Origin of the sequence: Streptomyces sp. NPDC048290 (genome assembly GCF_040652095.1) — a bacterium.
Lineage (GTDB): Bacteria > Actinomycetota > Actinomycetes > Streptomycetales > Streptomycetaceae > Streptomyces.
In genome coordinates, this window is sequence record NZ_JBEZLM010000011.1 from 245,052 (window position 1) to 301,968 (window position 56,917).

The following is a 56,917-nucleotide window of genomic DNA, read 5'->3' on the forward strand; positions in this document are numbered from 1 at the left end:
CGGCCACGATGAACGGCAGCACGGCGAGCGTGTCGGAGAGCGAGGCACGGGCGATCGACCCGAGCCCCCAGTTCCGGAACGCCCGGAAGGTGTCCTCGTCCATGAGCATCAGGAACGACGAGAACGCGGTCAGTACGGCGGCCAGCGCCACTCCGGCGAGCACGAGCGTGACCGGTGAGGCGGCACCGCGCCCGGAGGAACCGATCGTGTAGACAGCCACCGTGGCGACGACCGCGCCGAGGAAGGAGAACCACACGTACCCGGTGACACCGGACACACCGAACAGGCCCACGCCGATCGTGATCGCGAACCCGGCGCCCGCGTTCACGCCCAGGATCCCGGCGTCGGCGAGCGGATTCCGGGTGATCGCCTGGATCAGCGCTCCGGCGACCCCGAAGGCGACGCCCGCGACGATGCCGACCACCGTGCGCGGCACGCGCAGGGTCCAGACGATCGACGCCGCCTCGGACCCGTCGGGCTGGAACACGTTCCGCCACACGTCCCGCAGGGGGAGCGGATTCGCCCCGAAGCTCACGCTCAGGGCCAGCACACAGGCCAGCAGGAACGTCAGCAGCAGCAGTCCGAGCAGCCGCCGGGCGGGCGGGAGCCGCTCGGGGCGCGTGCTCTCCAGCGCTCCGGGCCGGGTCGCTGCCGTGGTCATGGTTCTCCTCGATCGGACGGGTGCGGGGGCGCGCCCGCGGACGCGTCCCGTGCGGTCTCAGAGGGCGTCGGCGATGAGCGGGACGAGTTGCTCGGCCGCCCACTTGTTCCCGATAGGCCCGCCGCTGCTGATCGCCCACAGCAGGTCCCCGCCGTCATCGGTCTTCGGCGGAAGCTGGACGAAGTTCCCGGCGGACACGGCGCCGAGGTTCTGGAACAGCTCGCGACCGGTCAGCTCCCGCATGTCCGCGTCGTTCGCCGCGGCACTCTGTCCGAGCAGCAGCACATCGGCGTCGATCTTCGACAGCAGTTCATCGCTCACCGTGGCCTCACGGGCGAACGCCCGCGCTCCCGGGTTCTCGGTGAAGCCCAGCTCGCTCAGGAACGCCTCCGGCGCGGAGTCCGGCCGGGACAGGTACTGGAGCCCGTTGGCGGCGCCGTAGTTGATCGCCCAGGTCGCCGTGAGCCCCGCGAACTGCGGGTGCCGCTCCCGTACCGCAGCGAAGTGTGTCTCATGGTCGTCGATGACACCTTGCGCGGCGTCGGCGAGGTCGAGCACCTCGCCGATCACCTGGAGCGAGTCCTGCCAGGGGACGAGCAGTTGGGACGTGGTGTCCGGGCTCGTGGCGACCGGGGCGATGGCCGCGAGCTGGTCGTAGTGGTCGGCGAGCTTGACCCCGCCGAGACCGTCGGTCCAGCCGACGGCGACGATGAGGTCCGGGTCGCTGGCGGCGATGGCCTCCACCGGCACTCGTTCCCCCATCGCGAACTCATAGGTCGTGAGGTCGTCCGCGCCGTGCTCACCGAGGTATCCGCCCTCCGTGACGAAACTGGAGCTGAGCACGGGGGTGACACCGAGCGAGAGCAGCAGTTCGGTGTCGATCGCGTTCGGTACGACCGCCGCGATCCGTTCGGGACGCTCCTTCAGCACGGTCTCGCCGAAGGGTGACTCCAGCGTCAGCGGGTAGGAGGTGCGCCCTTCGGCGGCGGGCAGCCGACTGGACGCCGTACTGCCCGATGTGTCGGACGAGGCCGTGGAGGAGCATCCGGTGAGTGCGAGAGCCGCGGCCAGCGCGGCGCCGAGGAGAGCGGTGACGCGACTGCGTCGGGTGATGTTCATGAGTGCCGTTCTTGTGCTGGTCGAGGGTGTGTGGTTCTCGGGAGGTGCGCAGGGCGGAGCCGCCCCGGCGACTGCTGGAGCGGGAGGGGCGGAACGGGCCCCGTACGAGGGGTGCGTCAGGACCGGCGAGCGCGGGAGCCGTGCGCGGCCCCGCGTTTCCAGTAGCCGGTGACATCGACAGCGGACGCGGGCATACCGCGCTCACGGACGAGATACCGGCGGATCTCCTGGACCGCGGCCTGTTCACCGGCCAGCCACACGAACCAGGTGCGGTCCGCCCAGTCGATGGCACGGACGGCCGCGAGCAACGGAGCGGACGGGTCCCTCGGGAGCCAGGTGACATCGACCCCCGAGGGACCGCGCAGCCCCTGCACATGCGTCTCGTGCCCGACGTCGACGAGCACCTGCCCGCGCGTGTCCTCGGGAAGCTCCTCCAGCAGCCGTGCGATGGCGGGGACCGCCGTGTCGTCACCCGCGATCAGCAGCCGCTCGGCGCCCATCAGGAGCCCTCGGGTCTTCCCCGGACCGGCGATGTGCATCCGCGCTCCCGGCGCCGCCGTCCGCGCCCAGTTCGAGGCGATCCCGTCGCCGTGGAGCACGATGTCGACGTCCAGCTCACCGGCGCGCGGGTCATGGCGGCGCACGGTGTAGGCGCGGGCGATCGGCCGTCGGCCTGCCGCGAACGTCACCCGTCCGTCCTCGATCAACGGCAGGACGGGCTCGCTCTCGCCCGGGTACGGGAACAGCAGCCGGATGTCGTCGTCGAAACCCGGCGACGCGAACGCCGGCCACGGTGTCCCGTCCGCCGAGGTGAACGCCCCCAACTGTTCGCCGGTCAGGGTCACCCGCCGCATTCCCGCCGTGACCTCCACGACCCGGGCGACGGCCAGTTCCCGCAGGGCCACGGGGAACACAGTTGTCGGCGGGCGCGCGGGAACGGACACGGCGGAACTCCTCAAGAGGACGGGGATGAGCCCCCTGGGAAACGGGGCGTCAGATCACCCCAGGGGCACTTAAGTGAGGCTAACCTTGCTTTTCGGTCAGTGGTTATCCTGAGGCGCAGAATCCAAGGACTGAGGGGAGGCGGCGCACCATGCCTGAGGCGGGTGAGCGGGACGGCGTGGCCGCGAGCCGACGACTCCCCCTCGCACCGACCCCCCAGATCCCCGCGTCCCGGGCGACCTCACGAGGAAACGCACGAGAACCGGTCCTCCTGTGGACCCACTCAGGAACCGCCCACGTACGCACGGCGACGCAAACACATCGCCTCACGACCGGCCAGGGCCTCTGGCTGCCCGCCGGTCTCCCCTACGAGATCGACGTCGAGGCGGGCTCCCTCGTGGTCCCGGTCTTCCCCGCCGCGGGCTTCCGCACGACGACCGTGATCGACCGCCCCCTCCCCGCCGACTTCCCGGACGACTGGTCGGACTGGCTCATCTACCAGTTCGCCCGCAGCCTCGGCTATCTGCGCGGCGGCGCGGACGACACCGGACTCCTCGACCTCGTCGCCCACGCCCGCCCGGCGGACCCCGCGCACGACCACCGCGGCCCGCCGCCCACCCCGCCGCTGCCCACCTCCCACGAAGCCCTCACCGTCGCGCGGACACTGCTCCAGAACCCGGGCCACACGGCGGGAGTCGACGAGCTGGCCCAGTCGGTCAGCATCGGCGTGCGCACCTTCCAGCAGCAGTTCCTGACGGAGACGGGACTGCCCTTCGCCCGCTGGCGCACCGCCGTACGTATCGCCGCCGCGGCGCGCTATCTCGACCTCGGCCTCGACGTCGGCCGCACCGGCGGACAGGTCGGCTTCGCCACCCCGGCGGGATTCACCAAGGCGTTCCGCGCGCACACCGGAGTCACCCCCAGCGCGTACAAGGAGCGCCGCCGCGCGGCACGGCACGGCGACGGCCCGACCGGAACCCACCCGCTCCAGCCCGAGCCTCCGGCACACCTCGACGCCTGTACGAACGGGAGGCCGCCGTCGATCCCCGCGTCACGCACCTGGAACCGCATCAGCGACTTCCATGTGCTCGTCTGGGCCTACCGCGGCACCGCGCAGCTCGTCGTCGGCGGCCGGGCGCACCGGTTGGGGCCGGGCGACGCAGCCTGGCTTCCGGCGGGCGTGCGCAACAGCGTCACCCTCCCGCGCGGAGCGCTGCTGCTCCCGCTCGGCTCCCGACCGAGGCGGGCCGCCGCCCCGTCGGACGACCTCCTCATCGGCGGCTTCCCGGCGGACGCGGAGCGCCATCTCCTGCACACGGTCGTCGCCAACTACAGCTTCCTCCGCCCCGAGGGACACGATCCCCACGCCGTCACCCGACGCTTCCTCGAAGCCTTCTCCGCGCCCGCCCCCGCAGCGACCGGTTCGGTCACCTCCGCCGTCGGCCGGATCATCGAGGAGACCCGACGCGACTCCGCGAGCCGTCGCACCCTCGCCCAGTGGGCCACCGAGCTGGGAACCGACGCCAGGACCCTCGGGCGCGACTTCACCGACGCCACCGGCCAGACCCACACCCAGTGGCGCGCCCAGCTCCGTATGACCCTGGCCCGCCAGTACCTCGAAGAAGGCATGACCGTCAGCCGGGCCGCCCGGACCCTCGGCTATGCCGACGCCGCCGCCCTCACCCGGGTCTTCACCCGCGCCCACGGGATGTCACCCCGCGCGTACCAGCGGAACGGCTGGCAGCACACCGACGAGGAACTGATCGTCCGTTAGCCGTGTTCCCTTGCGGCGGACCGTCGTCCTATCCGGCCACTAGAGGACGACATCCCGTACCGCAGAAGGCACCGGAGACCCCTCTGACGAACGATCGCACGCTACTTCGCCAACTGCCTTCCGCAGCCTCATGCCCGGACGGGTGGCAAGGCTGACCGAGTGATTCTCGGAGGCGTCGTAGATGGACCCTTTTCGGTGTGGTCGGCGCGGGAGGAACGTCATACTCGGTACATGCATCACATCGGGGGGTACACCGTCGAGCGCACACTCGGCGAGGGCGGGATGGGAACGGTCTTCCTGGCACGGACTCGCGGCGGGCGCGCCGTCGCCCTGAAGGTCGCCAAAGCCGAACTTGCGGCGGACCCCGTCTTTCGGGAGCGCTTCCGCGCCGAGGTGGCGGCGGCCCGCTCCGTGGGCGGATTCCACACGGCACCGGTCGTGGACGCTGATGTCGACAGCGACCCGCCCTGGCTGGCGACGGCGTACGTCCCGGGCCCGACACTCGTCCAACACCTTGATTCCAGCGGGCCCATGAACGAGTCTCACTTGCGTGGCCTCGCCGCCGCTCTTGCCGAGGCCCTCGCGTCGATCCATGCCTGTCGGCTCGTCCACCGGGATCTCAAGCCCGGCAACATCGTGATGGCCCCCGATGGCCCTCGGGTACTGGACTTCGGTATCGCCCGTGCACTGGAGTCGTCACGGCTCACCGCGACCGGCACGGCTTTCGGCACCCCGGGCTATCTCTCGCCCGAACAGGCATTGGGGCACGAGGTGAGCGGGGCCAGCGATGTCTTCGCGTTGGGCGCGGTGCTGGTCGCCGCCGCTGGGGGCAGCGCGTGGGGAGAAGGTACGTCGATGGCCTTGATGTACCGGTCCGTGCATGAACCCCCGGATCTTTCCGCTGTGCCGCTGGCGCTGCGTGACGTCGTGGCAGCCTGTCTGCACAAGGACCCGGCTGCGCGCCCCACACCCGACGCGCTCTTGGACTTGGTGACCGGTCCGGTGAACGATCCGGCGGGCTACACACCGACATTGGCCGTGTCCCCACCCGGCACGTTCGTTCCACCGGCCTCGGCACCGACACAGCCAGCGTCCTCGCCACCGCTTCCGCCACCTACGCCCAGCCCGCTCTCCGACCGCGACCACCTGGTCATCGGCGGTCCCTCCGCGAGCCTCACCGCGAATAGCACCGGTGTGACTCTCCACGTCGAAGGGGACGAAGTGGACTTCCACTGGAGCGAGATCGCCGGTGTCACCTGGACGGTCAAGCGTCGAGGACGCCTGACCGTCACTGTCCGCACACATGACAGTACGGGCTACACCTGCGATCTCGACGCTGGGCGCACGGACCTGCGGGACGAGTGGATCAGTCGACTGCACGACCATGTCAGCCAGTGCCTCAGACGTTGATCGCCCGATGACCGCCGGCTCTCGGACTCTGACCCCGGCAAGCGTCCCATGGAGACGAGACACTGGTGCAAGACCTCGCCTCGGCGCGCGCGGTGAGACTCCAGGCGACACACCCCGTTCGTTCCAGGCAACCTTCTTGGCGCGACTGATCACACGCTTTCGAGCTGGCTGCGGATGGTGGTCGTCACGGCGGAGATGAGCTGTTCGAACTGCTCGTCCGTGCTGGGCAGGGGAAGCGCGGCGGCCTGTCGCAGGGTGGGGATGTCGAGGTCGGCGTGCGCCTCCAGCCAGCTGTCGGGGACGAGCGTGCCGTCCCCGGAGCCTGCGCGGTCGGCGGGGTGGTCGACGAGCAGGGTGAAGGACAGGACGAGCAGGGTGAGATGGCGGTGCGCCCCGAGTGCCGCGGGGAGCCCCAGACCGACACTCTGCATGAGCTGGAGGAAGCGGTCGAGGTTGACCAGGCGGTTCGGGTGGACGGAGGCCGGGGGCGCGTCCTCGTCCAGGGAGACGAGCAGGGCCCGGGGCCAGCGCCGGTACAGCTCACGCAGTGACCGGGCGTAGTCCGCGACCGAGGTCTCCCAGGTCTCGGGGTGCAGGGCGGGCGCGTCCCAGGCGTCGAGCATGAGGTCGACGGCGAGGGCGACGACGTCCTGGCGGTCGTCGATGTAGTTGTACAGCGCGCGCACGGTCACGCCCAGTTCGGCGGCCAGGGCGCGCATGGTGACGGACCGGAACCCCTGGGAACCGGCCATCTCCAGGGCCTTGGCGGCGATGCTCTCGCGGGTGAGTACCGGGCGGCCCTTGCGGGTGACGGGGCGGCGGCGGGAGGCGGCAGGCATGCCGCCAAGCGTACGGCCTGCCCTTCTTAAACTTCACACACGTTGACTTTTGGCGGCTGGTGCCTGCACGCTGAGCGCTCACCCCGTCCACGCCCGGAGGTCGGTCACCGCATGTCAACTCGCCTGAAATCCCGTGGTCTTCCACCGCTCAGCGGGGTCCTCGTGCTGGTGATGGCCGCCACGGGACTGGTGGTCATCGACATCACGATCGTGGCGCTCGGGCTCGCCCCGCTCGGCGCGGATCTCGCGGGCGGGGCGTCGGCGGAGTCGGTGGTGGTCACGTACATGGTCGCGATGGGAGCGCTCACCCAGGTCACCGGAAGCCTCTCGGACCGGTGGGGCCGACGGCCGGTGTTCCTGGCCGGGATCGCCGTGTTCACCCTGGCCTCCCTGGCGGCGGCGGTGGCACCGAGCCTGTTGTGGCTGAACGCCGCCCGTGTGGTCCAGGGCGCGGGAGCCGCGGCCATCATGGTGAACGGCATCCCGCTGCTCTCCGACCGCTACAGCGGCGAGGAGCGCAATCTCGCCATCGGCGCCTGGGGGTCGTTCGCGACCGCGGCCGGTCTCCTCGCCCCCACCCTCGGCGGGCTGCTGATCGACGCCTTCGGATGGCGGGCGGTCTTCGCCGTCAACCTTCCGCTCGGCGCGGCGGCCTGGGTCCTGGCCACCCGCGTCCTGCCGCGATCCCGGCCGGTCCCCGGGAAGGGAAGGGCGGACTGGCCCGGCGGCATGCTGCTCATGCTCGGCCTCGGCACCGCGACCTACCTCATGCTCCGCCCTGGCGACACACCGTGGACCTGGCAGAACATCGCCGTACTGAGCGCCGCCTGTCTGGCGCTGGCGGCCTTCCTGGCCGTCCAGCTCCGGGTGCCCGTACCGACCCTGGATCTGCGGATGTTCGGCCGGCCCGAGTTCTCCGGCGCCATGCTGGCCGTCCTCCTCTCCCGCGCCCTGACCATCGGCAGCTCGGTCTATCTGGTCCTGTACTTCTCGGACGGCCTGGAACTGAGCCCGATCGGGGCGGGACTCCTCATGACCCCGATCTTCCTCGCCCAGATGGCCCTGGGCATGGTCGGCTCCAAGCTGCTCAGCCACTGGGCACCCGGCCTCGTCATCGGCCTCGGCTACGCCCTCAAGGGCGTCGGCCTCGTCACCCTGGCGCTGCTCATCACGCCCGACACGCGGTGGTGGCTGCTGCTGGTGCCCCTCCTCGCATGGGGAGCGGGCGGCGGGATCTCGGGCGCCCCCGTCATGGCGGTCGCGGTGCGGTTCGCCCCCGCGGACCGGGTCGGCATGGTCTCTGGGACCGCCTCCACCCTCGCCTCCCTCGGCGCGGGCATCGGCACCGCCGCGCTGGCCATGGTGTTCGCCCGCCACGGCGGCGAGGACAGCCAGGCGGTCACGGACGGCGCCCAAGCCGTCCTGGCCTGCTCCGCGGCGCTCGCCGTCCTCGCCGTGGCCACCACCCTGACCCTCATCTCCCCGCGCCGCGTCCCCCGCCCCGAACGTGAGCGGGAGCCTGCCGCATGACCGATGTGCGGGCCCTGCGCGGGCTTGGGTCCGTCTCCGCGTGGTGCGAGTCCGGACGCCGTCCGGTCAGGCGGTCGCCGCCGTGCTCGGACCGGCTCCGGCCAGTGCCGTGTCGTACCGCCGCAGGAGGAGGACCGCCGTGGTGGCCAGGCCGGTGAGCAGGCCCAGCCAGATGCCGAGGGTGTCGAGGGCGAGCGGGTAGGCGAGGAGCCAGGCGGCCGGGAGGCCGACGGCCCAGTAGCCGACGAGGGTGATCCGGAAGCCGCTCCTGGTGTCGTGGAGCCCGCGGAGCAGGCCGACGCCGATGTTCTGGGCGCAGTCGAAGAACTGGAGGAACGCGGCCACCATGAGGAGTTTGGTGGCGAGGTCGAGGGCCTGCTCCGAGCCCGACTCCAGGAACGGGGCGAGCACCAGGCGGGGCAGGGTGAGATAGACGAGGCCGACGACCGTCATCACCGCCGCCGCGCAGGCGAGGGCGGTGTTCTTGAGGCGGCGCGCACCGTCGCGGTTGCCGAGGGCGAGTTCCCGGCTGACGTTGATGGACGCGGCGTGGGAGAGTCCGACCGCCACCTGGAAGACGAGGTAGACGAGCTGGTTGACGGCGGTGTGGGCGGCGAGGGCGTCGGGGCCGAACGAGCCCGCCAGCAGCGCGGTGACGGAGAAGAAGCCCGCCTCGGAGCCGTAGGTCGCGGCGATGGGGACGCCGAGGCCGAGCAGGCGGCGCACGGTGGCCGGGTCCGCGCGGTGCACGGCGAGGGAGAGCAGCGGGGCCAGTTCCTCGTCCCGTCGCGCGGCGGCGTAGAGGGCGAGGAAGGAGAGGAGGTAGACCGTGGAGGTGGCGATACCGACGCCGGTCAGGCCCAGGCGGGGCAGGCCGAAGGTGCCGTGGATCAGAACCCAGTTCAGGCCCGCGTTCACCGCCACCGACGCGAGCGTGATCCGCAGCAGGGCCTGCGGGCGGCGCATACCGACCGTGAACTGCCGTACCGCCTGGAACCACAGACAGGGCAGCAGACCGGGCGCGAGCGCCCACAGCATGTCCTGGGCCAGGTCCACGACGGCCGCGTCCTGGCCCAGCCAGGCCAGGCCCTGACCGATGAGGACCATCAGGACGGCGCCCAGCAGACCGGCGAGGGTGGCGACCGCCAGCCCGGCCCGGACGATGCCCCGGACCTCGTCCTGTTCGGTGCCCCCGCCCCGAGGCGCCCCCTCTCGCTCCCGCCGCCGTGCCCGCTCCGCCCGTGCCGCCGCGTCGGCTATCTGATTGCCGACCGAGGTGACCAGGCCGACACCCATCGTGCGGATCTGGTTGAAGAGGACGAGGGCGAGGCCGCCGGCGGCGAGTTCGGTGGTGCCCAGCAGGCCCATCATCACCGTGTCGGTGGTCGTCAGCGCGACCTGGGCGAGCTGGGTGAGGATCAGCGGGACGGCCAGTGCGCCCAGGGCGCGGCTGTCGCGGAGGAGGGTGGTGAGCATGGTCCTACCGGTTCCGGTTCCTGCGGGGTGTGGTGCGATGCGGTGCGCGGTCGCTCCGGGTCCGGCGGCGGGGCTCGGCGGTGTGCGCTGGGCCGCCCTCGCGCGTCCCCGCGCGTCCCCGCGCGGGCGAACGCGGTGCGGCGCGGCGTCCGGGTCCCGTCGGGCCGGGCATGAGCCGCGCGGCGGCTGCCTCCTCCACGTCCACGTCCCGCCGGCGCGCGTCAGGTGAGCCGGTGCCCAAGCTAAGCGCCCGGCGCCCGGTGCGCACTACTCCACTTGGAGTATTGCCGCATCATGCGCCTTTAGGATAGGCAAACCTAAGTAATTATGCGCAGAACCGAAAGCCGAGGACGCCGTGAACCTGTCGAGACGTCAACTGCTCTGGGCCAGTGGAGCACTGGGGGCGACGGCGGTCCTGGCCGCGTGCAGCGGCGGTGACGGAGGCGGCGGCCAGGCGGGCGCCACCGGCGGCGCCTCCGGGAAGCCCCGCAAGGGCGGCACCCTGCGGGTCGGCGCGCTCGGCCGGGCCGGGGCCATCACCCGCGACCCGCACGGAGTGCAGGCCAACGAGAGCGACTACCTGATCCTCAGCCTCGTCTACGACACGCTCACCGTGCCCGGCGCCGAGCCCAACACCGCGCCCCGGCTCGCGGCGAGCTGGGAACCCTCCGCCGACCTCAAGACCTGGCGGTTCACCCTGGCCGAGGGCGCCGCCTTCCACGACGGCACGCCGGTCACCTCCGCCGATGTCGTCCACTCCCTGAAGCGGCTGCGGGCCACCCCCAGCGGCGCCTCCCGCCTGCCCGGCATCAAGGCCGAGAACATCACCGCCGACGGCGACGGCGCGGTCGTCCTGGTCTCCGACTACGCCAACGCCGAACTGCCCCTGCTCACCCGCCTCACCACCTTCGTGGTGCCCGACGGCACCACCGACAAGGACATCGAGAAGGCCCCCGGCACCGGGCCGTTCAAGCTGGACTGGTTCCGCGGCGGCAACGCCCGGCTGGTGCGCAACGCCGACTGGTACGGCGGCGAGGTACTGCTCGACGCCATCGAGGTGAAGATCTTCGAGAGCCCCCAGGCCATGGCCAACGCGCTGCTCGCCGGGCAGATCGACCTGGCCTCCAACGCCGGTGCCGTCGCCGCCCGCACCGCCGAGTCCCGGGGGGACGTACAGACCGTGCGCCGCCCCAACGACATGGCGATGCCCATCGTCATGCGGACCGCCGACGGCCCGTTCGCCGACCCCCGGGTGCGCGAGGCGCTGCGGCTGGCCGTCGACCGCGAGGCGATGGTCGAACAGGTCCTCTCCGGCTACGGCAGCGTCGCCAACGACATCCTCGGCACCGGCGACCCCGCCTACGCCACGAGCATCCCGCAGCGCACCCGCGACCTCGCCAGGGCCAAGACCCTGCTGACACAGGCAGGCTTCGACACCGCCAGGACCTACGAGATCCTCACCACCGAGGACATCGCCGGACTCGCCGAGTCGGCCACCCTCTTCGCCACCCAGGTCCGCGAGGCCGGTGTCAAGATCGAGGTGGTCAAGCAGGAGTCGGGCGTCTTCTGGGACGAGACCTGGCTCAAGGGCGACCTCTACACCAGCTACTGGGGCACCAACGACTCCGTCGTCTTCTTCGCCAGCAAGACCATGGTCTCCGACAGCGGCCAGAACGAGGCGGGCTGGCAGGACACCGCCTTCGACACCGCGTACCAGAAGGCCATCGGCACCGCGGACGAGGCGGAGCGCACCCGGCTCCTCCAGGACCTCCAGCAGATCGAGTACGACAGCTCCGGCTATCTGCTGTGGGGCATGGCCGACGGCGTCGACCTCGCGGGCGCCAAGGTCCGCGGACTGCCCACGCTGCCCGGATACGGCCGCGTCCAGCTTGAGAAGGCGTGGCTGGCCAGTTGAGCCCGCAGAGCACCGCGCCGGTGCCCGACGAGGCCGCGCACCGGCACGACGATCCGGCCGCGAGCGCGGAACCCGCCGGTCCGGCCCGTGCCCTCGCGCGGGTCGCGGCCGGGGCGGGCCGCGTCGCCGTCGTGGTCGCCAAACGGGCCGTCCTGCTCGCGGTGCTGCTCGCGGTGGTCTTCGCCGGGGTGGAACTGCTCCCCGGGGACATGGCGAGCGCCACCGCCGAACGCGGCGAGAGCGAGGCCGACCTGGCCCAGCGCAGGCACGCGCTCGGCCTGGACCGGCCGCTCCTGGAGCGGTTCTGGGACTGGATGTCCGGGCTGCCCACCGGCGACCTCGGCACCTCGGCGCGGGGCGAGCCGGTCACCGATCTGCTGACCACGGCGTTCCCCAACACCCTCACGCTCAGCGGGATCGCGCTCCTGCTGACCGCGCTGTCCTCGGTCGCCCTCGCGTCCCTTGCGGCGCTGCGTCCCGGCGGGCGTCTCGACCGCTGTGTCGGCTCCGCGGCGACCTCCATGTTCGCGATCCCCGAGTTCGTGGTCGCCGTCGGGCTGGTGCTGGTGCTGTCCCTGTGGACCGGCTGGCTGCCCGCCGTCACCCTCACCGGCGACGACGGCGGCCCGGCCTCCTGGACCATGCTGGTCCTGCCGGTACTGGCCCTGACCCTGCCGCAGACCGGCTGGAACACCCGGATCGCCCGCGCCGCCCTCGCCGACGAGGCCCGCGCCCCCCATGTCGAGGCGGCCGTCTTCGACGGCCTGTCACCGCGCCGCGTCCTGCTGCTGCATGTGCTGCCGGGCGCCCTGCCGACGGTGGCCACCGGACTCGCCACGTCCTCGGGTGTCCTCCTGGGCGGCGCGGTCGCCGTGGAGACCATCTTCAACTACCCCGGCGTCGGCTCCGTCCTGACCTCCGCGGTCACCGACCGCGACACCCCGGTCGTCGCCGGGGTGACCGTGCTGGCGGGCGCCGCGATCAGCGTCGTCCTCCTGGCGGCGGACCTGCTGCGGGACCTGCTGAACGGGGGGCGCCGATGACCACGACGGCCACGAGGACGAACCTGAGGACTGTGAAGGCGATGCGTACGAGGACGCGGGACACGGGCGCGGGCCCGCAGCCCAACCCCGCAGGAGGCCGCCCATGACCTCGACGTCTCCGACACCCGCCACCTCCCGCCCGCCGAAGGCACCCGGCGGCGGCCGACGCGTCTCCACGGTCGGGACGCTGCTGCGGGTGACCCCCGCCGTCCTGCTCGTCGTACTGGCGCTCGTCGGCCCCTGGATCGCCCCGCACGCGGTGGACCAGCCCGTCACCGCGCCCTTCGCCGGACCCGGGGACGGAGCACCGCTCGGCGGGGACCAACTCGGCCGGGACGTACTGAGCCGGCTCCTGGCCGGTGGACGCGAACTCGTGGTGTCCGCCCTGGTCATCGCCCTCGTGGTGACCGCCGCGGCGGCCCTGGTGGCGGCCGTCGGTGTACTGCGCCCCGCGGTCGGCCGGATCGTGGACCGGACGGCCGACACACTGATCCTGCTGCCGCCCGTGCTGGGCATCATGCTGGTCGCCCTGTCCTGGCCGGACGGCGGCCGGTTCGCCGTGGTGGTCGCCGCCATCGTGCTGGGCTTCCCGTACGCGGTCCGGATCGCGGCGGGTGCCGCGGCCCCGGTCGCCGCGTCCGGCTATGTGGAGGCCGCAGCGGCGGGCGGCGAACGCCTCTGGTACCTCGTGGTCCGCGAGGTGCTGCCCAACCTCCGGGCCATCGTCCTCGCCCTGTTCGGCCTCCGCTTCGTCGAGGCGGTCTACGTCGTCGCCACCGCCGCCTTCCTCCAGGTCGGGCCGCAGCCACCGGCCGCCGACTGGGCGCTGATGGTCCGGGAGAACTCGCCCGGCATCCTGCTGAACCCCTGGGCGGTCATCGCCCCCAGCCTCGCCATCGGCCTGCTGGCCCTGAGCGTCAACCTCGCGGCGGCCGGCCTGGCACCGCAGACCGGCCGGAAGGCGGCAACGCTGCTGTGACCAGGACCCCGGAGCACGACACGCCCCCCGGCGACGCCGTGGTCGCGAGGGCGGACGGCCTCTGTGTCACCGCCGCCGACGGCCGACGCCTCCTGGCCACCGCCTCCCTGACCCTGACCCCCGGCCGGCTCGTCGCCGTCACCGGGGCCTCCGGGGCGGGCAAGACGACCCTGCTGCGCGCCTTCCTCGGCCATCTCCCGCCCGGCACCACCCGCGCGGCGGGCACCGTGGAGGTGCTCGGACACGACATGCTCGCCGTCGGCGAGGACACCCGGCGGACACTGCGCCGCACCTCCCTCGCCTACGTCGGACAGGACCCCGCGTCCGCCCTCAACCCCCGCCTGCGGGTGAGCACCCTCCTGCGCGAACTCGACACCCGCCGCGCGCCCGACGCCGTCCGGGACCTGCTGGCGGACGTCCGGCTCCCGGCCGACCGAGGCTTCACCGCACGCAGACCGGGCCAGCTCTCGGGCGGTCAGCTGCGCCGGGTCGCGCTGGCCCGCGCGCTGTCGAAGCGGCCCCGGCTGCTCCTGCTCGACGAGCCCACGGCCGGGCTGGACCCCGCGCTGCGCGACGACATCGTGGACCTGCTGCGCCGGCTGACCCGGGAGCACGGTCTCGCCGTGGCCTTCGCCTGCCACGACCCGGACGTGGTGGACCGCCTCGCGGACGACGCCGTACACCTCGACGGCGACACGCCGCACCGCGCCCCCGCCGCCGTCCCCCGCCCGCTCCCGGCCCCCGCGTCCCCGCCGTCGCCCCGCTCCGGGTCGCCCGTGCTGGAGGTCGAGGACCTCACCGTGTTCTTCCCCGGGGCCGCCCGCCCCGCCCTCACGGAGGTCGGCCTCACCGTGGGGAAGGGCTCGGTGGCCGCCGTCATCGGAGCCTCGGGGTCCGGCAAGACGACCTTGGCCCGTGCCCTCGTGGGGCTGCGCGCGAGCCGTTCCGGCACGATCCGGCTCGACGGGACCGCCCTGCCCGGCTCCCTGCGGCGCCGCAGCCGCGAGCAGCGCCGTCGCGTCCAGCTGATCACCCAGGACCCGCTCGGCGCCCTCAACCCCAGCCGGACGGCCGGTTCGTCCGTCGCCCGGCCGCTGCGGCTGCACCGGGGGACGCCCAGGGCCGCGACCGGGGAGGCGGTGGCGGAACTCCTCGACCAGGTGGGCCTCGACCCCGCGCTGGCCGACCGCTACCCCCACGAACTCTCCGGCGGGCAGCGCCAGCGGGTCTCCCTCGCCCGCGCCCTGGCGGCCGATCCCGACCTCCTCATCTGCGACGAGATCACCTCCGCCCTCGATCCCGGCACCGGCGCGGCCGTCATGGACCTGCTGCACCGGTTGCGTACCGAACGCTCGCTCGCGCTGATCGTCATCAGCCACGATGTGCACCTGGTGCGCGAACGCACCGACACGGTCACGGTCCTGTCCGCCGGGCAGGTGGTGGAATCCGGCCCGACCGCCGACGTGTTCACCACGCCCCGCCACATGGCGACCCGCGCGCTGCTCTCGGTGACCTGACCTGACCTGACCTGACCTGACCGGGCCCGGTTCGCGCGTGGGCGTCAGCGGGCGATCTCGCCCTGGGCCTCGCGCACCTCGTGACGCGGAGGGAACGCCCCGCCCGGGGCCACCACGACGACGAGTGCCATGCCTGGACGAGGTGAGCGGACTCGGCGGCGGCCCGGCGACCAGCCCCGTGCCCACCCCACCCGGCGTCGACTACAGTACGACGGTCCGTCTACTGTCCTGTAGACGGCCCAGGTTCCCTCCAGGAGGAAGGTCGGCGTCGGAATGGCCCCCTTGGCCGGTCAGGCACTGTATGCCACCGCACCGGCGACCCGGCCGCGACGCCCGACCCGGAACGACGGCGCGGCACCGGTCCCGGCGCGGGCCGCACGGCGAGCGGCGGGACGCGCATGACCACGGTGACCCGGGCGATACGCGTCCTGGTCTGTGGCCGCACGACGGAGCCGCTCCGGCCCGGCCGCCCCGGCTCCGCCCTGCCCGGTATCGAGGTCGTCGCGGCGGTCGGCTCCGGTGTCGAGGGCGTCCGCCTCACCCACGCCCTGTGCCCGGACGTCGTCCTCGTCGGCCCGCACCTCACGGGAATGGCCGGGGCCGAACTGGTGCGCCGCGTCACCCGCCCCCCGGCACCCGCAGGGGTGCGCGCGCTGATGCTGACCGCCGCCACCGACGACGAGGTGCTCGCAGCGCTGAACTCGGGTGCCAGCGGCATCGTCGAGAGCGACGCGGGGCCGGACGTCGTAGCCGCCGCCATCCGGACCGTGGCGCGGGGTGAGGCGTACCTGGCACCGTCCGCGGCCCGCCTCGTCCTCGACACGCTGTTCCCGCTGGAGCCCCCGCGGCGGGACGCCGCTCTGGAGGAGCTGATCGCCGACCTCACGCCCAGGGAACGCGAGGTCGTGTCCCTGGCCGCGCTCGGTCTGGACAACAAGGCGATCTCACAGCGGCTGACCGTGTCCCATCTGACCGTCAAGACCCACATCAGCCGCGCCATGGTGAAGCTGGACGTCCGCAGCCGCGCCCAGTTGGTGGCCACCGCGCACCGGGGCCGGATCACCACCCCCGCTCCGCCCGCGCCCCCACAATGGCGGGGATGAAGGGGAGGCGCCGTGACGGACTCGGACGGTGAACGGCGGCCCGCGGGCGAGCTGGAGACCAGCGTTCTCGCGGCGCTCTGGGCGGCCGGAACACCACGGACGGCGGCCCAGGTCAGAACCGCCATGCCGCAGCCGCTGGCCCGCACCACGGTCGCCACCCTGCTGGCCCGCCTCCATGAGAAGGGCGTCGTCGACCGCCTGCCCGTCCAGCGCGGCTACGCCTACTTCCCCGTCGAGGACACGCACGGCCTGACCGCCCGCCGGATGCACCACGCACTCGACCAGGGAGCCGACCGCCACGCCGTGCTGGCCCGCTTCGTCGACGGCCTGACGAGCGAGGACGAGGCGGAACTCCGCCGCCTGCTGGCAGAGACCGGGACCGCCGACGGTGGCCCGGCCGACTGACAGCGGGAGCCATACACGGGCGCTCGGATCAGGCGGGCCGCGCCGCCGCCCCGCGCTCAGGGCGCCGCGTCGCCCGGACGCGCCCGGGGTACGCCTGAGGGGCCCCGGCTGATCCCGGACGGGAAAGAGCCCGGCGTGACCTGTCGGTGGGACAGGACGCCGGGCTCCTCAGCACCCTCGGCTACGGCTTCCGGCCCCCACGGGGCCGCCGTGCGGACGCGGACGCCTCTCGTCCCCGGATGCCGTGATGGTCAGCCGTCACATGTGGCGGCCCCAGCAAATCAGCGTGCTCAGCTGCACTTGATGACGAGTCCGGTGGTGGCGGTGCAGGTACGGCTCGCGGTGTCGTTGGCGGGGTTGGGGTCGGTGGGGGTGCTGGCGGTGCGGGTGGCGGTGGTGGTGTAGGCGGTACCGAGGCTCACCGCGGAGACGGGGACGGTGAGGTGGCGGGTGGTGCTGGCGCCTGGAGCGAGGTCGGCGGCGGTGCAGGTGGCCTTGCCGGTGGTGAGGGCGCAGTCGGGGCTGGTCGGACCCGCCGAGCTGGGCAGGTTCACGGTGACGGTGGCCGAGGCCAGGGCGCGGGGGCCGTGGTTGGTGAGGGTCACGGTGTAGTCGATACGGCCGTTGAGCAGATCGGGTCGGGGCGTGGCGGTGAGTTCCACGCCGAGGTCGGAGGTGGGGCGTTCGGCGATCGCGATGTCGGCGGGGGTCTTGCCCACGGGGATGCCGGTGGTGGTGTGGGTGGCCGTGTCGATCACGGAGACGGTGGCGGAGTTGCCGTTGGCGGCGTAGACGTGACCGCCGTCCGGGGTCACCGCGACCTCCGTCGGGGTGTCCCCGGACGCGGTGGTCGTGGTCACGGTGTTGGTCGCGGTGTCGATCGTGGCGACGGTGGCGCCGTAGCTCCGGGAGACGTAGACGTGCGCGCCGTCGGGGGAGGCGGCGACTCCGTAGGGCCGGTCGGAGAGGGGGATGGAGGCGATCACGGCGTTGGTGGCCGTGTTGATGACCCCGACCGAGTTGGAGAAGGGGCGGGTGACATAGGCGCGGGTGCCGTCGGGGGTGAAGGCGACGCCCTGGGCGAATCCGCGGACGTTGATGGTGGCTGAGACGGTGTTCGTCGCGGTGTCGATCACGGACACGGAGCGGTCGTTGTAGTTGGTGACATAGGCGCGGCTGCCGTCCGGGGAGACGGCGACCTCCTGTGGGGCGCTCCCGACGGCGATGGTGGCGGTCACGGTGTTGGTCGCGGTGTCGATCACGGACAGCTGGCTGGTGGCGCTGCTGACGACGTAGGCGCGGTTCTGGCGGGGCGACACGGCGATGCCGTTGGGGCCGTCCGGGACCGGAATGGTGGCGGTGACCGTGCGCGTGCCGGTGTCGACGACGCCGACCGAGTTGGTGTTCCCGTTGCTCACGTAGAGGCGGGCTCCGTCGGGGGTGGCCGCCACGCCCTTGGGGCCGTCGCCGACCGGGAAGGTGGCGGTGACGGTCTGGGTGGCGGTGTCGATCGCCGAGATGGTGTCGTCGCTGTAGTTGGTCACATAGGCGAGCGGCGCCTCGACGGCGGCCTGGGCCGCGGGCGCGGCCGGGGCCATGGCGGTCAGCGAGGTCATGAACAAGCCGCAGGACGCGGCCAGCGTCAGGAATCGGCGGCCCGGTCGCTTCCGGGGTCGGATGGATGTGGCGGGCGAACGCATAGGAGGTTTCCTCTCGCTTGGGCCCGGCGCGGAGAGCGCGGGGTGGTTGACCGGCCGGCTCCCCGGGTCCGGCGCGGGACCCTGGGGGAGCCGTCGTTCCAGGCCGGGACTCTCAGGGGGGTGGAGGCCGGACGGAACTCGGCAACCACCGTGAGGACATCCCGTGTGCGGACGCCTGGCGCGAAGGCACGGAAGGCGATGGTGGCACCGCGCACGGCATGGAAATGATCAAGCCGCCCCGCGTGAAGGGCAGCGGTGAGAAGGGAGAAGACCGGTGCGAGGACCAGGGAGCGGGACATGCCGGAGCCGCGGAACCCCTGCCCGTACGGCTGGACCGCCTGCCCGAACGCTCCCCCTCAGTGCGCCCCCTCGCTCTGCCGCACAACGGGGCGCGCGCCGCCGGGAGTGGCGATCGGTCACCCGAAGGTGTGCTTGAGCGCGGATGACCGTCGTTGACGGCGGTGCCGAGGCAGTCTGCTTGGTCAGGGGAGACGGCTCTGTCGGCCAGTGGAAGGTCGCCGGGCTGGCCGGAATGCTCGGGGTCGGTTCGCGCCATCGCCGTGTCGTCGTGTGGCTCGACGTGCGATAGGTGATCGCCGCGGTATTCGGCCAGGTCCGACGGCTTCATGCCATTCGTCGCCGAACCGCCCTCCTCCCTCACCGGGTGCCCGCTACACAGAGAAGCGGGGCGAGGCGGACTGCCGCCGTCCCGTGTGCTCTTGCTGATGCCTGGTGGGGGAGGTCTGGACGGTTGCTGACCATCAACATGGCGGTGCTGCTCGCACTCATCGTGATTCTGCGGCTGCGGCGGCGTACGGAGGCCCGGAGCCGCAAGGACGAGAAACTGACCGTGGCCATCGTCCTGGTGCTGGGCGTCCTGCTCGCCCCCACCGCGTTCGGCCAGAGCATCCTGGGCGTCGTGAGCCAGCTCGCCGACGGCATCACGCAGGCCAGCCGGTGAGCCCCCGCAGCCGCAGAGGCCGGCGCCCGGTGGCCCGGCGGCGCACCCGTAGGCCGGGCAGGCGGCGACCTCGCGCGGACGACCGGCTGATCGGCCTCGTGGTGGCCGCCGTTCTCGCCGTCGTCGTGGTGGCCGCGGTGGTCGAGTGGCTGCTGGCGCACTGGTGGGTTCTCGTGCTCGTCGGTGTGCTCACCGCGCTGGCCGGTGGAGGCTGGCTGGCCCGCGCCCGGCAGCGGGCGCGCTGGGAAGCGGTGCGCGCGCGGGGACTGCGCTACGACCTGGCCCAGTTGGACGCCCTGCACCACTCCCGCTTCGAAGACGCGGTCCGCGACCTGATGCGCCGCGACGGCTGCCCGGACGCACTCCGCGTCGGGGGCGGCGGCGACCTGGGCGCCGACGTGAAGGCCACCGACCCCTATGGGCGGCGGTGGGTCATCCAGTGCAAACACCGGCGCGACGGTCTCTCCGGGAGCGCCGTCGGCACCCCCGACCTCCAGGTGCTCAACGGGACCGCCCGCCCGGTCCACGGCGCCGATGTCGCGGTCATCGTGACCAACGGACGGGTCACCACACCCGCCGTGGACTTCGCCAGGCAGCAGCGTCTCCATGTGGTCGACCGTCAGACGCTCGCCGTCTGGGCCGCCGGTTCGCGCCCCCTGTGGGAACTGCTCCGGGCCGTCCCGCCGCCGCGCAAGGCGAGCTGAAGCACGCGATGCCGTGCGCGTCACTCGCCGTATGAGCGGTGTCCGGACCCGCCGTCGGCACGCCCGGGTCCGTGTTCCGTATGCTGGCGCGGCGAACCGCAGGTCGACGAAGGGAAGTCTGGGCGTGCCGCTGCAGAAGGACGACCCGAAGTCGCTCGGTGGCTACCGGCTGGCCGACCGGCTCGGCGCGGGCGGCATGGGCATGGTCTACCGGGGCCGGTCGCGGTCCGGCCGTGAGGTCGCCGTGAAGGTGGTGCACGCCCGGTACGCCGCCGACCCCGTCTTCCGGGCCCGGTTCCGGCAGGAGATCGAGGCCGCCCGCCGGGTCAGCGGAGCCTTCACCGCCCCGGTGCTGGACGCCGACCCGGACGCCGCGACGCCCTGGATGGCCACCCAGTACGTGCCCGGTGAATCCCTCGCCGCCCGCATCCGGACGCACGGGGCGCTCCGCCTCACCGAACTGCGCCCCTTGGCGCTCGGTCTGGTGGAGGCCCTGCGGGACATCCACCGGGCCGGGGTCGTGCACCGGGATCTGAAACCGGCCAACGTGCTGATCGCCGAGGACGGCCCTCGTGTGATCGACTTCGGCATCTCCCGGGCCGCCGAGAACCACAACACCCTCACCGAGACCGGGCAGATGGTCGGCACCCCGCCGTTCATGTCCCCGGAGCAGTTCACGGACGCCCGTACCGTCGGCCCCGCCTCCGATGTGTTCTCGCTCGGCGCGCTGCTGGTCTACTGCGTCACCGGACGCGGCCCCTTCGACGCCGACAGCCCCTACCTCACCGGCTACCGGGTGGTCCACAACGAACCCGTACTGGACGGGGTGACCGGCCCGCTGCGCGCGGTACTGACCCGCTGTCTGGCCAAGGACCCCGCCGACCGGCCCGTCCTCGACGTCCTGGCGCAGGAGTTCGCGGAGGTCCTGCCGGAGCCGTCGTCCAGCGAGACGCAGACCGTGACGCTTCGGCTGCCCGCCGCCCCGCCCCCCGATGTGTCCACCGCGCCCGTTCCCGACCGCCGCCCACGCCGTCGTACCCCGTGGTTGCTGGGGGCCGCGGCTGCGGCGACGGCGTTCACCGTGACCGGCTATCTCCTGCTCGGTCCGGGGGACGGTGAGAGCGAGGCCCGTACCGGCGGCTCGGCGGGGGCCGCGGAGTCGCGCTGGGGCACACTGCCCACCGGCTGGAAGCCCTGGCAGACGACCGTGTCCGCCACCGCCGAACAGGGGGTGGCGAAGGCGCCGGGCTACGAGGGCGACACCTCGCCCAGCTGTGTGTCGAACGGTGCGGCCGTGTACTGCGCCGGCTCCGCGCTCCTGCCGACCCGGGTCGACGCCACCACCGGCCGGACCCTGTGGCGGTCCGGCATCGCACCTCCCGGCGTGGCGGCCGACCGCTTCATCACCACCGTCCTCGGGGTGCACGAGGGCCGTGTCCTGGTCCAGTTGACCATCACCAACGACACCGGGATGGGAGAGACCCAGTCCGTGCTGGCGCTCGACCACGAGAGCGGCGCGAAGGTCTGGTCCCGCCCGGTGAGCACCGAGAGCATGGGCGCGGCCTATGCCGACGGGGTGGTCCTGACGCAGGAGGACGACGGCGGCGCCGTCACCGTCCGTTCCGCGGCGGACGGTGGTGTGCGGACGACCGTGCCGGTGCCCCCGGGCTGGTTCTGCATCCCGCTCGCGACGGGCGACACCGCCTACGTGACCTGCGACGATCAGGCGGTCGGCTCGAACGCCAACACGATCTATCTCGTCGACCCGGCCGGTGGGCCGGTGCGCACCCTGGAATCGCCCGCCCAGCCCGGCAGCTTCGTGGGCGCGCTGTCCGGACAACTGCTCTTCCTGGAGACCGACGACGAGGCCGCCAACAACAGCCCCGACCTGATCTACACCCGGGTCGTCCGGGTCGATCCGGAGAGCGGCAAGCGCACGGTGACGAAGCTGCCGGAGCGCTATCGCGGGGGCGTCGCCACGCTGGCCCGCGGCACGCTCTACCTGGCCACCTCCAGCGGTCTGGTCACCGCTTTCTCCCCGACGACGGGGGAGCGGCTGTGGAGCAGCCACACCACCCTGGAGACACCGGGTCAGGTGTCGGTGGACGCGAGCGGGCGCACGCTGTACCTGGCGGGCGCCACCGGCCGGGTGGTCGCGCTGGACGCGCGCCGGGGCACAGCCCTGTGGGAGTCGTCGGCCCGCGCCCAGGTGCTCGGCAACAGCGGGCTGCTGCCGGTGGTGTGGTTCAACCGTGGCGCTCTGGTCCTGTCGACCCCGGACGGCACGATCTTCACCCTCGACCCGGCGAACCCCGGACGCAAGGCCGTCGCCCCGGGGTGAGATAACCCTTTGCCGGGCCGCGGTGACCGCTGTTACGTTGCCGGGGCCGTGCGTGAGACTGAGGAGGTGGTGCCCGTGAACGCGACATCGACAGGGGTGCTCCCCTCCGGGGTCACGGTCGGGCGGTAGGTCGCCCGGGAGCGCCGTACGAGCGCACTCCCGAAAGGCACGACCATGTACCTCACTTCTGAGCGGTGTCTCGACGACGGTGTCGTCGAGCGGTCCTTCACCCTCGGCGAGATCCCCGGCATCCTGTGGACGCCGGTCTCCGCCTCCGCGTCCGCACCGGTGCCGCTGATCCTGCTGGGCCACCCTCCGCTGGGGCTGGGCGCGATGTATCCCCGGTTGGCGGGGCGGGCCCGGCAGGCCGTGGCGGACGGCTTCGCCGCGGCCACCATCGAGCTTCCCGGCAGCGGTGACCGCCCTCGCCGGCCCGCCGCCGAACAGGCCCGCGCCGAACTGCGCCGGGTCATGGAGGCCGGTGAGCCGGTCGGCGACCCACTCATCGACGCCCTCGTCCTGCCGCTGGTCGACAAGGCGGCCCCGGAGTGGCGGGCGGCCCTGGACGCCCTGCTGTCGCTGCCCGGGATCGGCGGACCCGTCGGCTACTCGGGGGGAGTGATCTCCCTCGGGGTCCGGCTGGCAGCGGTCGAGCCGCGCATCGTGGCCGCCGCCCTGTTCGCCGGGAGCTTCGTGCCCCGTGCCGTGGTGGAGGAGGCCCGCCGGGTCACCATCCCGCTGCATGTCCTGTTGCAGTGGGACGACGAGGGCAACGACCGGCAGGCGGCCCTGGACCTCTTCGACGCCTTCGGGTCGAAGGAGAAGTCCCTGCACGCCAACATGGGCGGGCACGCCGGTGTCCCGCGGTTCGCGGGACAGGACGCCGCCCGGTTCTTCGCCCGACATCTGAAGTAGACCCGGCCGTTAGGGGGCGGCGTACCTGATGGCCGGCGCGTGTCGCCTCAGTCGAGATGGACCCCGCTGTCGCGGCGGGTGCGGTCGACGGTGAGGGTGAAGATGTCGGGACGCCCGTAGTGCCCGGCCACATCGAGGTCGAGGGTCTCCTCGTAGCGGCGGGTCGTGTCGAGCGTGGCGGTGATGATGCGGGCCTCGTCCCGCACCGGTTCCACGACCCAGGTGCCGTCGGGGCCCGCGACGCTGGAGCCGCCGTCGAAGAGCAGACCGTGCTCGGGCGCGTCGGGCCCGACGCCCGTCCGATAGGCGGCCAGGAGGTCGGCGGGGACATCGTCGGTGGACAGGATCAGCCCCGCCGACACCACGAAGCAGCGGCCCTCCAGCGCGTACGAGCGGGCGGCGAGCAGGTGGGACTCCGGGATGTCCGGCCAGGCCGCCACATGGATCTCCTCGTGCTGCGCGTGCAGCGCGTGACGGGCCAGGGGGTGGAAGTGCTCCCAGCAGATGAGGGAGCCGATGCGCCCGGCGGGAGTGTCGACGGCCCTGAGGCCCGCCCCGTCCCCGGCCGCCCAGACGATGCGCTCGGTGTGGGTCGGGGTCAGTTTGCGATGGGTGTTGAGCGTGGAGCCGTCGGGGCCGATGGTGAGGAGCGTGTTGTAGAGCGTGCCGGAGGTGGGTGCGGCGCGCTCGTTGAGACCGAGCACGACGGTGACGGCGTGTTCCCGGGCGGCGGCCCTGAGCGGAGCGAGAGCGTCGTCGCCCCCGGGGTCCAGGACGGGGCTCTGCTCCAGGAGACGGGCGTGCCAGTGCCGAGCGGTGGCGTCACGCCACCCCGCGAGCCCGAACACCCAGGCCGGATAGCAGGTCAGCCAGGTCTCCGGGAACACCACCAGGTCGGCGCCCGCCGCGCCCGCCGCGGTGATGTGCGCGGTGGCGCGGCGCACCGACTCCTCCAGGTCGAGCAGGGCGGGCGGCTGCTGCACGATGGCGACATTGGTGACGCTCATGACCGTTCCTCAGGGGCGGGGGTGTACAGGGCGGGGCGGCGGTCGCCATGGACGTCGTTGCGTTCGCTGATGGCCTTGTCACGGGCGACCGCGAGATCGATGGTGGCGGTGAGGATCGCCTCCTGGCCCAGGCTGAGAGACGTCACGGGGTAGCCGTCGGCGTCGACGACCACGCTGCCGCCCAGCCAGTCCTGGCCGCGCTCGGTGCCGGTCCGGTCGGCGACGGCGACATACATCCGGTTGACGGCGGCGTCGGCCTGGACCCGGACGATCTCGCCGGGGCGCTCGCCGTCCGGGCGCGGGTACAACGGCCAGTTCACGGGGCCGCACAGCAACTGCGCCCCCTCAAGGGCCGCCAGCCGTACCCACTCGGGGAATTCGAGGTCGTAGCAGACCATGAGCCCGATCCGGCCGTACACCGTGTCCACGACCGGCGGTGGTGCCTCGCCGGGGATGAAGCCGTAGGTCTTCTCCAGGTTCCACAGGTGGGCCTTGCGGTACGTGGCGCGCAGGCCCGTCGGGTCGACGAGGGCGGCGGAGTTGTGGACCCGGCCGTCCTCGCCGAGTTCGGCGAAGCCGCCGGTGATCACCAGACGGTGGCGGGCGGCGAGCGCCTTCCATTCCCTGAGAGTGGGTCCGTCGAGCGGCTCCGCCGAGGCACGCAGTTCGTCGGGGCCACTGAAGACGTATCCGCTGTTCGACAGCTCCGGCAGGACCACGATCTGGGCGCCGCGCCCGGCCGCCGTCTCGACGGCCGCGCGGATGCGCAACTGGTTGCCGCCGGGGTCGCCGACGCGGGGCGCGATCTGGCACACCGCGACCGTGACCTCGGTGTTTCCGGGACGGGTGGGTGACTGGGTCATCGGCCGGCTCCCTCCAGTTCGGCTTCGCTCGCCTCGCGGGCGGCAGCCTCGGCCGCACGGTCCAGATTGCGGGACAGCAGCAGGTACAGCACGCCGGACACGATCAGACCGACGGCGAAGGAGAAGTCGGCGCCGCCGAGAGCGTCGGCCACCGGGCCGGTGTAGAAGCTGGTGGAGAAGAAGGGGATCATCGCGGCGAACCCGACGACATAGGCGGTGATGCCGCGCCACGCCCAGCGTCCGTAGATGCCGTCGGGCTTGAGGATCTCGGCGATGGCGTACTTGCCGCGCCGCACCCAGTAGAAGTCGACCAGGTTGACCGCGGTCCACGGGACCAGGAAGTACAGCATCATCAGGACGAAGTTGTTGAAGCTGCCGATGTAGTCGTCCGGGATCAGCAGGGCGACCACCAGGGACACCAGGCCGACCACGATGAGCCCGGTGACACGCAGCCGCACCGTGGGACGCACCTTGCGGAAGCCGTCCAGGGCGCTGGCGCCGGTGAGCATGGCGCCGTACGCGTTGACTCCCATGATGGAGATCAGGGCGAGCACCGACGTCATCACGACGATCAGGCCGAAGCCGGGGAAGAGCAGGTCACCGACGTGGCGCAGGGCCAGGATGGGGTCCGGGTCGGGCAGGTACCCGGCGAGGATCGCGCCCAGTGACATCAGCCAGACGGCGGAGAACCCGGCACCCGAGTAGACCGCGCCGATCAGGCCCTTGGCGGACACATTGGCGGGCAGGTAGCGGGTGTAGTCGGAGACATAGACCGCGTAGCTGATGTTGTAGCCCGCGGCGAGGGAGAACTGCACCAGGAAGGCCGTGGTGTCCCAGCCCGCGGTGGCGGCCGGTACGTCGGCCGGGACCGGGTTGGACCCGAAGTGCACGATGGCGACGACCGTCAGGATCGCGAAGACGACGACCAGCAGATACGTCAGCCAGCGCTGGACGAAGTGCAGCAGGTCATGGCCGACGACCGCGATGACGATGGACAGCGCGATCAGCACCGGGTACCAGAACAGCTTGCCGTCCGGCAGCAGCAGCCCGAGGCCCTGTTCGGCGAGGACCGTGTCGAAGACCAGGAATCCCACGTACACGAAGACGGTCGCGGCGAACGGCACGGTGGAGCCGCGGCTGCCGAACTGGGCGCGGGACTGGATCATCTGCGGCAGGCCCATCCTGGGGCCCTGGTTGGCATGGAAGGCCATGAAGAACGTGCCCGCCACGACGCCCAGCACGATGGCGAGCACGCTGTAGCCGATGCTGAGTCCCATGGACGAGCCGACGAATCCGGCGACCATGGTGGGCAGCACGAAGTTGCCGGTGAACCAGAACGGCCCCTGGTGCCAGACCTTGCCGTGCCGCTCGGCGGCGGGCACATAGTCGATGGAGTGCTGCTCGATCGCCGAGTCCCGCTGGGTCGCGGTCTCCGAGGAGGTCATGGCCTTTCCCCTTGTCGTTCGTGGAGCCGGGGCTCGGGCACCGGCGGTGGGTCGTGCTTCGTGGCCGAGTGGGTGTCTCGTGCCGGTGGGGGGTCTGTCGGAACCTCGGGATCTGTTCCAGGAGGGAAGTTACCTATACACAACAAAGAATGCGTATTAGACAACTTTCATTCCGGGTAGTGTTTGCGCAGAGTGACCCCCCTGTCAAGGGCTGTCCGCACGCCGAACGAGTGATGCGAGGAAGTCGATGAAAGCGCTGCACCCGACGCCGTCCACCGATCCGGTCCGCGTCGGGGCCCGGCTGCGGGCCAGCCGTAAGGCGCAGGGGCTCACCATCGAGCAGGTCGCCGCCGCCACGGGGCTGACCAGGGGGTTCCTCAGCCGGGTCGAGCGCGACGAGACCTCACCGAGCGTCAGTACGCTGGTCACTCTCTGTCAGGTGCTGTCCCTGCCGGTCGGCTCGCTCTTCGAAGGCGCCGACACCGAGGTGATCCGCCTCCAGGCGGCACCCCGGCTCAATATGGGCGGACAGGGCGTCGAGGACCGCATGGTCACTCCCCGCGCCCAGTCGAAGATCCAGATCCTGCGCTCCCGGCTCGACCCCGGCGCCCACGGCGGTGCCGACCTCTACACCATCAACTGTGACGTCGAAGTCCTCCATGTGATCAGCGGCGAGGTCACGGTCCGCTTCACCGACCACGACGAGACCCTCACCGCCGGTGACACCCTGACCTTCTCCGGCCGCGAACCCCACACCTGGAGCAACACGGGCAGCGGCTCCGCCGAGGTCACCTGGACCTTCGTCCCCGCGCCGTGGAGCGGCTCACACTGAGTGGTGAGTGGTGAGTGGTGAGTGGTGAGTGGTGAGTGGTGAGTGCTGAGTGCTGAGTGCTGAGTGCTGAGGGCTCAGGGCTGAGCACCGAGTGCCGAGTGCCGGGGGCTGAGTGCTCCGTACCGGGCTTCGAGGCGGGCGCCGGGTCAGTGCCGCGTCGGCCGTCTGTGTGCCGGGCGCCCGTCACGGCATGTGACGCCGGACAGCCAGCCACTCCAGGGCCAGGTCGTGGAGCGGCCCAGGGGGCAGGTGGTGCCGGAGCCGCTCAAGCGGCGCGGTGATGTTCTTGGCCCGGCGCAGGAGGCCGATCTGCTCGATCGACCGGTCCTGCCATCGGACACTCAGCTCACGGGCCCGGTCCCATGGGCCGTCGCCGTGCGTCCGGGCGTTGACCTGGAGTGACAGCTTGGCGGGGAGACGGCCGTCCGCGGCACGGGACAGCGTGACCTCACGGATGTGCTCCATCTCCTGGACACCGACACCCTCGCGATCGGCCCACTCCCGGACCTGCTCGAGGGAGCCATGGTCCCACCCGCCGCTGTTCGCTCCGCGCTCCATGACACGAAGGATCGCGCACGGCCGCCGCCGCCCGCCGCCCGCCCCGTCCAGGACGGCGGTCGGCGTTCACGCCGGTAGGGGCGCATCCGCGCGCTCACCCCCGCTCACCTCGCCAACCGTGCCTCCAGGATCGAGAACGGGTTGTACGACGGGCCCGGGATCTGGCGTACCAGGGTGAAGCCCGCCGCGGTGAACAGACGGCCGTACTCCTGGCCGCTGCGTTCCCGGCCCGTGCCCACGCCCAGCATCGTCAGGTCGTTGTACTTGGCGGGGTGGGACGCGTCGGTGTCCGGCAGGACCGCCTCCACGACCACCAGATGGGCCCGGGGCGCCGCGGCCCTGGCGATGTTGGCGAGGAGCGTGGCGCACTGGTCGTCGTCCCAGTCGTGCAGCACCGTCGACAGCAGATAGACGTCGGCGGCCGGGACCGCCTCGAAGAAGTCCCCGCCGACCGCCACGACCCTGCCGCTCAGCCCGAGTTCGGTCAGGCGCCGCGTCGCCGGGGCGACGGCGGACGGCACGTCCATGACGATGCCCCGGCGTTCCGTCCCCGGGCCGAGCAGGTGGGCGAGGATCGTGCCGTCGGCGCCGCCGATGTCCGCGACGATCCGGCCGGGCGGCAGGGCGTACCCCTGGAGCAGATCGACCTTGATGGACAGGGCGACATCGCTCATCGCGCCGATGAGGCTCGCCATGTGCTCGGGATGGTCGTCCAGCCACGCGCCGAACGTCTGCCCGGTGTGTGTCCGGAACGCGGGGACGCCGGTGCGGACCGTGCTGACCAGATCGCTGAACGGCAGGTAGTGCGTGTCCGTCCAGAAGCGGGCCAGTGACCGTACCGAGCCAGGACCGTCGGCCAGGGTCGCGCCCAGCGGGGTCAGCGCGAACACCTCGTCGTCGCCGTAGGAGACCACGTCCAGCACGGACAGGAAGCGCAGCAGCCGGGTCAGGGCGTCCGGGTCGGTGCCGGTGGCGGCGGCGAGCGTGGTGACCGGGAGGGGACCGGCCAACAGCGCGTTGGCCAGCCCCAGTTCCCCGAAGGCGTACAGGGCCTGGGACTGCTGGAAACCGGCGAGGAGCTGTGCCATGTGCTGGGTGTCGGCGGCGGTGGGCAGGGGGCGGGCCGTGGTCTGCTGGGTCACCGGGCGCTCCTCGGACGGTCGGCGGCGGGGACGGGGCGGGCGGGGTCGAGCGGATGCCAGTAGGAGGCGCGGCGCGTGGAAGGACGGCGCTCCAGGGGGTCACGCACCCAGCGGGCGAACAGGCCGAGGGGGACGAAGACCAGGGTGTAGAGGACGAACAGGGCCGCCGTCACGGCGGTGTCGCGGACGAACCTCATGAGGGTTCCCCTTCCTTTCGTGTTCCTTTCGTGTTCCTTTCGTGCGGCGACCGGGTCAGTCGAGGGGGATCTCGTCGCGCCAGTCGCCCTCCTCGCGCCAGGCGGGCTGCTCGGTGCGGTCGAGCAGGAAGTCACCGAGGGCGAGCAGATCGATGTCGGTGCGCATGAAGCAGCGGTAGGCGTCGGCGGGGCTGGCCACGATGGGTTCGCCGCGCACGTTGAAGGAGGTGTTGACCAGCACCGAACAGCCGGTCAGGTCCCGGAAGTCGCCCAGCAGCCGGTGCAGTACGGGGTCGCGCTCCTTGTCGACGGTCTGGATGCGCGCCGAGTGGTCGACATGGGTGACGGCGGGGATGGCGCTGGAGACCGAACGCAGCCGCTCGGACACCGTCAGCGCACCTGAAGCCGCAGCGGCGTCCCCGGTGCGCTGCCGCTCGGCGACCTGCCCGACGATCAGCATGTAGGGGCTCGGCTGCCTCAGATCGAAGTACTGCTCCGCGTCCTCGGCCAGCACGATCGGCGCGAACGGCCGGAACGACTCACGGAACTTGATCTTGAGGTTCATGGTGGACTGCATGTCCGGGCTGCGGGCGTCGCCCAGGATGGACCGGGAGCCCAGCGCACGCGGCCCGAACTCCATCCGCCCGGAGAACCAGCCGACCACCTTCCCCTCGGCCAGCCGCTCGGCGACCGCCCGGGTCAGTTCCGGGCCACGCAGCACCCGGTACGGATAGCCGTGCCGGTCCAGGAAGCGGCGGATCGTCCGCTCGTCGTAACCGGGGCCGAGCCGGGCGCCCTTCATCGCGTCACCGCCGTGCGGCACATGGGCGCGGGAGCCGTCGTGGCGGGCCGCGAGCAGCGCCGCGCCCAGCGCTCCTCCGGCGTCCCCGGCGGCGGGCTGCACCCACACCTCGTCGAACAGGCCCCGCTCCACGATCCTGCCGTTGGCCACGCAGTTCAGGGCGACGCCCCCGGCCAGACACAGCCGGGACTCGCCGGTCCAGGCGCGGGCGGTCGCGGCCAGCTTCAGCATGATCTCCTCGGTCACCGCCTGCACGGACGCCGCGAGGTCGAACTCCCGCTCCGTCAGCGGCCCTTCGGGCAGCCGCCGGGGCCCGCCGAACAGCTCCTCGAAGGCGCGGCCGGTCATCACCTGGCCGTAGAGGAACTCGAAGTGGTCGGTGTCCAGCCGGAACGAGCCGTCGTCCCGGATGTCGACCAGCCGCTCCTTGATGAGTTCCGCGTAGCGGGGACGGCCGTACGGTGCCAGGCCCATCACCTTGTACTCGCCGGAGTCCACCTTGAACCCGCAGAAGTAGGTGAACGCGGAGTAGAGCAGCCCCAGGGAGTGCGGGAAGCGGAGTCCGGCGACGGGCCGCACCTGGTCACCGGTACCGTGCCAGAGGGAGGTGGTCGTCCACTCGCCCACCCCGTCGACCGTCAGCACCGCCGCCGACTCATAGGGGCTCGGCAGGAACGCGGACGCCGCATGTGTCTCATGGTGGCCGTAGCTCACCACCGGCGGGGGCGCCCCCTGCCCGAGGTCCGCGAGCCGCCGCCGTACGGTGGACTCGGTGCGGGCCTTCCACGCCAGCCACTGGGGGAGTACGTCCCGGAAGGACCGCCAGCCGCGCGGGGCGGTGGCCGCGTAGGTGGCCAGCACCCGGCGGAACTTCAGCGCGGGCCGCTCGTAGTAGGCGACGGCGTCCAGGTCGCGGAGGGTGGCATCGGCCTCCTCCAGGCAGTACGTCACCGCATGGTGGGGGAACGCCGGGTCGTGACGGCGCCGGCTGAACCGCTCCTCCTGGGCCGCGGCGACGATGTCACCCCCACGCACCAGCGCGGCGGCGCTGTCGTGGTAGTACGCGGAGATACCGAGAACCGTGGGAATCATCGGGGGTGAGCCCCTTCCAGCGGGGAGGGAACGGTCGGCGAGCGCCTCGCCTTGACGCGGGCGTACAGGGCTGAGCCGACCGTGCGGGGGGAGTTCAGCGAGCGGTAGCCGATCCGGACGCGGCGCCACAGCGCGCCCTGGGCGCCGGGTCCGAGGACGCCCGGCACCTGTGCCATGAAGGCGTCCACGGCTTCGGCGGCCCAGGCGGAGTGACCGGTGGCCACGTTGTCGATGGTGTTGTGCAGATCGACGAACTGGGTGCTGAAGCCGTACTTCTTGAGCCCCACCCGGGCCGTGCGGTAGCTGCCGCCCACCCCGGACAGCTCCATCGCCAGATTGAGTCCGAGGATCTCGGGCTGGAAGGTGCGGGGGAAGCGGGACACGCACAGCCAGAAGACGGGCAGGGCGAAGGACTCGTCGTGGAAGCCGGGCCACTCGGCGAAGTCGGCGGAGGCGGTGGGCGGCAGGTCGTGGCCCATCTGGCGGAGCAGCGCGCGGTAGATGCGGGGGTGGTTCAGCTCCTGCTCGCCGTTGCCCAGCTCGTCCCAGTAGGTCTGGAAGAGGAGGTGGCCGACGGGGGAGGAGGCCAGCCGGTAGTCCGTGAAGCCCTGGAGCCAGGCTCCGTCGATCATGATGAGCGGGGCGAGCTGGAGGGTGGAGGCGATGAGCTGGTCCCGGGTGGGCACGGGGGACTCCGGGCCGGAGGCGTTCTCGGGTTGACTCCCGGTCCCCTCGTCGAACTCCTCGCCGTGCCGGTCGTGTTCGGCGAGCAGCCAGGGTGACAGGCCCTGCTCCGGGTCCCAGCGGCCGGGCAGTTGGTGGGGGGCCGCCTCCAGCCGGAACTCGCTGCGGATCAGCCAGCGCCGGGCGTAGTCATGGGCGTATCGGCGGATCGCGGGGGAGTCCTCGCGGGTGAGGAGCCTGCGGTACGCCTCCCGGGTGGAGCCTGGTGCGGAGGCGTGCGGGGTGCGGGGCGGTACGGGTGGGCGTGGGGCGGGGATGGTGGGGAGGTGTCGGAACCAGTGCCGGTGGACGTCGTCCAGAGTGTGCCGGTCGGTGTCGCTGGTCGGGAGTTGGGCGATTCCGTGCCCGTCGGTGTCGCTGGCTGGGGGTTGGGCAGCTCCGTCCCGGTCGCTGCGGTCGCTGTGGTTCGTCGGGAGGTGGGCGATCCAGCGGCGGATCGCGGCGATCTCCTCCTCGGTGAACACCCGGAACATCGGGCCGTTCTCGGAGATCAGGCCCCGGATCAGCGGGCTGCGGTCGGGGTTGCCCGGCCGGACCAGCGGGCTGCGGGCCAGGGCGTCCAGGAAGGGGCCGGGTCCGGCGTCGATGTCGGCGAACCACGCGGCGAGCGGACGGCCGTCGAGACGGTAGCGCCCGTGGTACACGGCGGCCTGCCGGGCGCGGCTGAACAGCAGCCGCCAGATGTCGTAGTCGGGGTGGTGGGCGAGGACGGCCTCCCGCAGCAGCAGGTCGCACGAGCGGCGGTACTCGCGGGCCGCCCACCTGAAGCCCAGGTGCAGCGCTTCGGCGGCGGAGGGCGAGCAGTGGGCGGCGGCGGCCAGGGAGCGTTCCAGGGCGGTGGGGCCGGTGCCGGAGCGGGCCGAGCCCAGGTCGATGTCCTGGGCGGTCAGGGGGCCGAGATCTGCCCGGGACAGGACGGCGAGCGGGGGAGGTGTCCCGACGGCCCGCAGGAACAGGTCCGCGCCGAGGATCTCGGCGGAGTACCGGTCGGGCTGTCTGCTCATCGCCAGCAGCAGGGCGGGCAGCCGGAAGCTGAAGTTCTGGAGCTGGTCGCTGGAGGTGAGTCCGACGCCGTCGGTGTCCAGTGGCAGCCGGTGGTGCGAGAGGGCCGCGCGGTAGGCGCTGCCCCGGTCGGCGCGGGGGTAGCCGACGCCGATGTCATCGGCGTAGAGGGCGAGGACCTCCAGGGCGAGGCCGGTGTCGCCGTTGGCGGCGCTGGACATCCACTGGAGCCAGGAACCGGCCGCGAGGGCGAGAGGGGCGGTGTTGAGAAGGAGGCACCGCACGACCGGACCGGCGGTGGCCTTCACGCCGAGTTCGCCGCGGAAGCGGTCGGTTCGCTCGACCGCCCAGCGGCGGGCTTCGTCGGCGAGTTCCTCTGGGGAGGCGGTCGCGGGGGATGCTGGTGCCTGCCCGAGGGCGTCGTCCAGGGCGAGGGTGTCGAGCGTGGTGAGAGACAGGGCGCCTTCCGGGTCCAAGGCGCGTAAGTAGAGGAGACGGTCTGCCGTCCCGGTGTCCGGGGCTTGCGTCACGGTGATCTCTTTCCGGGGGTTCACTCTCCGGCTCAGAACATGGGGTAGATGGACCCGTCGTTCTTGCGCCTGCGGCGTCGGCGGAAACGGAAGAAGTCCAGGATCTTGCGGATCATGTCGTGCCCTCCTTCTTCTGTGCGCCGGGCAGCGGGCCGCTGTCCCGGCCGAGTTCGAACGCGCTGCTCAGCAGCGAGGCGACCACCGCGGTCCCGTGGTCGCCGAGATGCACCGGGTCCACGAACAGCCAGGCGTCCCGTTCCGCGTGCAGCCCGGGTGCCGTGTTCACGTCGAGGAAGTCGACACCGCGTTCCTTGCAGACCCGCGCGACCTCGGCCGCGTACCGCTGATGTGCCTCTTCGGTGAGCGCGGGGCGGAATCCCGACCACATCCGCGACCAGACGGAGCCGTCCTCGCTGGTCAGCAGGGTCTCCTCGGCGGTGGGCGGCTTACGGCTCCAGCGCAGGGTGGGCTGGAGGGCGAAGCGCACCCGGGCGCCGGTCGGGGCCAGCAGGTCCAGGAGTCGGTCCAGATCGTGGCCCAGGGCGGTGGCGGCGATGCTCACCCGCCGGTCGAGAGGCGGCTCCGCCGGTGCAGCGGTCCGGCGTCCGGAACGGGACAGCAGACGGCGCAGTCCACCGCGCGGCCCGGCGGTATGGGCGACGGACGACCGCTGCACCGCGACCCCGCTCAACTCGCCGTAGAAGTCCCCCGAGAAGAAGAACTGGCCGTATCCCTGGTCCGCTCCGGGAAGGGCCGAGACGACCAGGTTGTTGAGTCCGGAGAAGATCACGACATCCTGAACGCGGGGCAGTTCCTGCCGGTGCAGCAGGAACAGGATGACTTCCTGGGTGGAATTGAACGCCGGGGCCGCGAGATTGAGCCAGGGGGTACCGGATGTCTGGCTGAGCAGGGAGGCGAGGGTGGTGCGATCGGAACCGGCGCCGAAGCCGAACGCCGAGGAACCGCCCATCAGCAGGCTCACCGGACCCTCCGGCAGCCGGTCGCCGAGCGCGTAGGTGTCCTGTGCGCCGTGGGAGATCCGGAATCCCCGGGAATCGGTGTTGAGCACGGGGGAGCGGTAGCCGGGCTGGTTGAAGTACATGACATAGGGCAGCCAGTGCACCCCGCTCATGGCGAACTTCTCGTACTGCGCCAGCTGCGGTGCCAGTGCCGCATGGGAATCCATGTCACCTCTTACGGGTGGGGGGAGAGGGCGGGATCAGGCGGGCGTGGGGACGGTGGCGGGTGTGGCTACGGCCGGACGGTCGTCGCATCGGGCGCTGTGGTGGCGGATCGAGCGCAGGAGGGCACCGGCGGAGTCCTGGGCGAGCAGATCGCCGAGCACATGGAGCTGGACGCGGATCAACCGGGCGGCGTCCGGGTCCAGCAGACGGGGCTCACCCAGCTCGTCGAGGGTCAATGCCCGGTGTGCGGTGTGGACGACGACCTGTGGCTGGGGGACCACGATGTTGCCGAGTTCGTTGAGGAGCGCGGCGGTGTCGGCCAGCCCGCGAAAGCCCCGGGCGCGGGCCGGGGTGGCGGTGAGCACCACGATGGGCTTGCCGGTGAGGGCGGGGTCGGCCTTGGGGCGGGAGGCCCAGTCGATCGCGTTCTTCAGTACGCCGGGCAGGGAGTGGTTGAACTCCGGGGTGGCGATCACCAGCCCCTGGGCGTCGGCGACGGCCCGGCGGAAGCGGGCGACCGGTGGGGGCGGGTGGTCGGTGTCCAGGTCCTGGTCGTAGAGGGGCAGGTCACCTAGTCCGTCGTAGGAGCGCCAGGAGAAAGCGGCCGGGGCGAGGGCGGGGAGGCAGCGCAGCAGACGGGAGTTGAGCGAATCCGCGCGCAGTGAGCCGCAGAGTGTGAGCACGGGGTACATGGAGCGGTCCCCTCGGAGTCGGGGCGAGTGGAGTGCAGGGGGGCGGATGCCGAAAACTACAATCCTCTATAGGATTTAACAAGAGACCAGTTCTCCACTTAGCTGGCGCAGTGGCGCGAATCAATCGACTGACTCACATCCGAACGTCGTTGTCCGCGCCCCGTCCCAAGGCGCCCCGCCTGTGGCGTAATTGGCCATCCGACTCCCCTCCCCGATCGGGTCATGTCACTGGGGGATGGCAGGCTGCGGGCGTGTTGATCGAGGTCCGAGATCCTCTTCGACCCCGCGCACTGGCCGGTTTTCCGGGTACCGGCCGAAGGGTGTTCCGGTGCCGTGGTGATCCACCGCACGCTGGTCGACGGCTACGGCACCGATGTCCTCCCTACCCCTTCGGGCAGGAGAAGTGCCCACAAGGCCGCAACGGGGGAAGGCGCATTTTGAGGCACCGGACTGACCTGGTGTGGACTGCTCCGTAGGGCCGACAGCCCGATGGTGTACAGGACACCGCCGCCCGCCTGGGCCCGAGGGTCAGGTGCGGATGACCTCGCGGACCACTTCAGGGTTCCCTCGGAAACCCTAGGTAAGTAGGCTCTGACGTCGAAGAACGCACCTTTCGGTGACAGGGGCACCCGATGGGGACCACGCAGCTCCGGCGGGTGTCCGAGGACGCGGACGTGATGCGCGCCGACGCGCCGGCGGCACCACGGACACCACAGCCACCACAGCCACCACAGCCAGCGGAAGAGACATGGGGTCCGACACCGTGAACGCTCCGCCCGAACCCGCCCCGCCCCGTACGGGAATCCGGGTCCTCGTCGTGGACGATCATGTGGTCGTCCGCCGCGGTATCCGTGCCTACCTCGACGTCGTGGACGACATGCACGTCGCCGGGGAAGCCGCCAACGGACAGGAGGCCCTCGACCGGCTGGCGGCCATGGACGTGCACGGTGAACTCCCCGACGTCGTCCTCATCGACCTGATGATGCCGAAGGTGGACGGGGTCGAGGCGACGGCCCGTATCACCCGGCGCCACCCCGGTGTGAAGGTCGTGGTGCTGACCAGCTTCGGTGAGCTGGAGCGTGTGCATGCCGCGCTGGCCAGCGGAGCTTCGGGATATCTGCTCAAGGACGCCGAACCGGGGGAGGTGGTCGCCGCGATCCGGGCGGCGGCCTCAGGAGAGGTGTTCCTCGACCCCGCCGTGGCCCGTCAGCTCACCCGGGAGATCGTGTCACCGCCGACCGGCATCGGCGCGCTGACCGTCCGGGAGCGGGATGTGCTGATCCTGGTCGCGCGGGGCTGCTCCAACCAGGAGATCGCCGATCAACTGGTCATCAGCGAGCGCACCGCCCGTACCCATGTCAGCAACGTCCTGCACAAACTCCAGCTCACCTCACGCACCCAGGCCGCGCTGGTCGCGGTCCGTCAAGGGCTCGTGCCCCCGCAGAGCTGAACTCTCCCCGCGCGGAGCGGCGACGCCGGTCCGCGCGGGGAGGGCGAGGGGACCGGCGTCGCGGGACGCCTCATGTGTCTCACACGGAGGCGGACGTACGCCACCCCGTCTGATAGGTCTCACGGGCCATCGCCGCGTACGGCGTCGGACTCACGATGGCACGGACGGCGAACTGCTCATGCGGCTGGACCGTGGTCTTGCGCGAGCCACCGTCCGGCTCACCCCACATCACACGCACCTCCGCGCCCAGCGGCACATCGGGGTTGAGCGTGGCCAGCGACAGCGCCTGGCGCTCGTTGGCGCTGTAGCCGGTGAACAGCGACAGCCCGACGTTGTTGCCGTCGGCGTCCAGCACCGCGTCGTAGTTCGACGAGCCGTAGTTGGCGTTGGGCAGGTCGAAGAACTGGTAGTGGGGGCCGTCGGTGCTCACCGGGTTGGCCAGCAGCCGGGAGACGTCCTCGGTGTTCCAGGCGAGGGTGACCTTGCGGCGCTGGGCGCTCGGGTCCAGGGCCTCCAGGGCGCTGCGGCCCACGAAGTCATGGTCGAACTTGACGAATCCGCCGTAGCCCAGCTCCCACGGGTTCAGGTAGTAGTCCTCGATGGCGCCGGAGACATAGCTGCCGGCCAGCGCGTTGACAGCCTCGTAGCTGTCGGCGCCGAGCCACTCTCGGTAGGACCGCAGCTCGGGCGAGGTGTAGATGGCGGGCAGCGGCGACGGGATCCAGCCGGACTCCAGCGTGTTGCAGGAGTAGGCGCGCGCCCCGGCCGCCTCGAGACCGAACTCCCGTCCCGCCTCCAGGATCGCGTCACGCACCTTGTCGTACGTCTCGTACGGCCCCCAGATCTCCAGGCCGGGCGCTCCGGCCATGCCGTGCCGCAGGGTGCGGACGCGCTCCCCGGCGACATTGAGGTGCCCCATCCGGAAGAACTTGACCTGCTCCACGGGACCGCCGTTGACCTTCTCGATGACCTCCCAGGCGCGCGGGCCCTGGATCTGGAAGCGCCAGATGTCACGGCGGACCAGCTTGCCGTACGGGCGGGACGGGGAACGGTCGTCGGTGCGGACCTCCACGTCGTAGCCGCGACCGGCCGTGAAGGTCAGCCAGTTCGCGACCGGGGCGCGCCCCACGAACACGAACTCCTCCTCCGCCAGCCGGAAGAGAATCCCGTCGCCGATCACCCCGCCCTCCGGGGACACCGGCACGAACTGCTTGGCGGAGTCGACCGGGAACCTCGCGGTGCTGTTGATACCGGTGTCGGTGAACAGCTTGAGCGCGTCCGGGCCGGACACCCACAGGTTGACCATGTGGTGCGACTGATCGAACAGCACGGCCGTCTTCTGCCAGGCGGTCACCTCACGGCGGAAGTTGGTGAACTCGGCCGGTACCACCGGGTAGACATAGGCCCCGATCTGAGAGTTCCGGAGCAGTTCCACGGTGCTGTCCGACTGGTCCAGCACATCCTGAAGGCTTTTGGCGCTCATCGGGTCACCTGTTCTGAAGTCGTGATTGTTCCGATGTTCGACGCTAGGCAGTCGCCCGGCGCGGCGGCACCGAGGAATGGCGGGAGCGGGACGGCCAGGACGGTCGGTGGGGGCGGGTCATTTGACGTAGGGGGCCTGTGTGCCGTCCCGGGGGCGGGGGTCGGGCGCGGGCGCCACCTGATACCGGGGCCATCGGCCCGTGCGCCGTCTCAGATGCCGGTGACCGGCGCCTGCGCCACCTCAAATGCCGGTGACCGGCCCCTGCGCCACCTCAGATGCGGGTGACCGGCCCTTGCGTCATCCCAGATGCGGGTGACCGGCCCCTGTGCCACCCGACACCCCGGCACGGCACCCGGCCGGAGCGTCAGCCAGCACCCGGGCACCCGGCCCCGCGCCACCACCCGTACCCGAGCCGCCGCCCCGGACCCGCGCGCTCCCTACGTCATTTGTCGCGCCCCGCCCGCGACAGCCCGTCCTCCGCCGGTCGCGACAACTGCGCGATGGCCCGCGGCCCCCGGCGTTCTAGCCTCGGGGCAGACCGCTGGCGGCGCGACGCGCGGCCCTGGCCCGGGAGCACACCATATGAGCAGCCAGAGCAGGCCGGACCTGCCGGGGACCTATCTCTTCGACGGCCCGGCGAGCCGCCGCGGGCACCATATGAACAAGCTGTTCATGTCGCTGCGCACCGAGAGCGCCCGCACCGAGTTCCGCGCCGACGAAGCCGCGTACTGCCGGGCCTTCGCGCTCTCCGACGACCAGACCGCCGCCGTCCTCGGAAGGGACTGGACGGCGATGCTCGACCTCGGCGGCAGCATTTTCTACATCTACAAGCTCGCCATGATGGACGGGCTGTCCATGCAGTACCTCGGCGGTGTCTTCACCGGCATGTCCGAGGCCGACTTCAAGGCCGCGATGCTGGCGGGAGGACGTACCGATGTCTGAGGTGATCTGGGGACTGGGCACGTCGCACGTCCCGTCGATCGGCGCGGCGATGGACCGGGGCATGACGGCGGACCCGGTCTGGGCCCCGCTGTTCGAGGGCTACCGCCCGGCCCGGGAGTGGCTCGCGGACCACACGCCGGACGTGGCGATCCTCGTCTACAACGACCACGCCAACGGCGTCGACCTCGATGTGACCCCCACCTTCGCCATCGGCACGGCGGACACCTACCGGGTCGCCGACGAGGGCTTCGGCCGCCGTCCCGTACCGGACGTGGTCGGGGACCCGGAGTTCTCCTTCCATCTGCTGGAGAGCCTGATGGACGACGGCTTCGACCTCACGGTCTTCTCCGAGCTGGACGTCGACCACGGCTTCACCGTGCCCCTGTCGGTCTGGACACCCGAACCCGGCGACGCCTGGCCCTGCCCGGTCGTCCCGATCATGGTCAATGTCATCCGCTACCCGCAGCCGACCGCCGCGCGCTGCTACGCCCTGGGTCAGGCCCTGGGACGCGCGATTGCGAGCTACGGCGGTGCCCGGACCGTGGGCATTCTCGGCACCGGAGGCATGTCGCACCAGCTCGCGGGCGCCCGCGCCGGTTACATCAACCCGGACTTCGACCACATGTTCCTCGACGCGATCGAGAAGGACCCGGAGCGGCTGACCGGGCTCAGCCGGGAGGACTACATCCGGCAGGCCGGTTCCGAGGGCATCGAGCTGATCATGTGGCTGGTGATGCGGGGGGCGATGAACGCCGAGGTCCGCAAGGTGCACTCGGCGTACCACGTACCCGCGTCCAACACGGCGGCCGGTCTCGCCCTCTTCGACAACCGGACGGAACGACGGGGCTGACCAGCCCGCCGACCCACCTCGCGCAGGAAGTCCAACGATGCCCGTCAGCACTCCCGGACCGGTGCGGGCGCCCGCACACCCGGCCCCCGCCGCTCCCACCGATCAACGCTGCCGTGTCATGGGCGTCGTCAATGTCACCCCGGACTCCTTCTCCGACGGCGGCCGGTACGCCACGACCAGCACCGCGGTGGCGCACGGCCTGTCCCTGCGCGCCGCGGGCGCCGACTACGTGGACGTCGGCGGTGAGTCGACCCGCCCGGGAGCCGGACGAGTGACCGCCGCCGACGAGCTGCGGCGCGTCCTCCCGGTCGTACGGGAACTGACCGAGGCCGGGGTGCCGGTCAGTGTCGACACCACCCGCGCGGCGGTCGCCGAGGCCGCGCTCGCCGCGGGGGCGGTCCTGGTCAACGATGTCAGCGGCGGTCTGGCCGACCCCGCGATGGCACGGGTCGTGGCCGCCGCCGGAGTGCCCTGGGTGCTCAACCACTCACGCGGCACAAGCCGGGACATGTACGCCGGGGCGGTCTACGGCGACGTGGTCCGCGAGGTCTCGGACGAACTGCTGGCGCGGGCGGACGACGCCGTACGGGCCGGGGTCCGCCCCGACCGGCTGATCCTCGACCCCGGCCTCGGCTTCGCCAAGCGGGGCGAGCAGAACTGGATACTCCTCGCCCACCTCGACGCGTTGATCCGCCTGGGCTTCCCCCTGCTCGTGGGTGCCTCCCGGAAACGCTTCCTCGGCGACGCCCTCTTCGGCGACGGCCCCGCCCGTCCCGCCCCGGAACGGGACCCGGCGACCCTCGCGACCAGCGTGCTCGCCTCCCAGGCCGGGGCATGGGGGGTGCGCGTGCACGACGTGTCCGCCTCGGCCGACGCCGTACGGGTGGTGTCACTGCTGGGGCGTACGAGATCGGCGCACGGCGTGGGCTCCCGGCCTGACCTGTCGGCCTGACACGTCAGCCTGACCTGTCGGCCTGACCGTCAGGCCGGCCGGAACTCGGCGGCCCGCCAGCCCCGCAGGGAGCTGACCACGGCCAGAGCCGGGGCGCCCTGCGCCCGGAGCAGGTCGGCCGGGCGCAGCGTCCGCTCACGCAGCCGCCCCGACTCCACCAGCCGCCCGCGTTCGATCCCCGGCAGACAGCCGTCGCCGAGCGGTGGAGTCCACCACGTCCCGTCGAGCCGTACGGCGAGATTGCCCGTACAGCCTCCGGTGAGTTCACCGCGCTCATTGATCAGCAGCACCTCGTCGGCGTCCGGATGCCGGGCCAGGCGCGCGGTGTAGGGCTCACGCAGACTGGTCGAGTGGCATGGCCAGCACTTCCGTGAGTCCACCGGCTCGGGGTCCAGGGCGAGCCGGACCGGACGGCGGTCCTCGGCATCCGTCGGCGGCAGCACATCGACCTCCACGGCCACCTGACCGTCCCGGAACAGCCGCACCCGCACCCGCGCGTCGTCCGTCACCCCGTCGAGGCTCTTCGCCACCGTGTCCCGCACGGTCGTCCCGTCGAAGGCGAACCCGAAGTACGCGGCGGAGTCCGCGGCACGCGCCAAGTGCCGGTCGAGGGAGCGCGGCCCGCTCCCCGCCCGGTGACGGAGCGTCTCGACCAGCTCGAAGTCCGGTGGGCGCGCCTCAAGGACCCGCGCCTTCGCCAGCAGCTCCCGGTACTCGGCCGGGGCTTCGGAACCCCAGGTGATCCCGCCGCCGGTGCCGTACGTGGCGGTCCCCCGCTCCCGGTCCAGGACCAGGGTGCGGATCGCCACGGAGAAACGCGCCGAACAGGGGGCGCCCGCGAACGCCGGGGGCGAGACGACCCCGATGGCGCCGCAGTACACCCCGCGCGGGCTGTCCTCGACCTCGGTGATGATCCGCATGGTGCGTGCCTTCGGCGCCCCGGTGACCGAACCGCACGGGAACAGCGCCCGGAAGACGTCCGTGAGACCGACCCCGGGACGCAGCCGCGCGGTGACGTCGGAGGTGAGCTGATGGACCGTCTCGTAGCGTTCCGCGTGGAGCAGCCGGGGCACCCGCACCGTCCCGGGCACGGCGACGCGCGAGAGGTCGTTGCGGACCAGATCGACGATCATGACATTCTCCGCCCGCTCCTTCGCGCTGGAGCGCAGGAGTGCCACCGCGCGCTCGTCCTCCGCCGTGGTCCGGCCCCGGGCGGCGGTGCCCTTCATCGGGCGCATGGTGAGGTCCGAACCGTGGCAGTCGAAGAACAGCTCGGGACTCGCGCTGGCCAGCGCGAATCTGCCGATGTCGAGCAGGGCGTTGTGCGCGCCGCGCTGGGCCGGTGCCAGATCGCGGTACCACCCCTCCGCCGTCCCTTGGATCGGACCGGTCAGACGGGTCGTGAGATTGCACTGATAGGTGTCGCCCGCCGCGATATGGTCGCGGACCGTCCGCACGGCACGGGCATGTTCCCGCTCGTCCCACTCCGGCCGCCACGCCCCGGGAGGGGACGCGGGACCGTGGGGCGGAGCGGCTTCCTGCCACTCCGGCCGCCACGCCCCGGGAGGGGACGCGGGATCGTGGGGCGGAGCGGCTTCCTCCCACTCCGGCCGCCACGCCCCCGGACGGGACGCGGGACCGCGGCGGGGCCGATCGGCCTCCTGCCCCACCACCGGCACCTCCTGGGGCGCGCCGGTGATCCCGAACCAGGCCAGCGGCAGCCCCTCCACCGGCTCCCGCACGGCGAGCCCCGGATCGAGTCCGGGCGCGGCCTCGTACGCGACGAAACCGAAGGCCCACTTCCCGGCCGCCGCCAGCCGCTCGACCGTGTCGAGCACCTGGGGGACGTCCTCGGGGTACAGGGCGACCAGTTCCCGTTCCACCAGGCCGGGGCCGAAGAGACGGGCGGTGCCCGTCACCAGATCGTCGAAGCGGCCCCACGGGCCGGGGACATGACGCACGGGGGCCGCCTTCGCTGGGGAGAGGTCCCGGAACCCTCACTCCGGGCCCCTGATCCTGCCCCCGCCCCCGATGCCGGCGGATCGGCGCAACGCACAGCCCCCACCCGACGTCTGTCCATCCCGGACAGCGTCATCCGTCCTGCGCGCGATCGGACGTACGACGCCGCTCGCCCGGCCCCGTACTCGCCGCACCGGCGCCTACGTCACTTGTCCTGCCCGAGCCGCGACGCTCGCCGAAGCCAGGTCCGGTCATCCGTGTGATCCCAGGTCAGGGGCGGATTTCCTACCGTGGTAGACACGTCGGAGTCCGGGATCGACCGAGACCCCGGCAGCCGAGGACCGACCGCCCGACCCGGCCGGGAGTCCGAGGCAGTACCCCCCACGTCCAGTCCGTCCGCACCGACCACCGGAGCAATGACATGACGTTGGCCACGGGCCGCCCCAAGGACACCACCCCCCGGCACGCCAAGGCCGCCGTGGCACACGCGCTGCGCAACGCCAGCTACGAGATCCTGCCGTTCAAGAGCACCGAGGAGAAGGTGCTCGCCCATGTCCCCCAGGACGTGGCGCTCACGGTGACCACGACCGAGGCGAAGGGCCTCGGCCCGACCATCGCCCTGACCACCGCGCTCAGCGGACGGGGCTACCAGGTCGCGCCCCACCTCGCGGCCCGGCTGGTACGCGACCAGTCCCATCTGACGGACATCGTCCACGAACTGCGGGACAGCGGTGTCGACCAGGTGTTCTGTGTCGGCGGGGACGCGGCCGAACCGGTCGGTGCCTTCCCCGACGCGCTGACCCTGCTGCGCGGGATACGCGAGACCGGCCACCACTTCACCTCCGTCGGCATCGGCGGCTACCCCGAGGGACACGGCCTGATCAGCGACGAACTGATCGAGCGTGCCCTTGAGGCCAAGGCGCCGTACGCCACCCATGTCATCACCCAGCTCTGCTTCGACGCGGCCACCACCGTCCGCTGGGCCCGCACCGCGCACGCGCGCGGCGTACGGCTCCCTGTGCGGGTCGGCATCCCCGGAGCGGTCGGCCGCCAGAAGCTGATCCGGGTGTCGGCGGGCCTGGGACTGGGACAGTCCGCACGGTTCCTTAAGAAGCAGCAGAACATGCTGTGGCGCTTCTTCCTGCCCGGCGGCTACAGCCCGGACAAGCTGATCGAGAAGCTGACCCCGGCGTTCGCCCAGGACACCAACAGCCTCGCGGGCTTCCATGTCTTTACCTTCAACGACCTGGACAGCACCGAGGCGTGGCGCCAGGCGTGGCTGGCGCGGCTGTCCTGAACGTCGTCGGGGTGGGCGGGCAGGTCCCGGGTGTCCTACCCGGTCGCATCAACCCGGTATATCCGATATGTCCAACTCTATAGCCAACTCTATTCTTCTGAACTCACGCGCCCTACCCGGTCGTACCGGCCCCGCATGTCCCACATGTCCCGCGTGTCCCGCCCGGTCGTACCGCGTTCCTGTTCCGCCCATGGGCCGGTCGTGTCTCCCCGGACCGCTCGCCGACCCGCCCATGGGCACCCATCGTCGAGGAGTCGCACCGCCCATGACTGCCCAGGTGATCGACGGACGCGCCTGCGCCCGCGCGCTCAAAGCGGATCTGCTGGCCGACCTGTCCCGGCTGAGGGAGGACGGTCCCGCCATCGGACTGGCCACGATCCTCGTCGGCGACACCTACGGTTCGGCCGCCTACGAGCGTCGCCTGCGCCGGCTCGCCGAGGAGGTCGGTGTGCCCTACCGGCCGCACCGGCTGGCGTCCGACACCCCTCAGGACGAACTCGTCGCACTGGTCGGCCGGCTCAACGACGACCCCGCGATCTCCGGCGTCCTCGTCCTGCGCCCCCTGCCCCCGCACATCGACGAGGCCACCGTCTTCCGCGCGATCGACCCGCTCAAGGACATCGAATCGGTGCACCCGGAGAACGCCGGGCTGCTCGCGCTCGGCGTCCCCCGCTTCGTCCCCTCCACCGCCGCCTCCGTCTTCCATCTGCTGGACACCTGGCTTGACTCGGTCGGCGAGAACCGCGCCGACTTCTACCACCGCTCGCTGATCGTCGTCGTCGGCCGCTCCAACAACGTCGGCAAACCCGCGATCTCACTCGGGTACGAACGGCAGGCCACCGTCCAGTCCGTCGACGAGTGGGCCGACCGGACCACCGGCCTGGGCCGCCACACCCGGTGGGCCGACGTACTGATCGTCGCGGCGGGCAAGGCGGGCCTGATCAAGGCGGAACACGTCAGTGACCAGGCGATCGTCATCGACGTCGGGATCAACCCGTGGACGGGACCCGACGGACGCGTACACATGGTCGGCGACGTCGACCACGCCTCCGTCGCCCCCCGGGCGAGGGCCATCACGCCCGTGCCCGGAGGAGTGGGCCCGGTCACCGACGTCTGGCTGATGCGCAACACGGTGCTCGCCGCCCGAGGACTCGCCTCCGCGCTCACCCGGACGCCCCCGGCGCGGAACGCCGTCACCGGGACCTCCCTCACCGATGCCTCCCACCGCACCGGTTCCAGCCACCCCGGGCAGTCCCTGCCCGGCTCCCTCCAGGAGGCGTCATGACCTCGCCCACCCGCGCCCGGCGCGGCGTACTGCTGCTGTCCTGCCCGGACGCCCCGGGAATCGTGCACGCGGTCACCGAACTTCTCGTCCGGGAGAAGTGCACGATCATCCAGAGCCAGCAGTTCGGCAGCGCGGTCAGCGGCCTGTTCTTCATGAGGGTGGAGTTCTCGCACATCGACGGCACGGGGCTTGACCTGCCCGCGCTCCGCCAGGAGGTCGCGGCGCTGGCCGACCGGTTCGGCATGACCTGGGAACTGACGGACGCCGCGCGGCGCCTGCGTACGGTCATCATGGTCAGCAAGTTCGCCCACTGCCTCAACGACCTGCTCTTCCGCAACTCCATCGGCGAACTCAACCTCGATGTCGTCGCCGTCGTCTCCAACCACCCCGACCTGGGCCGGATCGCGGACAGCTTCGGCGTCCCGTTCCGGCACATCCCCGTGACCAAGGACACCAAGCCGGACGCCGAGGCGGCCCTGCTGGAGCTGGTCCGGGAACAGGACGTCGAACTCGTCGTCCTGGCCCGCTACATGCAGATCCTCTCGGACGGCCTGTGCCGCCACCTTGAGGGCCGGGCCGTCAACATCCACCACTCCATACTGCCGAGCTTCAAGGGCGCCAAGCCGTACCACCAGGCGCACGCACGCGGAGTGAAGTTCATCGGCGCCACCGCGCACTATGTGACCGCCGACCTGGACGAAGGCCCGATCATCGAGCAGGAACTGCTCCGGGTGGACCACACCCTCGACCCCGAGCAGCTCGCGGCCCGTGGCCGGGAGGCGGAGACCCGTGCGCTGGCCCGCGCCGTGCGCTGGCACAACGAGAACCGGATCGCGGTCGTCGGCAACCGCACGGTCGTCTTCTCCTGACCGAGCCCGACGACGGGGAGGCGGGCGCCGCCGACCTCGTATGACAGCCGATCGCCCGCTCTCTCGACGCCCTCGCCGCCCGGGTCCCCGCCCCGGGCGGCGGCGCTGTGGCAGCCCTGCACGCGGCGCAGGCCGCCGCACTCATCGGCACTTCTCGCCCACTGCACGACGGGCGAGAAGTACGCGGGCGCGGCGACCGCGGTCGCCGATGTCCGCACGGAAGCCGAGGCGCAGCGCGTCGCCGCGACCGGCCTGGTGAGCGCCGACGCGGTCGCCTTCACCGCCGTGACCTGGTCGGCGGGCTGGAGGGTGGGTGAGGTGTGATTGCGGCGGGCTGGATGGGGGAGGCGTGGTTGCCGCGGGCTGCGCGGGCTGTGTCAGGTGCGGTTGCCGCAGGCTGGATGGGATGTGCGAGGCGTGGTTGCCGCAGGCTGGACGGGGGCGGCCCGCACGCGCGCCCCCGTCCAGCCCCGGCTGCTCTCTGGCCCTAGGAGTTGTCTTCAAATGTCACGCCCACATCAGGAGCGATGCGAGGGTGACGGCTGCCTGGTAGGACTCGGCGGTCTTTTCGTACCGGGTGGCGATGCCGCGCCATTGCTTCAGTCGGTTGAAGCAGCGTTCCACGACGTTGCGCCGCTTGTAGAGCTGCTTGTCGAAGGCCGGTGGACGCCCGCCACGACCGCCGCGCTTCAGCCTGTTGCGGACCTGATCGGCCCGCTCGGGGATCGTGTGGGCGATGCCGCGCCGTCTGAGCCAGCTGCGGATGGCCCGGGAGCTGTAGCCCTTGTCGCCCAGCACATGGGCGGGCCGGACGCGGGGCCGTCCCGGGCCGATGCGGGGCACCCGGATCGCTTCCATCACCGCGGTGAACTGGGTGCAGTCGTTGGTGTTGCCGCCCGTGAGGGTGAAGGCGAGCGGGCGACCGACGCCGTCGCAGGCGAGATGAATCTTGCTGGTCAGGCCGCCACGGGAGCGTCCGAGGCCCGGGCTGCGGATCCCCCTTTTCGAGCCCCGGCGGCATGCTGGTGGGCGCGGACGACGGTCGAGTCGACTGACACCAGCCAGTCGATGTCCCCGGCCGCGTCCGCTCGCGCCTGGGCGGCCTTGAGCATCCGATCGAAGGTGCCGTCCGCCGCCCACCGCCGGAAGCGGGTGTGCAGTGTGGCCCACGACCCGTACCGCTCGGGCACATCCCGCCAGGCCGTCCCGGTCCGGAACTTCCACACGATTCCGTTGAGGACCCTTCGATCGTCCAACCGTTTTCGCCCCCGCAAGGAAGCGGGCAGCAGCGGCCGGACGAACTCCCATTCAGCATCCGACAGTTCATGGCGGCGTATCACCTGACCATGATCCACCATCCGAGATCATTTGACGACACGTCCTAGGGGGTGTCTGATGGATCTCCGTGGGCGAAGGAGCGGCGTTCGGTGCGTGCTCTCGGTGTGCCGGGCGGAAGCCCTCGTAGTGGAGCTACTAGGGCTTTTGTCCGGTGCGGCGAGAGTGCGTGCCGGGCGTCGCGACGCCACGGAGATCCGTCAGACACCCCCTAGCCCCGGCTACCGCTCCTGCGGATGCGTGGCCAGCGCCTCGACGGTGATGTCCATCCACTTCCACATCGGAAGGGAGGTCAGCGCCTCATGCAGCGCGGCGGGGTCCTCGGCCTCGTAGAGCCCGACCGTGGCATTGCGTCCGGGCACCCGCCACAGCCGCTTGAGGATGCCGGCCGCGCGCAGCTCCATGGCCCGCTCGCGCTCGCCCTTCCTCAGACGGTCACGGACTTCGTCCTCGACATCGTGGGGCAGCAGATTCTCGGTACGGACCAGGAATTCCACGGTGCTTGTCTCCTCAGCTCCGGGTCGGGGCGGCGTGATCGGCGGACGCGCTGTCGAGCAGCAGGGCGGCCAGCTCGTCCGGGGCGGTGACCATGGCCTCATGGCCGGTGGCGATGGTGCGGGTGCCCCAGCCCCGGGCCGCGGCCCGCTCCGACTGCGGCCGGAAGACCCGCATCCAGCCCGTGCACTCGATGAACTCCGCGGGCACCTGCTCATGCTTGCCGGTCAGCCGCAGCGGCTCGGTGTAGGTGCGCCACGGGTGCGGGGTGAGCCGCTCGGTCAGCCAGGCGACGTCGGCGGGGTCGGTCACCCCCAGCCGGTCGAGCGGTCGGACGGGCACCAGCCAGCCGAAGCCGGGTCCGGCGGCGGACTCCCGGAAATGACCCGCGACGGTCGGCGGCAGCAGCTCGATGGCGGAGTCGCCGTCGTCGCCGACGAAGGCGTCGAGGTAGACACGCCGGGCTAGCCGATCGGGTACGAGGTCGGCGACGCCGGTGATCACCTGGCCCGCGTAACTGTGCCCGACGAGGACGACATCACGGGCGTCGTACGCCTCCAGCAGGGCGACGACGTCCTGGACATGGGTCGCCAGGCCGATCCGGGGATCGAGCAGGTGGGCACGGTCGGAGAGACCGCTCAGCGTGGGTGTGTGCACTTCATGCCCGGCGGCGCGCAGGGCGGGCACCACACGCTGCCAGGCCCAGCCGCCGTGCCAGGCTCCGTGCACGAGGACGAAGGTAGTCATCGGGGCGTCTCCACAGTGTCGGAACGAGGGTGAGGGTCTGTACGGGGTCCGGCGCCCGCGTCGATATCCCCGGCGATATCCGAGCCGGAATCCGAGCCGATATCCGCGCCGGAAGCCGCGTCGGAATCCGAGCCGGAATCCGCGACGGACTCCGCGTCGATATCCGCGTCGACGTAGCGGACCCCCAGCCGCTCAAGCAGCGGACGCATGTCATAGACGTCCAGCCCCAGCTCACCCGCGCGGAAGCGCTCCCGCTTGGCCTCCTCGTTCGCCTCGCGCAGCGCCGCCGCCGCCACGACCCGCTCACCCTCGCCGAGCGGGACACACAGCACACCGTCGTCGTCGGCCACGACGATGTCCCCCGGGTTGATCACCTGCCCGGCCACGACGACCGGCACATTGACCGACCCCGGCACCGCCTTCGCCGTGCCCTGCGCGTGGACGGCCCTCGACCAGACGGGGAAGCCCATCGCGGTGAGGTCGGCGATGTCCCGCACACCGGCGTCGATGACAAGCCCCCGCACCCCCCGCCGCACCAGCTGGGTGGCGAAGAGATCCCCGAACATGCCGTCGGTGGAGCGCGAAGTGGTCGTCACGACCAGCACGTCCCCTTCCCGGCACTGCTCGATACAGGCGTGGATCATGAGGTTGTCGCCCGGATGGGACAGCACGGTCACCGCACGTCCCGCGATCCGCGCGCCGGGGTAGATGGGCCGCAGCTCGGGCTGGAGCAGCCCACGCCGCCCGAACGCCTCATGGGCGGTGGCGACACCGCTCCGCGCGAGCGCCGACACCACCTCCTTCGAGGGCCCGCGGCTGGTACGTACGATCACGGGCCCGGAGTACGGCGAGGTCACAGCAGCTCCTGACCGACGACGGGGAACACCCGCTGATACGCCTCGGCCTGCACGATCGACCGGCGCCCCCCGTTGCGGACGGCCTGCACACCTCGGCGCAGCGCCAGGTCGGTGTAGTACCGCATGAGGTGCGACTGCGCGCCCATGCACTCCATGGCCTTGCGCTTCCGCTCGAAGACCGGCGTGATGTCCAGCAGCAGATTGGGCACGAACCCGCACTGCTCGGGCTGGTGCGGCTCGAACTGGAGCACCTGAGGGGCGCCGATCGGGGTGGTCCCGGGGTCATGGCCCGCCGCCTGCGCCACCTGTCGGGCGAGCAGGGTGGCCTCGTGCGCCGCGTTGTGATCGCGGTTGTACGGATCGGAGGCGACATGCGTCAGCAGCACCTGCGGCTGCGCGGCCCGCATCTCGGCCACGATGCGGTCGACCGCGGTGGCGTCGATGCGCAGCGGGTAGTCGCCCAGGTCCAGGAAGGTGATGTCCGCCCCCAGCGCCTCGGCGGCGGCCACGGCCTCCGCCCGACGGCCCGCCTTCGCCTTCTTCACGGTCATCCCGTCCTGCTTCCACAGCCCCTGGGACTCACCGCGCTCGCCATAGCTCAGACACACGATCCGGACGTCGTACCCGCCCTCCGCGTAGAGCGCGAGAGCGCCCCCGGCCCGCCAGACGAAGTCGCCGGAATGCGCACTGATTACCTGGATGCTGCCGCGCTTGTCATCCGCCATCGATACAGCCATCGCCTTTCTAGGAATGCTCAGCCGGCACAGAAACCGGAGATCTGCGATCTGGAGATCTGGGGATCGGGAGACCTGCGATCTGCGAGTCGGGATCTGGGATTCGAGATCTGGAATTCGGGATCTGGGACGGGAGGAGTCGACCGCACACGGGGCGCGAGCCACGGAAGCCACTGACGACCACCGGCACCACACACACCCACAGCGCCGACAGAACCGACGCTAGAGACCCGCGCGAAGCCAGGTAACTCGCGAATGACCAGGCTGGCGCGGAGACTTGTCCTGCCGTGCCTACGTCATTCGTCGCGAGGAACGCCCCGATCCCAGACCGCCACCACGCTCACGACACCTGAGGACCACTCCCGCCGACCTTCCTCATCGCTCCACAGATGTGCCACCCGACCTCCCCGGGCACTCCACCACCGATTACGGGGACGACGCCCCCGCGACAAATGACGTAGAGCCACCGCGCCGATACGGCCGTGCTCCCACTCCCGGCGTCCTGCTTTAATCTGACCAATAGGCCCATCCGGGACCGGGCCCCGCCCGAGAGGGACCGGCCGCGCCGTTCGAAGGAGCCCGCATCCGGTGAGCGAACCGACCCTGACGGACGACCTGGCCCGCGCCCTGGTGGACGTGTCCGCGGACGGGCTGGCGGTCATCGACGCCGAGGGGCGCTTCACGTTCGTCAACGCGGCGGGAGCCCAGATGCTGGGCGCCCCGCCCGCCATCCTCAAGGGCCAGGCGAGCCCGTTCACCACCCCAGCCCTAGGCCAGGACCAGGCCCCAGCGAACGTACGCTGGGCCCCGCCGGGCGGACGGCCGCGCGAGCTGGAGTACCGCATAGCCATGGGGACGGGCGACGAGGGCCGCGCCATATGGTTCCGGGACATCACCGACACCCAACGGCAGCAGGAGCGGCTCACCGCCATCGTCCGGGTCGCGTCGAACGTGACGGAGTCCGCGTCGCTGGCCGCGACCCTGCAAGCGGTCGCCGCCGAGATCGTCATGACGGCCAACATCGCGGCGGTCCAGATCCTCGCGATCGACACCCCGGACGCGGAACTGCGGGTGCTGGGCATGGCCGGCTTCGGAGAAGCCCCCGACTTCGCCGACCGGCTCCGCGCCTGCCGTCGGCTCGGCGCGGACATCCGCTTCCTCGACGCGTTCGCCGACCGCCGCCAGGTCGTGATCCCGCACCGCAAGGCCGCGATCATGGCGGACCCCGCGTGGGCACCGCTCCACGAGATCATGGACCGCCCGGACTGGGACGGCTTCGTGTCGATGCCGATGACGGTCCGCGGCCGGACACTGGGCGTCGTCAACGCCTACTACGTCCCGGACGACGGCCCCGGCCCGGTCACCTTCCTGGCGGCCATGGCCGACCACGCCGCCATCGCGATCGACACCGCGGCCCTGCTCGCGCAGACGAGGACACAGGCCCGCTCGACCGAACGCCGGAAACTGGCGCGCGACCTCCACGACTCGGTCGTCCAACAGCTCTTCTCCATGCGGATGCAGGCGAAGGTGCTGCACAGCCAGCTGGACCTGGACGGCGACCCGGACCGTCTGCGCCGCCCGGCCGAGGAACTGGCGTCCCTGGCCACCACCGCCCTCGCCGACCTGCGGCAACTCGTCTTCGAACTACGACCGCTCGAACTGGTCGAGCAGGGACTCGTGGAAGCCGTACGCCGCCAGGCCGCGGCCGTGGAAGCCCGCACCGGCCTGCGGATCGCCGTCCACACCACCGAGGCCCGGATCGAGGCGTCCCCGGACTTCCAGGAGGACGTCTACCGCATCCTCTCGGAGGCCCTCCACAACGTGGAGAAACACGCCCAGGCGACGACGGCCGACATCACCATCGAAGCCCACGACCAGACCCTGGTGATGGAAGTCCGCGACGACGGCACGAGCACCACACCCTCGACCGACCTCACCCACCCCCACGGCCTCGGCCTTGAGTCCATGCGGGAACGCACCCTGCGCTGGAGCGGGCGCATCACCGTCGGCCCACGCCAGGGCGGCGGCTGGACCGTGAGACTGACCCTTCCCCTCCCCGGGCTCACCGAGGTGACGACATGACCCCCGACCACACCGAGCCCCAGCCGCCCGCGATCAAGATCCTCCTGGTCGACGACCACGCGGTGGTACGACGCGGCCTGCGCGCCTTCATCGACATAGAACCCGGCATGGAGGTCCTGGGCGAGGCGGAAGACGGCGCACAGGCCCTGGCCCTCCTCCGCGAACGCCACACCCTGGGCGAGCCCCTCCCCGACGTCGTCCTGATGGACCTGGTCATGCCCCGGCTGCCCGGTGTGGAGGCGGCGGGCCAGATCATGTCCCTCCTCCCGGACATCAAGATCGTGATCCTGACCAGCTTCGGCGAAGTCGAACGGGTCCACGCCGCGCTGGCGGCCGGAGCGGCGGGCTACCTTCTCAAGGACGCCGAGCCCGAGGAGGTCGCCTCGGCGATCCGCGCAGCCGCCGCGGGCGAGGTCCACCTGGACCCGGGCGTGGCCCGCGAACTCACCCGCCGGATGACGGCCCCTCACATCGGCCTCTCCTCCCTGACCCCCCGCGAGAAGCAGATCCTCGCCCTGGTCGCCGAGGGCCACGGCAACCGGGAGATCGCCCGCCGCCTGTCCATCAGCGAACGGACCGCCCGCACCCACGTGAGCAACGTCCTCAGCAAACTCCAGCTCAGCTCCCGCACTCAGGCGGCCCTGTTCGCCATCAGCCAGGGGGTGACTCCGCTGTCGGGTTGAGAGCGAGCGCTCTGCGATGTCTCCGCCGCTGACGCGCATACCCGTCCCAAGCCGAAACCAGCCCGCCCGCCTACACTGCTGGCTCGGACGGGAGGAACCCGGGGCTGCGATGGACAGTCGCTCCACTTTGGATGCCCCGTCACCAGGGGGACCATTGCTCAGCTCCCATCCGCCCCAAAACGCAGGGAGCCACCACATGCCCCACCAGCCCATGGCCCATCTGAACGCGTTGCTCGCGCCCCCCACCGCCGGCGGGGACAGCGTGGACTGGGCGGACATCGAGCGTACGACGGGCCTTCGGTTTCCCACGGATTACCGTGCGTTCGTCGAGTCGTACGGAGGTGGCGAGATAGATGACCACCTCGCGATCAGTACGCCTCCGGTCGCTGGTTCGCCCTATGGGGACTTGCTGGATGGATCGAACCCAGCGCTTCGAGACCAGGACCGTGAAGAGCTGCGCTTGCTACTGCCCGGGGAACCTCTACCCTCGCTGGTGCCTTTCGCGGCGGCGGGAAGCGATATCGCCCTTTGGGTGTGTGAGGGCGTCCCCGATGACTGGCGAGTGGTCGTGTACCGGCGGCAGACACCATGGGGGGAGTCGAGTTGGACGCTGTTCGACGGGGGGATGGTGTCTTTCGTCGTGGCGCTACTGACCGGCGCTTTGGGGGGTGCGTTCAGCGATAGCCCTCCGGCGGATATGCCCCATTCATTCCGCAGTTGGCGTGCTGCTTAACTCTGCGGTCATGCCCAATGGTCTCTTATCTCGACCCCAGGACAGTGCTGATGTCGTCCGGGTATCACCGTGACTGACTCGTATGCAACAGCAACGCGAACCAGCAATTGCGCAACCTTGGTACCGTGGCGTATCAAGACGCTCCCATCCCGACGGGTTCAATGCGATGAGTTCAGCTCTCCCTGGTGACCTCTACCGACTCCTGGCGCTGATGCCCGCCGACTTGGGAACGGACGAGCGTGTGGACTGGGCCGCAATGGAGGCCAGTTGGGGCGTGCGGTTCCCTCAAGACTATGTGGAGTTCATGGCCCGCTACGGGGCAGGCGGCGTCAATAGTTCCCTCGCCGTTGTGCGGCCGAACACCCTGGACCGGGTGGCGGAGGACGGAATGGCGTCCGAGACGATCACGGCTCGGGGTCTGCGGGACAACGGTGGCTTGCAGCAGGGCTCGGTGCTGGCGTGGGCGGTGACGATCGCCGGCGACATCATCTGCTGGCGGACCGGCGAAGACGATCCGAATCAGTGGCCCGTGCTGGTCTGGCAACGGCAGTCGTTGTCCTCGCTGTGGGTTCAGCTCGATGTCGGCATGACTGGGTTTCTGACCGGGATGTTCCTGCGCGAGTTCGCATCATCACCGTTGAGTGACGCGACTTTGTGGGGGCATCTAGAGCCACGGTTCATCAGCCTTGCTGAGGAGGAACGGCTGCTGGCAGCCGGGATCGATCCGTGGACTGGTGAGCCGGACCCCTACGCGGGCATGGTGTTTGATGAATGACTCATCAGGGCGATAGGCCATAACTCCCCCGGGGAATCCCGCGGGTTTGACGAGACGTACGACGGTGGCGCGATTGAGGACCACCTGAGCGCCACCGGCGGTCAGGGGTAGCGCTCCGGTGGTCGGCTTGACCTAGCTACGACGGTCAGAGCCGTGAACCGTGAGGTCACCACCCCTTTGCTGCCCCGGCGTCAGGGCACCTTGGTGAACCGGTCGGCACGGGCCCAATGCCCGAACCGCACAAGACCCCGACAACGACCCAGGCCCCCAGACTGGCGATTGGAGGAAGCGTGGATTCGCTCGAACGGTTGAGAACGCTGCTGGGAGTCCCCCCTGATGCAAACGGGCGCGACGGATTTGAGGAGGCGGGGCATCGCCTGGGCATCGAAATGCCACAAGCCGTGGTCGAAGTGTGCATGCTCTATGGGGACCTGCTGATCTCCGACTTCATGTTCATTTTCGGACCCAGGGTCATGGTGAAGAAGGGCCTATGGATGAGTGAATTTGTCCGGGATGGTCATCCGGTCATCCCGGGACTGGTACTTCCCGATGTCGGTGGGATGCTTCACTGGGGTCACTCTATTGAGGGGGACAAGTTCTTCCTTGAGGACCGCGGAAACGGCAAGTGGACGGTCTCGGTTTTTCGCAGGAACTGGGGCGATTGGTGTGAGTTCGACGAGTCGATCGATGGCTGGCTGGTAGGGGTCTTCGGGGGGCGTACGGCCGTGGAATGGATGCCAGAATGGCCCAGCAGTCATTGGTTTGAAGGGACTCGCTAGCAGTTTGTAAAGCGGTTCTCGCCTGCGCGTGGTGGATGACAAGGGCTACCCATCCAACCTGGACCGCATGTAATTTTCTCGCTAGGGACTACTCATATCCAGAAGGTTCACCCAATGAAGATTTCTCAGTTCCATGACGTCATCGGCCTCCCGCCACTCGGCGGCGACGTCAGGTCAGACTGGGCGCCGATTGAAGCCAGGACCGGCCTCTCAATGCCGGTCGACTACAAGGAATTCGTTTCAGCCTACGGACCCGGCAGTCTCAACAGTCAGTTGTACCTGTTTCACCCCAGGGCCGCGGATAATGAAAATGGGCTGCGGCTTGAATTCCTGTGGCAGGAAGCTGCCTACGTTTTTGAGCAGATGTCTCTCATCGACCCCGAGTCGGTTCCGTGTTCGGTGTACCCTTCGCGTGGCGGACTCATTCCCGTCGCCCGATCAATCTCTGGAAACCATGTTTTCCTGGTGCCCCCTGCTTGCGCAGAAGGGAACTGGTCGGTGGCTCTTGAAATGGGTGCCTGGGTGTTTCTCCCCATGACATTCACCGATTTCATATGGAACGCTCTGCATGGGCAGTTGGAGGCTCCGATTCTGGAGGGCGAGCCGACGTTCGAATCCGAGGGTGATATGGAACCCTGATGCCAGGCCGCATCGCTGGCGCAGTCGCCAAAGACTCACGTGTGGCTCGTGATGGACTAGCCCGCTGAGCCGTTTTGTTGCTGTCGAGATCCCGAGGTAATGAAGGAGCCGCCGGATTGATGATGAAAGACCATCTCCAGGGTGTGATGGACATGCTCGGTGAGCCGACTTGGCGGTACTGAGATCCCGGCGCCTGGGACGAACTGGAGGGTCAGCTGGGGCTGAGGCTCCCCTCGGATTTCAAGCAGATCGTTGATGCCTACGCCCCCGTAGTGGTGAACGGCCATCTGACTCTGCGCCATCCTGCTACTGCTAGATGGAATCTGGGGGAGCGGATCTGCACCACTTCTGAGGCGTGGTCGGACGTTGACTGGGACTGGAGCGAAATAGAGGGGGACCCAAGGGTTTCCCTTGGCGTCGATGAACTGACTTCGGTACCAAGGACGGCCTGATCCCCCTGGTCGGCACCGACCGAGGGGAAGAGATCTTCTACGGCCCCAGAGGAACGCTGGGTAGAGGAGCGTTGTTCATCGAGAACGGCGAGGGG

General features: G+C 71.1%; 49 protein-coding genes and 2 pseudogenes (1 of these 51 running past the window's edge). 28 read left to right on the plus strand and 23 right to left on the minus strand.

Features of this window, described 5'->3' with window-relative positions; genetic code table 11:
• The 3 genes from AB0D49_RS21100 to AB0D49_RS21110 all read right to left on the minus strand — a co-directional run.
• Window positions 1-661 carry the 5' portion of an iron chelate uptake ABC transporter family permease subunit gene (locus AB0D49_RS21100; protein WP_362759319.1) on the minus strand. 392 nt of this gene lie to the left of the window's left edge, so only the first 661 of its 1,053 coding nucleotides appear in the window; the start codon lies at window positions 659-661; the stop codon falls past the left edge of the window.
• Between the two features lie 57 nt (window positions 662-718).
• Window positions 719-1,780, minus strand: coding sequence for an ABC transporter substrate-binding protein (locus AB0D49_RS21105; protein ID WP_362759321.1), 1,062 nt, complete (start codon window positions 1,778-1,780; stop codon window positions 719-721).
• 116 nt (window positions 1,781-1,896) lie between these two features.
• Entirely contained in the window at window positions 1,897-2,724 is an 828-nt protein-coding gene (locus AB0D49_RS21110) for a siderophore-interacting protein (protein WP_362759323.1), read from the minus strand.
• 149 nt (window positions 2,725-2,873) lie between these two features.
• Here AB0D49_RS21110 and AB0D49_RS21115 point away from each other — a divergent pair, with 149 nt between their 5' ends.
• Window positions 2,874-4,496 (plus strand): helix-turn-helix domain-containing protein, encoded by a 1,623-nt coding sequence (locus tag AB0D49_RS21115; protein WP_362759325.1) that lies wholly within the window; start codon window positions 2,874-2,876, stop codon window positions 4,494-4,496.
• A 231-nt stretch (window positions 4,497-4,727) separates the two neighbouring features.
• Complete coding sequence (locus AB0D49_RS21120; RefSeq protein ID WP_362759327.1) at window positions 4,728-5,906, plus strand: serine/threonine-protein kinase; 1,179 nt, start codon at window positions 4,728-4,730, stop codon at window positions 5,904-5,906.
• Between the two features lie 149 nt (window positions 5,907-6,055).
• Here AB0D49_RS21120 and AB0D49_RS21125 read toward each other — a convergent pair whose 3' ends face one another.
• Window positions 6,056-6,745: a TetR/AcrR family transcriptional regulator gene (locus AB0D49_RS21125; protein WP_362759329.1), complete on the minus strand. Its 690-nt coding sequence runs from the start codon at window positions 6,743-6,745 to the stop codon at window positions 6,056-6,058.
• Between the two features lie 111 nt (window positions 6,746-6,856).
• Between AB0D49_RS21125 and AB0D49_RS21130 the strand changes: the two genes are divergently transcribed.
• A complete protein-coding gene (locus AB0D49_RS21130) occupies window positions 6,857-8,275 on the plus strand; it encodes an MFS transporter (RefSeq protein ID WP_362759332.1) in 1,419 nt (472 codons plus the stop codon).
• Between the two features lie 66 nt (window positions 8,276-8,341).
• On the opposite strand, the gene AB0D49_RS21135 is transcribed toward AB0D49_RS21130, so the two are convergent.
• Window positions 8,342-9,751 carry an MATE family efflux transporter gene (locus AB0D49_RS21135; RefSeq protein WP_362759335.1) on the minus strand — a complete coding sequence of 470 codons (1,410 nt, stop codon included), beginning with the start codon at window positions 9,749-9,751 and terminating at the stop codon, window positions 8,342-8,344.
• Window positions 9,752-10,106: 355 nt separating this feature from the next.
• On the opposite strand from AB0D49_RS21135, the gene AB0D49_RS21140 reads away from it, so the two are divergent.
• From AB0D49_RS21140 to AB0D49_RS21165, 6 genes are all read left to right on the plus strand, one after another.
• Entirely contained in the window at window positions 10,107-11,666 is a 1,560-nt protein-coding gene (locus AB0D49_RS21140) for an ABC transporter substrate-binding protein (protein ID WP_362759338.1), read from the plus strand.
• Complete coding sequence (locus AB0D49_RS21145) at window positions 11,651-12,709, plus strand: ABC transporter permease (RefSeq protein WP_362759341.1); 1,059 nt, start codon at window positions 11,651-11,653, stop codon at window positions 12,707-12,709. The genes AB0D49_RS21140 and AB0D49_RS21145 overlap by 16 nt, the downstream gene beginning before the upstream one ends.
• A gap of 103 nt (window positions 12,710-12,812) precedes the next feature.
• Entirely contained in the window at window positions 12,813-13,688 is an 876-nt protein-coding gene (locus AB0D49_RS21150) for an ABC transporter permease subunit (RefSeq protein ID WP_362759344.1), read from the plus strand.
• The gene (locus tag AB0D49_RS21155; RefSeq protein ID WP_362759347.1) at window positions 13,685-15,205 is read left to right on the plus strand and encodes an ATP-binding cassette domain-containing protein; all 1,521 of its coding nucleotides are present in this window, start codon (window positions 13,685-13,687) and stop codon (window positions 15,203-15,205) included. Before AB0D49_RS21150 ends, AB0D49_RS21155 begins: the two co-directional genes overlap by 4 nt.
• Before the next feature lie 398 nt (window positions 15,206-15,603).
• Window positions 15,604-16,308, plus strand: coding sequence for a response regulator transcription factor (locus AB0D49_RS21160; protein ID WP_362759349.1), 705 nt, complete (start codon window positions 15,604-15,606; stop codon window positions 16,306-16,308).
• 12 nt (window positions 16,309-16,320) lie between these two features.
• A complete protein-coding gene (locus AB0D49_RS21165) occupies window positions 16,321-16,713 on the plus strand; it encodes a BlaI/MecI/CopY family transcriptional regulator (protein ID WP_362759352.1) in 393 nt (130 codons plus the stop codon).
• A 290-nt stretch (window positions 16,714-17,003) separates the two neighbouring features.
• Here AB0D49_RS21165 and AB0D49_RS21170 read toward each other — a convergent pair whose 3' ends face one another.
• Window positions 17,004-18,329 (minus strand): beta-propeller fold lactonase family protein, encoded by a 1,326-nt coding sequence (locus AB0D49_RS21170; RefSeq protein WP_362759355.1) that lies wholly within the window; start codon window positions 18,327-18,329, stop codon window positions 17,004-17,006.
• An 835-nt stretch (window positions 18,330-19,164) separates the two neighbouring features.
• Between AB0D49_RS21170 and AB0D49_RS21175 the strand changes: the two genes are divergently transcribed.
• The 4 genes from AB0D49_RS21175 (at window position 19,165) to AB0D49_RS21190 (ending at window position 23,334) form a co-directional block, all read left to right on the plus strand.
• Entirely contained in the window at window positions 19,165-19,374 is a 210-nt protein-coding gene (locus AB0D49_RS21175; protein WP_362759358.1) for a hypothetical protein, read from the plus strand.
• Window positions 19,371-20,078 carry a restriction endonuclease gene (locus AB0D49_RS21180; RefSeq protein ID WP_362759361.1) on the plus strand — a complete coding sequence of 236 codons (708 nt, stop codon included), beginning with the start codon at window positions 19,371-19,373 and terminating at the stop codon, window positions 20,076-20,078. The genes AB0D49_RS21175 and AB0D49_RS21180 overlap by 4 nt, the downstream gene beginning before the upstream one ends.
• Before the next feature lie 124 nt (window positions 20,079-20,202).
• On the plus strand, window positions 20,203-22,419 hold the full coding sequence (locus tag AB0D49_RS21185; RefSeq protein WP_362759364.1) for a PQQ-binding-like beta-propeller repeat protein: 2,217 nt from the start codon (window positions 20,203-20,205) through the stop codon (window positions 22,417-22,419).
• Between the two features lie 174 nt (window positions 22,420-22,593).
• Window positions 22,594-23,334 (plus strand): alpha/beta hydrolase, encoded by a 741-nt coding sequence (locus AB0D49_RS21190; RefSeq protein ID WP_362759367.1) that lies wholly within the window; start codon window positions 22,594-22,596, stop codon window positions 23,332-23,334.
• 47 nt (window positions 23,335-23,381) lie between these two features.
• On the opposite strand, the gene AB0D49_RS21195 is transcribed toward AB0D49_RS21190, so the two are convergent.
• Genes AB0D49_RS21195 through AB0D49_RS21205 form a run of 3 tightly spaced genes read right to left on the minus strand, consistent with a single transcriptional unit; the run spans window position 23,382 to window position 26,649 of the window.
• Window positions 23,382-24,341: a carbon-nitrogen hydrolase family protein gene (locus tag AB0D49_RS21195; protein WP_362759370.1), complete on the minus strand. Its 960-nt coding sequence runs from the start codon at window positions 24,339-24,341 to the stop codon at window positions 23,382-23,384.
• Window positions 24,338-25,204 (minus strand): nitrilase-related carbon-nitrogen hydrolase, encoded by an 867-nt coding sequence (locus tag AB0D49_RS21200; protein ID WP_362759373.1) that lies wholly within the window; start codon window positions 25,202-25,204, stop codon window positions 24,338-24,340. The genes AB0D49_RS21195 and AB0D49_RS21200 overlap by 4 nt, the downstream gene beginning before the upstream one ends.
• Window positions 25,201-26,649 (minus strand): cytosine permease, encoded by a 1,449-nt coding sequence (locus AB0D49_RS21205; RefSeq protein ID WP_362759376.1) that lies wholly within the window; start codon window positions 26,647-26,649, stop codon window positions 25,201-25,203. The genes AB0D49_RS21200 and AB0D49_RS21205 overlap by 4 nt, the downstream gene beginning before the upstream one ends.
• Before the next feature lie 247 nt (window positions 26,650-26,896).
• Between AB0D49_RS21205 and AB0D49_RS21210 the strand changes: the two genes are divergently transcribed.
• Window positions 26,897-27,481, plus strand: coding sequence for a helix-turn-helix domain-containing protein (locus AB0D49_RS21210; protein WP_362759379.1), 585 nt, complete (start codon window positions 26,897-26,899; stop codon window positions 27,479-27,481).
• 183 nt (window positions 27,482-27,664) lie between these two features.
• Here AB0D49_RS21210 and AB0D49_RS21215 read toward each other — a convergent pair whose 3' ends face one another.
• The 7 genes from AB0D49_RS21215 to AB0D49_RS21245 all read right to left on the minus strand — a co-directional run bounded on the left by AB0D49_RS21215 (window position 27,665) and on the right by AB0D49_RS21245 (window position 35,424).
• On the minus strand, window positions 27,665-28,039 hold the full coding sequence (locus AB0D49_RS21215) for a hypothetical protein (protein WP_362759381.1): 375 nt from the start codon (window positions 28,037-28,039) through the stop codon (window positions 27,665-27,667).
• Between the two features lie 104 nt (window positions 28,040-28,143).
• The gene (locus AB0D49_RS21220) at window positions 28,144-29,181 is read right to left on the minus strand and encodes a methyltransferase (protein WP_362759384.1); all 1,038 of its coding nucleotides are present in this window, start codon (window positions 29,179-29,181) and stop codon (window positions 28,144-28,146) included.
• A complete protein-coding gene (locus tag AB0D49_RS21225; protein WP_362759386.1) occupies window positions 29,178-29,378 on the minus strand; it encodes a hypothetical protein in 201 nt (66 codons plus the stop codon). The genes AB0D49_RS21220 and AB0D49_RS21225 overlap by 4 nt, the downstream gene beginning before the upstream one ends.
• Window positions 29,379-29,433: 55 nt before the next feature.
• Entirely contained in the window at window positions 29,434-31,272 is a 1,839-nt protein-coding gene (locus AB0D49_RS21230; RefSeq protein WP_362759389.1) for a carbamoyltransferase, read from the minus strand.
• The gene (locus AB0D49_RS21235; protein WP_362759392.1) at window positions 31,269-33,494 is read right to left on the minus strand and encodes an iron-containing redox enzyme family protein; all 2,226 of its coding nucleotides are present in this window, start codon (window positions 33,492-33,494) and stop codon (window positions 31,269-31,271) included. The genes AB0D49_RS21230 and AB0D49_RS21235 overlap by 4 nt, the downstream gene beginning before the upstream one ends.
• 166 nt (window positions 33,495-33,660) lie before the next feature.
• Window positions 33,661-34,734: an IopA gene (locus AB0D49_RS21240; protein WP_362759395.1), complete on the minus strand. Its 1,074-nt coding sequence runs from the start codon at window positions 34,732-34,734 to the stop codon at window positions 33,661-33,663.
• 33 nt (window positions 34,735-34,767) lie between these two features.
• Complete coding sequence (locus tag AB0D49_RS21245; RefSeq protein WP_362759399.1) at window positions 34,768-35,424, minus strand: NAD(P)H-dependent oxidoreductase; 657 nt, start codon at window positions 35,422-35,424, stop codon at window positions 34,768-34,770.
• 748 nt (window positions 35,425-36,172) lie between these two features.
• Here AB0D49_RS21245 and AB0D49_RS21250 point away from each other — a divergent pair.
• A complete protein-coding gene (locus AB0D49_RS21250) occupies window positions 36,173-36,874 on the plus strand; it encodes a response regulator transcription factor (RefSeq protein WP_362759402.1) in 702 nt (233 codons plus the stop codon).
• A 79-nt stretch (window positions 36,875-36,953) separates the two neighbouring features.
• Here AB0D49_RS21250 and AB0D49_RS21255 read toward each other — a convergent pair whose 3' ends face one another.
• Window positions 36,954-38,357, minus strand: coding sequence for an aminomethyl transferase family protein (locus AB0D49_RS21255; RefSeq protein ID WP_362759405.1), 1,404 nt, complete (start codon window positions 38,355-38,357; stop codon window positions 36,954-36,956).
• 582 nt (window positions 38,358-38,939) lie between these two features.
• On the opposite strand from AB0D49_RS21255, the gene AB0D49_RS21260 reads away from it, so the two are divergent.
• The 3 genes from AB0D49_RS21260 (at window position 38,940) to folP (ending at window position 41,101) form a co-directional block, all read left to right on the plus strand.
• The gene (locus AB0D49_RS21260; protein ID WP_362759407.1) at window positions 38,940-39,299 is read left to right on the plus strand and encodes a protocatechuate 3,4-dioxygenase; all 360 of its coding nucleotides are present in this window, start codon (window positions 38,940-38,942) and stop codon (window positions 39,297-39,299) included.
• Window positions 39,292-40,149: a class III extradiol dioxygenase subunit beta gene (locus AB0D49_RS21265; protein WP_362759410.1), complete on the plus strand. Its 858-nt coding sequence runs from the start codon at window positions 39,292-39,294 to the stop codon at window positions 40,147-40,149. Before AB0D49_RS21260 ends, AB0D49_RS21265 begins: the two co-directional genes overlap by 8 nt.
• 118 nt (window positions 40,150-40,267) lie before the next feature.
• On the plus strand, window positions 40,268-41,101 hold the full coding sequence (gene folP, locus AB0D49_RS21270) for a dihydropteroate synthase (protein ID WP_362759526.1): 834 nt from the start codon (window positions 40,268-40,270) through the stop codon (window positions 41,099-41,101).
• A 29-nt stretch (window positions 41,102-41,130) separates the two neighbouring features.
• Here the strand turns inward: folP and pabB are convergent, their stop codons facing one another.
• Window positions 41,131-43,062 (minus strand): aminodeoxychorismate synthase component I, encoded by a 1,932-nt coding sequence (gene pabB, locus AB0D49_RS21275; RefSeq protein WP_362759413.1) that lies wholly within the window; start codon window positions 43,060-43,062, stop codon window positions 41,131-41,133.
• A gap of 419 nt (window positions 43,063-43,481) precedes the next feature.
• Here pabB and AB0D49_RS21280 point away from each other — a divergent pair, with 419 nt between their 5' ends.
• From AB0D49_RS21280 to AB0D49_RS21295, 4 genes are all read left to right on the plus strand, one after another.
• Complete coding sequence (locus AB0D49_RS21280; RefSeq protein WP_362759416.1) at window positions 43,482-44,357, plus strand: methylenetetrahydrofolate reductase; 876 nt, start codon at window positions 43,482-43,484, stop codon at window positions 44,355-44,357.
• 265 nt (window positions 44,358-44,622) lie between these two features.
• Window positions 44,623-45,642 carry a tetrahydrofolate dehydrogenase/cyclohydrolase catalytic domain-containing protein gene (locus tag AB0D49_RS21285; RefSeq protein WP_362759419.1) on the plus strand — a complete coding sequence of 340 codons (1,020 nt, stop codon included), beginning with the start codon at window positions 44,623-44,625 and terminating at the stop codon, window positions 45,640-45,642.
• The gene (gene purU / locus AB0D49_RS21290) at window positions 45,639-46,511 is read left to right on the plus strand and encodes a formyltetrahydrofolate deformylase (protein ID WP_362759422.1); all 873 of its coding nucleotides are present in this window, start codon (window positions 45,639-45,641) and stop codon (window positions 46,509-46,511) included. Before AB0D49_RS21285 ends, purU begins: the two co-directional genes overlap by 4 nt.
• 50 nt (window positions 46,512-46,561) lie before the next feature.
• The gene (locus AB0D49_RS21295; protein WP_362759529.1) at window positions 46,562-46,828 is read left to right on the plus strand and encodes a cyclodeaminase/cyclohydrolase family protein; all 267 of its coding nucleotides are present in this window, start codon (window positions 46,562-46,564) and stop codon (window positions 46,826-46,828) included.
• Between the two features lie 190 nt (window positions 46,829-47,018).
• Here the strand turns inward: AB0D49_RS21295 and AB0D49_RS21300 are convergent.
• From AB0D49_RS21300 to AB0D49_RS21320, 5 genes and pseudogenes are all read right to left on the minus strand, one after another.
• Window positions 47,019-47,848, minus strand: a pseudogene (locus AB0D49_RS21300) (IS5 family transposase).
• Window positions 47,849-48,067: 219 nt separating this feature from the next.
• Window positions 48,068-48,343, minus strand: coding sequence for a muconolactone Delta-isomerase family protein (locus AB0D49_RS21305; RefSeq protein ID WP_362759425.1), 276 nt, complete (start codon window positions 48,341-48,343; stop codon window positions 48,068-48,070).
• Between the two features lie 13 nt (window positions 48,344-48,356).
• Entirely contained in the window at window positions 48,357-49,088 is a 732-nt protein-coding gene (locus AB0D49_RS21310; protein ID WP_362759428.1) for an alpha/beta fold hydrolase, read from the minus strand.
• Window positions 49,089-49,255: 167 nt separating this feature from the next.
• A pseudogene (locus AB0D49_RS21315) lies at window positions 49,256-49,921 on the minus strand (4-carboxy-4-hydroxy-2-oxoadipate aldolase/oxaloacetate decarboxylase); the annotation flags it as partial.
• A gap of 20 nt (window positions 49,922-49,941) precedes the next feature.
• Window positions 49,942-50,670 carry a PIG-L deacetylase family protein gene (locus AB0D49_RS21320; protein WP_362759431.1) on the minus strand — a complete coding sequence of 243 codons (729 nt, stop codon included), beginning with the start codon at window positions 50,668-50,670 and terminating at the stop codon, window positions 49,942-49,944.
• 597 nt (window positions 50,671-51,267) lie between these two features.
• On the opposite strand from AB0D49_RS21320, the gene AB0D49_RS21325 reads away from it, so the two are divergent.
• The 6 genes from AB0D49_RS21325 (at window position 51,268) to AB0D49_RS21350 (ending at window position 56,370) form a co-directional block, all read left to right on the plus strand.
• On the plus strand, window positions 51,268-52,761 hold the full coding sequence (locus tag AB0D49_RS21325) for a histidine kinase (protein WP_362759434.1): 1,494 nt from the start codon (window positions 51,268-51,270) through the stop codon (window positions 52,759-52,761).
• Window positions 52,758-53,444, plus strand: coding sequence for a response regulator transcription factor (locus AB0D49_RS21330; RefSeq protein WP_362759438.1), 687 nt, complete (start codon window positions 52,758-52,760; stop codon window positions 53,442-53,444). The genes AB0D49_RS21325 and AB0D49_RS21330 overlap by 4 nt, the downstream gene beginning before the upstream one ends.
• Window positions 53,445-53,655: 211 nt before the next feature.
• Window positions 53,656-54,177 (plus strand): SMI1/KNR4 family protein, encoded by a 522-nt coding sequence (locus AB0D49_RS21335; RefSeq protein ID WP_362759532.1) that lies wholly within the window; start codon window positions 53,656-53,658, stop codon window positions 54,175-54,177.
• Between the two features lie 82 nt (window positions 54,178-54,259).
• A complete protein-coding gene (locus AB0D49_RS21340) occupies window positions 54,260-54,952 on the plus strand; it encodes an SMI1/KNR4 family protein (protein ID WP_362759441.1) in 693 nt (230 codons plus the stop codon).
• A 290-nt stretch (window positions 54,953-55,242) separates the two neighbouring features.
• Window positions 55,243-55,731, plus strand: coding sequence for a hypothetical protein (locus AB0D49_RS21345; protein WP_362759444.1), 489 nt, complete (start codon window positions 55,243-55,245; stop codon window positions 55,729-55,731).
• Between the two features lie 114 nt (window positions 55,732-55,845).
• Entirely contained in the window at window positions 55,846-56,370 is a 525-nt protein-coding gene (locus tag AB0D49_RS21350) for a hypothetical protein (protein WP_362759447.1), read from the plus strand.
• Window positions 56,371-56,917 lie beyond the last annotated feature (547 nt).

What these genes read in the sequence shown, in the direction of transcription:
- AB0D49_RS21230 (WP_362759389.1), bottom strand. Translation starts at nt 31,272, where the DNA reads ATGATTCCCACGGTTCTCGGTATCTCCGCGTACTACCACGACAGCGCC.
- AB0D49_RS21350 (WP_362759447.1), top strand. Translation starts at nt 55,846, where the DNA reads ATGAAGATTTCTCAGTTCCATGACGTCATCGGCCTCCCGCCACTCGGC.
- AB0D49_RS21125 (WP_362759329.1), bottom strand. Translation starts at nt 6,745, where the DNA reads ATGCCTGCCGCCTCCCGCCGCCGCCCCGTCACCCGCAAGGGCCGCCCG.
- AB0D49_RS21285 (WP_362759419.1), top strand. Translation starts at nt 44,623, where the DNA reads ATGACTGCCCAGGTGATCGACGGACGCGCCTGCGCCCGCGCGCTCAAA.
- AB0D49_RS21240 (WP_362759395.1), bottom strand. Translation starts at nt 34,734, where the DNA reads ATGGATTCCCATGCGGCACTGGCACCGCAGCTGGCGCAGTACGAGAAG.
- AB0D49_RS21260 (WP_362759407.1), top strand. Translation starts at nt 38,940, where the DNA reads ATGAGCAGCCAGAGCAGGCCGGACCTGCCGGGGACCTATCTCTTCGAC.
- AB0D49_RS21190 (WP_362759367.1), top strand. Translation starts at nt 22,594, where the DNA reads ATGTACCTCACTTCTGAGCGGTGTCTCGACGACGGTGTCGTCGAGCGG.
- AB0D49_RS21205 (WP_362759376.1), bottom strand. Translation starts at nt 26,649, where the DNA reads ATGACCTCCTCGGAGACCGCGACCCAGCGGGACTCGGCGATCGAGCAG.
- AB0D49_RS21265 (WP_362759410.1), top strand. Translation starts at nt 39,292, where the DNA reads ATGTCTGAGGTGATCTGGGGACTGGGCACGTCGCACGTCCCGTCGATC.
- AB0D49_RS21280 (WP_362759416.1), top strand. Translation starts at nt 43,482, where the DNA reads ATGACGTTGGCCACGGGCCGCCCCAAGGACACCACCCCCCGGCACGCC.
- AB0D49_RS21330 (WP_362759438.1), top strand. Translation starts at nt 52,758, where the DNA reads ATGACCCCCGACCACACCGAGCCCCAGCCGCCCGCGATCAAGATCCTC.
- AB0D49_RS21250 (WP_362759402.1), top strand. Translation starts at nt 36,173, where the DNA reads ATGGGGTCCGACACCGTGAACGCTCCGCCCGAACCCGCCCCGCCCCGT.
- AB0D49_RS21255 (WP_362759405.1), bottom strand. Translation starts at nt 38,357, where the DNA reads ATGAGCGCCAAAAGCCTTCAGGATGTGCTGGACCAGTCGGACAGCACC.
- AB0D49_RS21245 (WP_362759399.1), bottom strand. Translation starts at nt 35,424, where the DNA reads ATGTACCCCGTGCTCACACTCTGCGGCTCACTGCGCGCGGATTCGCTC.
- folP (WP_362759526.1), top strand. Translation starts at nt 40,268, where the DNA reads ATGGGCGTCGTCAATGTCACCCCGGACTCCTTCTCCGACGGCGGCCGG.
- AB0D49_RS21200 (WP_362759373.1), bottom strand. Translation starts at nt 25,204, where the DNA reads ATGACCCAGTCACCCACCCGTCCCGGAAACACCGAGGTCACGGTCGCG.
- AB0D49_RS21215 (WP_362759381.1), bottom strand. Translation starts at nt 28,039, where the DNA reads ATGGAGCGCGGAGCGAACAGCGGCGGGTGGGACCATGGCTCCCTCGAG.
- purU (WP_362759422.1), top strand. Translation starts at nt 45,639, where the DNA reads ATGACCTCGCCCACCCGCGCCCGGCGCGGCGTACTGCTGCTGTCCTGC.
- AB0D49_RS21135 (WP_362759335.1), bottom strand. Translation starts at nt 9,751, where the DNA reads ATGCTCACCACCCTCCTCCGCGACAGCCGCGCCCTGGGCGCACTGGCC.
- AB0D49_RS21120 (WP_362759327.1), top strand. Translation starts at nt 4,728, where the DNA reads ATGCATCACATCGGGGGGTACACCGTCGAGCGCACACTCGGCGAGGGC.
- AB0D49_RS21210 (WP_362759379.1), top strand. Translation starts at nt 26,897, where the DNA reads ATGAAAGCGCTGCACCCGACGCCGTCCACCGATCCGGTCCGCGTCGGG.
- AB0D49_RS21340 (WP_362759441.1), top strand. Translation starts at nt 54,260, where the DNA reads ATGCAACAGCAACGCGAACCAGCAATTGCGCAACCTTGGTACCGTGGC.
- AB0D49_RS21105 (WP_362759321.1), bottom strand. Translation starts at nt 1,780, where the DNA reads ATGAACATCACCCGACGCAGTCGCGTCACCGCTCTCCTCGGCGCCGCG.
- AB0D49_RS21170 (WP_362759355.1), bottom strand. Translation starts at nt 18,329, where the DNA reads ATGACCTCGCTGACCGCCATGGCCCCGGCCGCGCCCGCGGCCCAGGCC.
- AB0D49_RS21160 (WP_362759349.1), top strand. Translation starts at nt 15,604, where the DNA reads ATGACCACGGTGACCCGGGCGATACGCGTCCTGGTCTGTGGCCGCACG.
- AB0D49_RS21195 (WP_362759370.1), bottom strand. Translation starts at nt 24,341, where the DNA reads ATGAGCGTCACCAATGTCGCCATCGTGCAGCAGCCGCCCGCCCTGCTC.
- AB0D49_RS21115 (WP_362759325.1), top strand. Translation starts at nt 2,874, where the DNA reads ATGCCTGAGGCGGGTGAGCGGGACGGCGTGGCCGCGAGCCGACGACTC.
- AB0D49_RS21130 (WP_362759332.1), top strand. Translation starts at nt 6,857, where the DNA reads ATGTCAACTCGCCTGAAATCCCGTGGTCTTCCACCGCTCAGCGGGGTC.
- AB0D49_RS21150 (WP_362759344.1), top strand. Translation starts at nt 12,813, where the DNA reads ATGACCTCGACGTCTCCGACACCCGCCACCTCCCGCCCGCCGAAGGCA.
- AB0D49_RS21310 (WP_362759428.1), bottom strand. Translation starts at nt 49,088, where the DNA reads ATGACTACCTTCGTCCTCGTGCACGGAGCCTGGCACGGCGGCTGGGCC.
- AB0D49_RS21335 (WP_362759532.1), top strand. Translation starts at nt 53,656, where the DNA reads ATGGCCCATCTGAACGCGTTGCTCGCGCCCCCCACCGCCGGCGGGGAC.
- AB0D49_RS21320 (WP_362759431.1), bottom strand. Translation starts at nt 50,670, where the DNA reads ATGGCGGATGACAAGCGCGGCAGCATCCAGGTAATCAGTGCGCATTCC.
- AB0D49_RS21225 (WP_362759386.1), bottom strand. Translation starts at nt 29,378, where the DNA reads ATGAGGTTCGTCCGCGACACCGCCGTGACGGCGGCCCTGTTCGTCCTC.